The sequence below is a fragment of the Bacillus sp. REN16 genome, assembly GCF_020731355.1.
Classification (GTDB): Bacteria; Bacillota; Bacilli; order Bacillales; family Bacillaceae_L; genus Ferdinandcohnia.
The window spans coordinates 1-57671 of the sequence record NZ_JAJFZK010000015.1; the positions used below are offsets into that span (position 1 = coordinate 1).

Genomic DNA, 57671 nt, shown 5'->3' on the forward strand with positions numbered 1-57671 from the left:
AGCTCTTCAGCGCCGATGGTAGTTGGGACTTTGTCCCTGTGAGAGTAGGACGTCGCTAGGCACCCAAGAAGATCAGCCATTATGGTTGGTCTTTTTTTGTTATTAAAGATCTGAGCCGGAAAATAAAAGGAAAAAGTTTCGCCTATAAAGTAATTATTATTAAAAAACTCTTAAATTGACGGAGAAATTCCTCCTATTGAGTCGAAAAACACGAAAATAGGGGATTTTGCTTTTAATAGTCGGAAAACCTCCCCTTATTCACTCCGAAATGGGTTCCGTTCCGTATTTATTCGGAAAACCCCCGCATACTATCTCTTTTTATAAAATCAATGAAAATGCAATACGACTGCTACTCCCATATATCCTGTTAAATTTTACACCCCACAAATACTCAATATTTTAAATCAAATTGCTTATGATAAAAATGTCTAAGTTCCTAAGACTGAAATACTATTCTAAAAAAAGGAGTCAGGACAATCATAAACTTTTTAAGGGAATCGTATAATGATAAAACACTTATTTTTTCTCTTTTTAATAAAGGGGATTTTGAATACCTATCGAATACTTTAAGGTACAGGATTTATGAACAGGAGGGGATGTGACAATGGCAGATTTTTTTGCATCGTTCCAGACGCACGAATTTATAACGATGGCGATACGTATTTTTATGGCAGCGTTATTATGTGGATTAGTTGGATTGGAGAGAGAGGTTCATAAACATCCTGCTGGATTCCGTACACATTTACTGGTCGGAGTCGGTTCTTGTTTAATGATGCTCATGTCCATCTTTGGGTTTCAGCCTTACTTGGAGATGAGTACAAATGTCCGCTTTGACCCGGCACGAATTCCTTCATATGTGATTAGCGGGATTGGATTTTTGGGTGCGGGGACCATTTTAGTAAGGGATGCAACGGTTCGTGGATTAACGACGGCAGCATCAATTTGGGTGGTTGCAGGCCTTGGGTTAATCATAGGGCTAGGGATGTATGCTCCGGCTATATTAACAACCATTGTGGTTTTATTGAGCTTGATTTTTCTAAACCGGTTTGAAGAATTCTTTTTTAAATCTCGAAAGCGTAGGGTTGTTCATATCATTATCAATGAGGATATTTCTTCATTTTCAGCCATCTTAAAGTTATTTAAGGATAATGGTTTTAAGGTAAGGGATTTTAATATTAAGTATTCGAAGGATAAATCGGATAATAATTGCCAGTACACGGTTGAGGTGGAAGTGGCAAGTAAAAATGAGCGCTTACGTTTATATGAAGAAATGTCAAAACAGGAAATCGTACAAAAAATTTTTTAATTTGGTGTTTAGATATATACTGGATTTGGAAAGTATAGGATAGTAAAGCCTTGTGAACGGTAAATGATTGCCAATTTCTGCTTTCAATTATAAATGCGAAATAGTTGAAAAATGAGTGCAATCATTTTATATTATAATTATAGTCAAATATAGTCAAAGTCAAGGTGAGGTGTGGTCATAATGAGGAATATATCTGATATCATAGAACATTATTTAAAAAGTGTTCTTGATACAAGTGATCGAGCTATAGTTGAGATTAAAAGAAGTGAGATTGCCGATAAATTTGAATGTGTCCCATCTCAAATCAACTATGTGATAAATACAAGGTTTACCTTAGAACGAGGCTACCTGGTGGAAAGTAAAAGAGGTGGCGGGGGTTACATTCGGATTATGAGAGTAAAATCAAATGACGACTCTCATTTAATTAATCAGCTTGTACGTCTTATTGATAAACGGGTCTCTCAAACAAGTGCGGAGGATGTCATTTTGCGTTTGATTGAAGAGGAAGTCATCTCGAAAAGAGAGGCAAAGATCATGCTGAGTGTAATTGACCGTTCTGTCTTGTTTATAGAGCTTCCACATCGGGATGAATTAAGGGCCAGAATGCTAAAGGCAATGCTTACATCCCTTATGTACAGATAAAAAGTTAATTAATCAGCAGGGTAAAACCCATGCTGAATTAAGTTAAAGCCCCCGGCGGATGCCACGATTTTTTAAAGGGAATCTTCGAGCTTAAGATCAAAGACTAAGAACCGCTACATCCTGATGTCTTCGTCTTTGTGACTCACATCGTGTGGGCCTAAAAAATCGGGCGCAAATACGCCAAGGTGCATTTGATAAAGTAGGAAGGTGTTATCATGATATGCCAAGAATGTAATCAACGCCCTGCGACTTTTCATTTTACAAAGGTTATTAATGGTGAAAAAACAGAAATTCATATTTGTGAACATTGTGTTCAAGAAAAAAGTGAGATGTTCATGTTTCCGGGAACATCTGGGTTTTCAATAGATAACTTATTAGCGGGGCTACTTCAGTTTGAGCCACTTGCAGGTTCAAATCAAAATGCATTTCAAAAAAATGAAGTATTACAATGTGAGAATTGTAAAATGACTTTTCAACAATTTGCAAAGATAGGACGGTTTGGATGTTCACATTGCTATCCAACCTTTGAAAAACAACTTACCCCAATCTTAAAACGTCTGCATAGTGGCAATACACATCACACAGGGAAAATTCCAAAACGAATCGGCGGCTCCTTCCATATTCGGAAAGAGATTGAACAACTAAAGCAAAAAATGCAGGAATATATTTCTTTAGAGGAATTTGAAAAAGCTGCTGATGTTCGTGACCACGTTAGAGCACTCGAAAAAAGGCTGAGTGGTTACACAGAGGGGGAGGTTTAATCAATGTCACTTGAGCATTTTATCAATCAAGCCTTAAGTGCTTGGATGAGTCAAGAAGGTCCTGATTCAGATATTGTCTTGAGTTCACGGATTAGGCTTGCTCGGAATTTGAAAAACGTACCATTTTCAACCGTTAATTCAAATGAGGAGGCCGAGCAAATTGTAGATGTCTTTCAAAAAGGATTTGCGGGGAAGAGTTTCCCCTCAATAGGGGAACTTGAATTATTAAAAATGATGGAACTTCAGCCCAATGAAAAAAGGGTACTTGTTGAAAAGCATTTAATAAGCCCGCATTTAGCCGAAAACTCTACATTTGGAGCTTGTCTATTATCCGAAAATGAAGAAATTAGCATCATGATTAATGAAGAGGACCATATCCGAATACAATGTTTATTCCCAGGGTTGCAATTATCCGAAAGCTTGAAGGTTGCAAATAACTTGGATGACTGGATCGAAGAGCATGTTGATTATGCATTTGATGAAACAAGAGGATATTTAACTAGCTGTCCAACAAATGTGGGAACAGGATTAAGAGCATCTGTAATGATGCATCTCCCAGCACTTATCCTTACCCATCAAATGAGTCGCATAATACCGGCGATTAATCAACTAGGTCTAGTTGTTAGAGGAATTTATGGTGAAGGCAGTGAGGCGTTAGGAAATATTTTTCAAATCTCCAACCAAATCACACTGGGCAAGACAGAAGAAGATATTGTGGAAGATTTAGAGAGTGTAGTTGCGCAATTGATTGCACAAGAGCGCTCTGCACGAGAAGCACTTGTGAAAACTTCCAACATTCAGCTGGAGGACCGTGTTTTTCGTTCCTATGGGGTTTTAGCTAATAGCAGAATCATTGAATCGAAGGAAGCAGCAAAGTGTTTATCAGATGTTCGATTAGGCATTGATCTCGGACTTATAAAAGATATATCGAGAACGATCCTTAATGAACTCATGACATTAACTCAACCGGGATTCTTACAGGTCTATGCAGGTGGGGTATTAAGGCCAAATGAAAGGGATGTCAGAAGGGCGTCTATGATTCGAGAAAGGTTGAAGCTAGAAAAAAATAAGACTACCAACACGGAGGGTGATGGGTTATGATGTTTGGCAGATTTACTGAGCGTGCTCAAAAGGTGTTAGCGTTAGCTCAAGAGGAAGCTGTTCGATTGGGACATAACAATATAGGTACTGAACATGTATTATTAGGTCTTATACGTGAAGGCGAAGGAATCGCTGCAAAGGCCCTTCTTGCACTTGGATTAGGTCCAGAAAAAATTCAAAAAGAGGTAGAAGCTTTAATTGGCCGTGGCCAGGAAGGTTCACAGACCATACATTATACACCGCGTGCTAAAAAAGTCATTGAACTATCAATGGATGAGGCCCGTAAACTTGGTCATTCTTATGTTGGAACTGAGCACATCTTACTTGGATTAATTCGTGAAGGTGAGGGTGTTGCTGCAAGAGTATTAAATAATCTTGGAGTGAGCCTTAATAAAGCTCGTCAACAGGTTCTACAACTGTTGGGAAGCAATGAGTCATCATCAGGGCATCATGGCGGAGGTTCAGCAAATGCAAATACGCCAACACTTGATAGCCTAGCACGAGATCTTACAGCGATTGCTAGAGAAGGCAGCCTTGATCCAGTGATTGGGCGCAGCAAAGAGATTCAACGTGTAATCGAGGTGCTTAGCCGCCGAACAAAAAATAACCCTGTTTTAATTGGGGAACCGGGTGTCGGTAAGACCGCAATCGCTGAAGGATTAGCCCAACAGATCGTCAACAATGAAGTTCCTGAAACGCTTCGTGATAAACGTGTAATGACCCTTGATATGGGGACCGTTGTTGCGGGTACAAAATACCGCGGTGAATTTGAGGATCGTTTGAAAAAGGTAATGGATGAGATTCGCCAAGCAGGCAATATTATTCTATTCATTGATGAACTTCATACATTAATTGGAGCAGGTGGTGCTGAAGGGGCGATAGATGCATCAAATATTTTAAAGCCATCTCTTGCTCGCGGCGAACTGCAATGTATCGGTGCAACCACATTAGATGAGTATAGAAAATACATTGAAAAAGATGCTGCTCTAGAGCGTCGTTTCCAACCAATTCAGGTGGATGAACCGTCTGTTGACGAATCCATTTTAATTTTAAAAGGATTGCGTGACCGTTATGAGGCGCACCATAGAGTATCCATTTCTGATGAATCGATTATACAAGCAGTTAAACTTTCAGACCGGTATATTTCAGACCGCTTTTTACCAGATAAGGCAATTGATTTGATTGATGAGGCAGGTTCAAAGGTTCGTCTTCGTTCATATACGGCTCCACCGAATTTAAAGGAGCTTGAACTAAAGCTTGAAGAGGTTCGCAAGGAAAAGGATGCGGCTGTTCAAAGTCAGGAATTTGAAAAAGCAGCTTCATTACGAGATTCAGAGCAACGCCTTCGTGAACAGTTAGAAGAAACAAAGAAAAACTGGAAGGAAAAACAGGGCCAAGAGAATTCTGAGGTTACGGTTGATGATATCGCAATGGTTGTATCTAGCTGGACTGGGGTGCCAGTATCTAAATTAGCCCAAACAGAAGCAGATAAGCTACTTAACATGGAGGAAATCCTTCATTCACGCGTAATTGGTCAAGAAGAAGCTGTAAAGGCTGTTTCTAAGGCTGTAAGACGTTCACGTGCGGGTTTAAAGGATCCGAAGCGCCCAACAGGCTCATTCATATTCCTAGGGCCAACAGGGGTCGGGAAAACAGAATTAGCACGTGCTTTAGCGGAATCCATTTTTGGTGATGAGGATGCAATGATCCGTGTCGATATGTCGGAGTACATGGAGAAGCACTCCACATCAAGATTAGTCGGTTCACCTCCTGGATATGTTGGCTATGAAGAAGGTGGCCAATTAACCGAAAAGGTTCGCCGTAAGCCATATTCTGTTGTCCTTCTGGATGAAATTGAAAAAGCACACCCTGATGTGTTTAATATTTTACTTCAGGTACTAGAGGATGGACGTTTGACAGACTCTAAGGGTCGTACGGTTGATTTTAGAAATACAATCCTAATCATGACGTCGAACGTTGGAGCTAGTACACTGAAACGAAACAAATATGTCGGCTTTGCGCTTGACGATGAGAAACAAGATTATCGAAACATGAGGGATAAGGTAATGGAAGAGCTAAAGAAAGCATTCCGCCCAGAGTTCCTTAACCGTATTGATGAGACCATCGTCTTCCACTCACTCGAGAAGAAGCATTTAAGAGAAATCGTTACCCTTATGGGAGATCAGTTAACAAAACGTCTGCAAGAGCAAGAATTTGAGCTTGAATTAACAGAAAGCGCGAAAGATCGAATTGCTGAAGAAGGGTATGATCCAGAATACGGGGCACGTCCTTTACGCCGTGCGATTCAGAAGCAAATCGAAGACCGTTTGTCTGAAGAACTATTACGCGGTAATATAGAAAAAGGAAAGAAAATCGTAATGGACTTTAATAACGGTGAATTCGTCATTCACACGGAAGAAACAAAAGAAACAGTGAAATAAAAAAGCATGTAAATGCACATTGTAAGAGAGGTATACATCAATAGTTAACTTTATTCAGGCTTTTGCTGAATAAAGTTAAAGCCTCCGGCGGATGCCACAGATTTTCAAAGGAAACTTTTCGAGCAAAGGATCAAAGACTAAGAACGCCATGTCCTGATGTCTTCGTCTTTGTGACCCACCTCGTGTGGGCCTAAAAAATCTGGGCGCAAATACGCCTTGGCGTATTTGATTTGGTGTATACCTCTTTTTTTATAAAGAAAGGATTAATGACGATGGCAAAAACAAAGACAAAATTCACCTGCCAATCCTGTGGCTATGAATCGCCAAAATGGATGGGAAAATGCCCTGGATGTAGTGCATGGAATTCATTAGTCGAGGAGACTTTGCATAAACCAGCAAGAAAAGGCGCTTTTGCTCATTCAAGTCCCACAGTTCAGCGCAAGCCTTCACCCATCACTTCAATTGAGTCAGAAAATGAACCTAGAATGTTTACAACAAATAAGGAATTTAATCGTGTACTTGGCGGTGGAATCGTTAATGGTTCACTTGTTTTAATTGGTGGCGACCCAGGTATAGGGAAGTCTACGTTATTACTGCAAGTATCCTCACAAATAGCCAAACAAAGCAAAGTTCTATATATTTCCGGGGAAGAATCAGTCAAACAAACAAAACTAAGATCCGATCGTTTAGGGGTTTCTTCTGATCAGTTGTATGTTTTAGCGGAGACTGACCTTGAATTTATTTCCCAGACAATTACCGAGTTAAATCCATCCTTTGTTGTAATTGATTCCATTCAAACGATTTATCACTCTGAAATCACTTCTGCTCCTGGCAGTGTTTCTCAGGTACGAGAATGTACTGCGGAGCTAATGCGAATTGCAAAGACAAACGGGATCGCTATCTTTATTGTGGGCCATGTGACAAAAGAGGGTAATATTGCTGGTCCGCGTTTACTCGAGCATATGGTGGATACCGTTCTGTACTTTGAGGGAGAACGTCATCATACATATCGTATATTACGTGCAGTCAAGAACCGATTTGGTTCAACGAATGAAATGGGTATTTTTGAGATGAAGGAAAGCGGCCTTGAAGAAGTGGCGAACCCTTCGGAGATCTTTCTGGAGGAGCGTTCCGCGGGTGCTGCGGGGTCAACAGTTGTTGCTTCGATGGAAGGTACACGACCCGTTTTAGTCGAAATTCAGGCACTTATATCACCAACTAGTTTTGGTAATCCACGTCGTATGGCAACAGGGATTGACCATAACAGGGTTTCATTATTAATGGCCGTATTGGAAAAAAGGGCAGGCTTCCTTTTGCAAAATCAAGATGCCTATTTGAAGGTCGCAGGTGGAGTAAAACTAGATGAACCCGCGGTTGATTTAGCAGTTGCCTTGAGTATCGCTTCCAGTTTTAAAGATCAATCGACAAATCCAGCAGATATCATTATTGGTGAAGTTGGTTTAACCGGAGAGGTAAGGCGTGTTTCGCGGATTGAGCAGCGAGTCCAGGAAGCAGCAAAACTTGGCTTCAAAAGAGTGATTCTTCCAGAACGAAATTTAGGTGGGTGGACAATTCCAAAGGGAATCGAAGTCATCGGTGTGAGTGATATTAGACAGGCGATTCAACATACATTAGGAAAATAACCAATAATTGCGCGTTAAAAAATCTGGAAAAAATGAAACATTTTTGTTTCTTAATTCGTATAGTATGTGTGAAATAGGTGGGACATCCGTTTTTCTCATACCAATTGAGTAAATAATTATTTTTAAAGAAGCAGTAATAATTTTATAAGCTTTTAAAAATAATATATGAGTAGCGTTTTACACATCTATGTCATTTGCTTTACATTTTTAAAAAGCTATTTATTGCAGGTTTCAATTGTTATAAAGTGTTAATAATGAATAGGAGGAGGTGAAGGAATGTTAAAACGTATTGTGCAGCTCTTTTTTCTAATTGTCGGAGGTATGCTTGGAATTGTCTATCTGCCAGATTTATTAGGGCTGTTAAATATCGACAATATTCCATATCTAAATAATTCTTATACGCTTGCGATCTTAGGTGCTATTATATTATTTATTGTTACTTTTTGGTTAGTAGATTATATCGTAGGTTTAATTAAATGGCTTGAAGAGTCATTGATCAAAGCTCCTGTTACAGATGTTTTATTTGGAAGCTTAGGTTTGATTTCGGGATTAATTGTTGCGTTTTTAATTGTGATTCCATTAGACCGTATTTCATTTTCAGTTGTAAATACAGTGCTTCCTATTTTCATTACCCTGCTTTTAGGATACTTAGGTTTCCAAGTTGGTTTTAAAAAGCGGGATGAGCTTGTGAACTTATTCTCTATTAACCGCGCTGGTAAGAAAAAGAGCTTGGAGGAAGAAGAAGTAAACCAACAAGCGAAAAAACTGAAAATCTTAGATACAAGTGTTATTATTGATGGACGTATTGCGGATATATGCCAAACCGGGTTTCTTGAAGGAATCATTGTCATTCCTCGGTTTGTGCTAGAGGAGCTTCAGCATATAGCTGATTCTTCAGATGTGTTAAAGCGAAACCGCGGTAGAAGAGGTCTAGATATTTTAAATCGAATTCAAAAAGAACTGTCAATCAAGGTTGAAATCTACGAAGGTGATTTTGACGATATTCAAGAGGTTGATAGTAAGTTAGTAAAACTTGCAAAATTAACGATGGGTGTAGTTGTGACAAATGACTTTAACCTGAACAAAGTGTGTGAGCTGCAAAATGTGCCAGTGTTGAATATTAATGATCTTGCAAATGCAGTAAAACCGGTGGTATTACCTGGTGAAGAGTTAAGCGTTCAAGTCATTAAGGATGGAAAAGAGCATAATCAAGGTGTCGCATATTTAGATGATGGTACGATGATTGTTGTCGAAGAAGGTCGTGACTATATTGGAAAACACATTGATGTTCTTGTAACGAGTGTTTTACAAACATCGGCGGGCCGAATGATATTTGCGAAGCCAAAATTACTTGAGAAAGCATTATAAGGGGCGTTACGGGTGAATTATCAGGTTGTCATTCCCGCGGCAGGACAAGGAAAAAGAATGAACGCAGGAAAAAATAAACAATTCATCGAATTGAAATCAATACCAGTTATTATTCATACATTACGAGTTTTTGAACATGACCCTAAGTGTTCAGGAATTATCTTAGTTATTAATAAGGATGAACAACCCATTTTTGAAGAGATGATACAAACATATAAGATCAAAAAGGTTGTTTCTCTCATCCAGGGTGGCAGTGAGCGCCAGTACAGTGTCTATAATGGCTTACAAGCTGTGAAGGCAACAGATATTGTGTTAGTTCATGATGGTGCAAGACCCTTCCTGAAACAAAAACATGTTCATGAGTTAGTGAATGTTGCAGCAGAAAAGGGAGCAGCCGTGCTAGCGGTTCCCGTAAAGGATACAATCAAGCGCGCCTCTCTTGATTTATATGTCGAAGAAACAGTTGAACGTTCTAGCTTGTGGGCCATCCAAACCCCACAAGCTTTTCATGTTTCTATCTTACAAAAGGCACATGAGTTGGCGAAAAGAGAAAATTTTCTAGGTACAGATGAGGCTAGTCTCGTTGAAAGAATCCCAAAACAGGTATATATTGTTAATGGCGATTATTTAAATATCAAACTAACAACACCTGATGACTTAGTTTTTGCGGAAGCAATTTTACAAAACTGGGCAAAATAGAAAAGTGCAAGGTGCCTGTTTATAGGCGACAAGCATAAGACGAGCGCTGACAGAAGGTGCCTTTTACCTTCCGAAGCGATTGGCTTATGACCTCGAGCCTATGGCACCTGGAACTAGACAATAAAAACTATTTAAAAGGGGGAAAACCATGTTTCGTATTGGACAGGGCTTTGATGTTCACCAATTGGTTGAAGGGCGCCCGTTAATTATAGGCGGAATTACGATTCCGTATGAAAAAGGATTACTAGGACATTCAGATGCAGATGTGTTGCTTCACACAGTTTCTGATGCCTGTCTTGGAGCAATTGGCGAAGGAGATATCGGCAAGCATTTTCCGGATACGGACCCAAACTACAAAGATGCTGATTCCGCTAAACTTCAACAGCATGTATGGAATTTAGTGAAAGAAAAGGGCTATAAACTTGGGAATATCGACTGCACGATTATCGCTCAAAAACCTAAAATGGCTCCATATATTGAGCAAATTAGGGAGCGGATTGCCCAATTGCTTGAAGCCGATCCTGCACAGGTAAATGTGAAAGCAACAACAACTGAAAAGCTCGGCTTTACTGGACGCGGTGAGGGAATAGCCGCACAAGTTGCAGTTTTGCTGCAAAAGGCAGATAGCTAATATTATTAAAATATCATTAAGCGTTGTAACGGAGGGTACATTAATGGCAAATAACGTACGTGTGCGCTATGCACCAAGTCCAACAGGACATTTACATATAGGAAATGCAAGAACAGCCCTATTTAATTATTTATATGCAAGAAATCAAAATGGAAAATTCATCATTCGTATTGAAGATACAGACAAAAAACGAAATATTGAAGGCGGCGAAGAAAGCCAACTTAAATATTTAAAATGGCTTGGAATAGATTGGGATGAAGGTCCGGATGTTGGTGGCGAATACGGGCCATACCGTCAATCAGAACGTAATGAGATATATGAAATGCATTATACAGAGCTTCTTGAAAAAGGACTTGCTTATAAATGCTATTGTACGGAAGAAGAGATTTTAAATGAGCGTGAAGAGCAGATGGCACGTGGTGAGACTCCTCATTATTCTGGAAAATGCCGTCACTTAACAAAGGAGCAGCAAGAGGCTTTAGAAGCTGAAGGAAGACAGCCAAGTATTCGGATCATTATTCCTGAAGGAAAAACCTACACGTTTCATGATATGGTAAAAGGCGAAATTTCTTTTGAATCTGAAGGTATGGGCGATTATGTAATCGTGAAAAAGGATGGTACTCCAACTTATAATTTTGCAGTAGCTATTGATGACCATCTAATGGGAATTTCACATGTGCTACGCGGAGAAGATCATATTTCTAATACACCTAAGCAAATGGTCGTGTATGAGGCATTCGGTTGGAAAATTCCAACATTTGGACATATGACACTAATCGTTAGTGAAAACCATAAAAAACTCAGTAAACGTGATGAATCGATTATTCAATTTATTGAACAATATAAAGAGCTTGGTTATTTGCCTGAAACCTTATTTAACTTCATTACGCTATTAGGCTGGTCACCGGTCGGGGAAGAAGAGCTCCATACAAAAGAGGAGTTTATTCAAATTTTTGATTCGGCACGACTATCGAAATCACCGGCTGTATTTGATACCCAAAAACTGACTTGGATGAACAATCAATATATAAAAAATATTGATCTTGATCGCCTAATTGAGCTATCATTGCCACATTTAATTAAAGCAGGTAAATTAAATGAGTCATTAAGCGAAGCTGATAAAGAATGGGCACGCGACTTAATTGCCTTACATCAAGAAAAAATGAGCTATGGAGCGGAAATCGTTGAGCTTACAGACCTTTTCTTTAGGGATGAAGTAACCCTTGAGGACGATGCGAAGGAAGTCTTGGCGGGTGAAACAGTTCCTGAAGTATTGGCAGCCTTTTTACAAGAGGTTGAAAGTCTTGATACTTTCGGTGCGGATGAAATTAAGGCAGCCATTAAAGCTGTTCAAAAAGGTACTGGTCAAAAAGGAAAGAACCTTTTCATGCCAATTCGTGCAGCTGCAACTGGTCAGCTTCATGGTCCTGATCTGCCGCAAGCGATTCACCTTTTAGGAAAAGAAAAAATTATTTCTCGCTTAAAGAGTTTAATTAGTTAACATCTGGCTGAAAATGTAATATAGTATAGTTAATAAAAACGATTATGTTAAAGTGTTGATAAGGAGAGTAAATAAGTGATAGACCTTAAAGTATTTGTGTGTGTCGCAAATACGAGCAGAGAGAACCATCACCGGCTGAAAGTGGTTTAAGGGAAATACTTATTGAAATGCACCTTTGAGCCTTTTATCGAACCAATTAATGAAGTAGATAAAAGCGGCGTCTCACCGTTAAGAGATTAAGTTGAGGTAACGGACTTTTCATTACCTAAACAGAGTGGAACCGCGCGAACGAAGCGTCTCTGTGTTTATACACAGGGGCGCTTTTTGATTTGGCAAAAAGGTAATATCTAGCTTCAGGCGCCTGCGCTTTTCTTATAAGGAGGGTTGATCGTGTTTAGACGAATGAAAGAGGATATCGAGGTTGTATTTGAACAGGACCCAGCAGCAAGAACTCATTTTGAAGTAATGCTGACTTATTCCGGAATACATGCAATTTGGGCCCATCGTGTGGCACATTTTCTTTTTAACCGAAAAATGTTTTTCTTAGCTAGAACAGTCTCGCAAATAAGTCGCTTTTTCACAGGAATTGAAATTCACCCAGGAGCCAAAATTGGTCGCCGTTTCTTTATCGACCATGGGATGGGTGTGGTGATTGGCGAAACATGTGAAATTGGTGATAATGTGACTGTTTTCCAAGGCGTAACACTTGGCGGTACGGGGAAAGAAAAAGGAAAGCGACACCCAACAATTAAGGACAATGCCCTTATTGCAACCGGTGCAAAAGTATTAGGATCGATTACAATTGGAGAAAATTCAAAGGTAGGTGCGGGTTCGGTTGTTCTGCAAGATGTTCCTCCGAATTCGACGGTTGTCGGAATACCAGGTAGAGTAGTGATTCAAGATGGTGTCAAAATAAAAAATAGCAAGGATTTAAATCATCGGGACTTACCAGATCCGGTTTTAGATAAAATCAGAGAACTAGAAAATGAAATAAAAAGCCTAAGAGAAGAAATGCAGCAAAAGGAAGGAGTAAGGGACAATGCCCATTCACATCTATAATACGCTAACACGCAAAAAGGAAGAATTTAAACCTCTTGAAGAAAACAAGGTAAAAATGTATGTGTGCGGTCCAACTGTCTATAACTATATCCATATAGGGAATGCACGCCCTGCTATCGTTTTTGATACGGTTCGTCGCTATTTTGAATTTAGAGGCTATGACGTCCATTATGTATCCAACTTCACGGATGTAGACGACAAATTAATAAAAGCAGCAAACGAATTAGGGGAAGAGGTGCCAGCCATTGCGGAACGTTTTATCCATGCATACCATGAGGACGTGTCTGCGTTAGGCTGCAAAAAGGCAGATGTTCACCCAAGGGTTACCGAAAACATGGATATTATCGTTGAATTTATCCAAGCTTTAATTGATAAAGGATTTGCCTATGAATCAGAAGGTGATGTGTACTATCGTACAAGGGAATTCAAGGAATATGGTAAGCTTTCACACCAATCCATTGATGAGCTTCGCGTTGGTGCAAGAATTGAAGTTGGGGATAAGAAACAGGATGCCCTTGATTTCGTGCTTTGGAAAAGTGCAAAGCCAGGGGAAATTTATTGGGAAAGCCCATGGGGCCAAGGTCGACCAGGCTGGCATATCGAGTGCTCGGCGATGGCTAAAAAATACTTGGGTGAAACAATTGATATTCACGCAGGTGGTCAGGACTTGGCATTCCCGCACCATGAAAATGAAATCGCACAATCAGAAGCCGTAAGCGGAAAAACCTTCGCAAACTATTGGATGCACAATGGCTATATTAATATTGACAATGAAAAAATGTCTAAGTCCCTTGGGAACTTTGTATTGGTTCACGATATTATCAAAGACATTGACCCGCAGGTATTACGCTTTTTCATGCTGTCAGTTCATTATCGACATCCAATTAACTACAGCCTTGATTTACTGGAAAGCACTAAAAATGCGTTGGAACGATTACGTACCTCCTATGCAAATTTGAAGCATCGTATGGAAAGCAGCACTAATCTAACAGATAATGATGCAGAATGGTTAGAAAAAATTACAGGATTTCGCAATGATTTTATCGTTGCGATGGATGATGATTTTAATACAGCGAATGGAATTTCTGTCTTGTTCGAGCTTTCAAAACAAGCGAATTACTATTTGCAGGAAAAAAATACGTCGGAAAAAGTCATTAATGCCTTTCTGCAAGAGTTCGAGGTATTGTTTGATACACTAGGGCTTAGATTAGAGGATGAACAATTACTTGATGAGGAAATCGAAGAACTAATCGAAAAGCGAAACCAAGCACGTAAAGATCGCGACTTTGCTTTATCTGATCAAATCCGAGATCAATTAAAAGCAATGAACATAATTCTCGAAGACACGCCTCAAGGGACAAGATGGAAAAGAGGATAATCAATGACGTTATTATCAGACAATCAAATAGATAGCCATCAATTAAATAGTCTTGCTCTTGCCTATATGGGTGATGCCGTATACGAAATGTATGTGCGGCATTACCTATTACAAAAGGGAGGCGTAAGACCGAACCAGCTTCATAATCAGGCAAAGTATTATGTTTCCGCCAAAGCTCAATCTGCTGTTATTCATAGAATGCTGGATGAAGAGTATTTTTCAGAAGAGGAACGAGCGGTAGTGAGAAGAGGACGCAATGCGAAGAGTGGAACTGTTCCTAAAAATACAGATGTCCAAACATATCGATACAGTACAGCGTTCGAAGCTTTAATCGGTTATCATTTTTTACAGAATAACACAGATAGAATTCATTCTATTATTGAAGAAGCATTTCGTATTATCGAATCTTAAGAAAGGAGGAAAAAGTAATGGCGAGTGATTATATTATTGGGAAAAACCCTGTTATTGAAGCATTAAAATCAGAGCGGGATATTAATAAAATTTGGATAGCAGAGGGCTCGAATCGAGGGCAAATGAACCAGATCACATCTCTTGCAAAAGAAGGAAATGTATTGGTCCAATTTGTTCCGAAAAAGAAGATTGACCAAATGGTTGAAGGGAATCACCAAGGAGTTGTCGCACAGGTAGCGGCGTATGAGTATGCTGAAGTTGATGATATTTTGGCATTAGCCAAAAACCGAGATGAAGCGCCGTTTATCATTCTGTTGGATGAATTAGAGGATCCCCATAATCTCGGTTCAATTCTCCGTACTGCAGACGCAGTTGGGGCACATGGGGTTATCATTCCGAAAAGAAGAGCGGTTGGTTTAACTGCGACTGTTGCAAAGGCTTCAACGGGAGCAATTGAATATATACCAGTTGCCCGTGTAACAAATCTAGCAAGAACGATTGATGAATTAAAGGACCGTGGTGTATGGATTGTTGGAACAGATGCAAAGGGAAAAGAGGATTATCGAAACGTTGATGGTAAAATGCCGATTGGCTTAATCATTGGCAGTGAAGGTAAAGGCATGGGACGTCTTGTGAAAGAAAAATGCGATTTTCTTCTGCGGCTGCCGATGCAAGGTAAAGTTACCTCTTTAAATGCTTCTGTAGCTGCAAGTCTACTTATGTATGAGGTATATCGTAAGCGGAATCCGTTAGGGGAATAAAATAAATGGATATCCTGCTGGTGGATGGCTACAACATAATTGGTGCATGGCCAGAACTACGTCTTCTTAAAACAAAGGACTTTTCGGCAGCGCGTGATTTATTAATCGAAAAGATGGCTGAATATCAGGCGTATACAGGATATAAGGTGATTGTCGTATTTGATGCACACCTCGTACCAGGAATTGAAACAAAAACGAAAAGCCGAAAGATCGAAGTTATTTTTACCCGTGAAAATGAGACGGCTGATGAACGAATCGAAAAGCTTGCCCAACAATTAAGTAATATCAAAACACAAATCCATGTAGCGACCTCCGATTTTACGGAACAATGGCAGATATTTGGACAAGGGGCTTTACGAAAATCTGCGAGGGAATTATTAACCGAGATGGAAGTTGTCGAGTCTGGAATTCAAAAGGATGTCAAGAAAACGTATCAAGAAAAAAGTGTTTCAAAAATTCCACTTTCTGATGAAATTGCTGAAATATTTGAAAAATGGCGCCGCGGACAGCGATGACCGGTTGACGCTTGGAAAAGCACTCCTGTATAATATTCCTAGATAAAGAATTTTATGAACATTACAGATTTCATCGTAATAGTAATTTTGTAGGAAACAACTTCTAAGGTAGGTCGGAGGGATCGGCGTGAGTTCAAGCTTCGATGATTATGGCAACAGGTTATATTATGACCGACTAGAGGATGAGGAAGTCGTGGAATTGGTCCATGCTGGGGAAAGCGAGGCATTGGACTTTCTAATCAATAAGTATAAAAACTTTGTGCGTGCAAAAGCCAGATCATACTTTCTTATTGGGGCAGATCGTGAAGATATTGTACAAGAAGGGATGATTGGTTTATACAAAGCGATTCGTGATTTTAAAGAGGACAAGCTGTCTTCATTTAAAGCGTTTGCGGAACTTTGTATTACACGCCAAATTATTACTGCGATTAAGACGGCAACAAGACAAAAACATATTCCTCTCAACTCTTATGTTTCGTTGGACAAGCCGATATATGATGAAGAATCTGACCGTACATTAATGGATGTGATATCAGGAGCGAAGATTTTGGATCCTGAGGAATTAATCATCAATAGAGAAAAGTTTGATGACATTGAATTAAAAATGGCAGAGCTTTTAAGTGATTTAGAACGGAAGGTATTGTCCTTATATCTAGACGGAAGGTCCTATCAGGAGATATCAGAGGATCTAAACCGACATGTAAAGTCGATTGATAATGCACTTCAGCGGGTAAAACGAAAATTAGAACGGTATTTGGAAATTCAGGAAATCAAATTATAAAACCGAATTTACCCATTATTTACAGATAAGGGCTAGTATTGACATATAAATCAAGCCTGTGTTACATTTTTAAGGAAATTGAGACATTTTTCATAAAATAGTATTCGTAGCATTTGAAGGTGATAAAATGCGAAAAAAGGTAATTTTAGCCTGTGTGGAATGTGGCAGTAGAAATTATTCCACCATGAAGAATAGCACTTCAGCTGAACGACTTGAAATGAAGAAGTTTTGTAAGACTTGCAATTCCCACACGAATCATCGTGAAACGAAATAGATCGCAGACTGTGTTGATAAAGTTGGAGGTTACTTGGATGAAGCGCATAACTAAGTTTTTTCGTGAAGTAGTTCGAGAAATGAAGAAGACAAGCTGGCCAAAGAGAAAGGAACTTACACGTTATACAATTGTTACATTAACAACAGTAATCTTTGTATCTGTGTTTTTTGCCGTGATTGACCTAGGAATTTCCGAATTAATTCGTTTAGTACTTGAATAAACACTGTACAGTCATGGTATAATGATGGATAGAGAATAAAGAATGTTTTCGAAAAAGCCCGGGTACGGGTTTTTTTAATTGCAAAAAAATAGACTGTCAAAATGATATTTAGTTTAAACCCAGTAAAGGGAGGGAAGGACAAGCAGTCCTAACATATGGAAAAGAATTGGTATGTTGTTCATACGTATTCAGGGTATGAAAATAAAGTAAAAACAAATTTAGAAAAACGTGTCGAAACAATGGGCATGCAAGATAAAATCTTCCGCGTTGTTGTACCAGAAGATGAAGAAACTGAAATAAAAAATGGGAAAACAAAGACCGTCAAAAAGAAGGTATTCCCGGGTTATGTGTTAGTTGAGTTAATTATGACGGATGATTCTTGGTATGTTGTCCGTAATACCCCAGGTGTTACAGGTTTCGTAGGCTCAGCGGGTTCAGGTTCAAAACCAACACCGCTTCTGCCGGATGAAGTAACGTTCATACTTAAGAGAATGGGAATGGATGAAAGACCGAAGGAAGTTGATTTTGAACTTAAGGAAACAGTTCGTGTGAAGGAAGGTCCATTTATGAACTTCACTGGTGCAATTGAAGATCTTGATGTTGATAAGCAAAAAGTAAAAGTTCTTGTTAACATGTTCGGCCGTGAAACCCCGGTTGAATTAGACTTTACACAAATTGAAAAAATCTAATTTAGAAAAAACTTGATATTGGAAGCCGAAAGTGGTAATATTGCATAGGTCAGTATGTCTCAAAAGACTAAGACTAGCTATGCTAACGTTCTTTATTGATAGGTAAAGAATAGATGAGTGGGAGGGTATACCCCTATTACCACATCACGGACTTTAAGGAGGTGTGTCTCGTGGCTAAAAAAGTAATTAAAGAGGTTAAATTACAAATTCCAGCGGGTAAAGCAAACCCAGCACCACCAGTTGGACCGGCATTAGGTCAAGCAGGTGTTAACATTATGGGATTCTGTAAAGAGTTCAATGCTCGTACAGCAGAACAAGCTGGTTTAATTATTCCTGTTGTAATCACAGTTTATGAAGATCGTTCATTTACATTTATTACTAAAACTCCTCCTGCTGCAGTTCTTTTAAAGAAAGCGGCTGGTATTGAGTCTGGTTCAGGTGAACCTAACCGTAATAAAGTTGCAACAGTTAAGCGTGATAAAGTACGCGAGATTGCAGAAACAAAAATGCCTGATTTAAATGCGGCAAGCGTTGAATCTGCAATGCGTATGGTAGAAGGTACTGCTCGTAGCATGGGAATTGTTATCGAAGACTAATTCCTGTTTGTTACATGTTTTTAGGGGTTGCGGATGGAACAATCTTTTCGTTCGTTCGCAACCTTTGTTCTGTCCAGCATCAGTATGAATATATTATGCTGCTTGCTTGGCGTGGGAGGTTATTCCGTTAAAACCACAATTGAGGAGGAAATGATAATGGCAAAAAGAGGTAAAAAGTACGTAGAAGCTGCTAAATTAGTAGACCGTACAAAAGCTTACTCGGTTGCAGAAGCAATTGAATTAGTAAAGAAAACAAACACAGCTAAATTTGATGCGACTGTTGAAGTTGCATTCCGTTTAGGAGTTGACCCTAAGAAAGCTGACCAACAAATTCGTGGTGCAGTTGTTCTGCCGAACGGTACTGGTAAAACTCAACGTGTATTAGTTTTCGCTAAAGGCGAAAAAGCAAAAGAAGCTGAAGCTGCTGGTGCTGACTACGTTGGAGATAGCGAATACATCAACAAAATCACACAAGGCTGGTTTGACTTTGATGTAATCGTAGCTACACCTGACATGATGGGTGAAGTTGGTAAGCTTGGTCGTGTTTTAGGACCTAAAGGCTTAATGCCAAACCCTAAAACAGGAACTGTTACATTTGATGTAACAAAAGCAATCAACGAAATCAAAGCAGGTAAAGTTGAATACCGCATTGATAAATCTTCAAACATCCATGTTCCAATTGGTAAAATCTCATTTGACGATCAAAAACTAATTGAGAACTTCGCTACAATTTATGAAACTATGCTTAAGGTTAAACCATCTGCAGCAAAAGGTACTTACATGAAGAACGTTGCTGTATCATCTACAATGGGACCTGGCGTAAAAGTTGACGGCTCTACTTTCTAATTAGAAAATAGTGGATATTGACTTTTACGAAAGCATTTCATATAATAAATTTTGTTGTTAACAAATGAATAGCATTTGTACCGTAGACAGTAGGTGCTTTTTAAAAGCTTAATTTCCTGCCGAGGTGTAGTATATAAACTAAGATCTTACTACCTCTATGTCTGCAAGGCATAGAGGTTTTTTAATCTAGAGTTGTCCATTATGGACAACGACAAACACCGAACGGTTTCAAGTGTCTGAAATTACTCACAGGAGGTGTAGAAGAATGAGTCATGCAGTAGAACAAAAGAAACAAATCGTAACTGAAATTGCAGACAAATTCCGTGCAAGTAAATCGACAGTAGTTGTAGACTACCGCGGACTATCTGTTGCTGAAGTAACAGAACTCCGTAAGCAACTTCGTGAGGCAGGCATTGATTTCAAAGTGTACAAAAACACATTAACTCGCCGTGCTGCAGAACAAGCTGAGCTTGCTGGTTTAAATGATGCATTAACAGGACCGAACGCAATTGCATTCAGTAACGATGATGTAGTTGCTCCTGCTAAAATTCTTAATGACTTTGCGAAAAAGCATGAAGCATTAGAAATTAAAGCAGGTGTTATCGAAGGAAACATCGCAACTCTTGAGGAAGTTAAAGCTCTTGCTGATCTACCATCACGCGAAGGTTTACTTTCTATGTTGCTTAGCGTACTTCAAGCTCCAATCCGTAACCTTGCACTTGCTACTAAGGCAGTTGCAGAGCAAAAGGAAGAGCAAGGCGCTTAATCGCAATACAGACTTACAATTCGAATTACAAATAGGATAATTATTTAAGGAGGATTTTCTAATGACTAAAGAACAAATCATTGAAGCAGTTAAATCTATGACTGTTTTAGAACTTAACGACCTAGTAAAAGCAATTGAAGAAGAATTTGGTGTAACTGCTGCTGCTCCTGTAGCTGTAGCTGCTGGTGGCGCTGCTGAAGCTGCTGCTGAACAAACTGAATTTGATGTTGTATTAGCTGACGCTGGTGCACAAAAAATCAAAGTTATCAAAGTTGTTCGTGAAATCACTGGTCTTGGCTTAAAAGAAGCTAAAGAACTTGTTGACAACACTCCAAAGGCTGTTAAAGAAGGCGTTTCTAAAGAAGAAGCTGAAGAAGTTAAAGCTAAACTTGAAGAAGTTGGAGCTGGCGTAGAAGTTAAGTAATAACGAATGAACGTAAGAAAAAGCTCGCTATGAAAGCGAGCTTTTTTTATCAATTGTGAATGATATGGGTATACTGTTCATATACTCTTATGTTGGGAGATACATAAATGGCTGAACATTACTACACTAGCAAACCCACGGTAGCCAGTAATCAAAAAACATGGACCTTTGTTTTAAAAGGGAATTCGCTTTCTTTTACAAGCGACAGCGGTGTTTTTTCAAAAAACGAGGTCGACTTTGGATCAAGATTACTAGTAGAAGAATTTCGTGCTCCTGAAGTTACAGGTCCATTTTTAGATGTTGGGTGTGGGTATGGTCCAATTGGCCTTGCGCTAGCGAAAGTATATAATGATCGTTCTATTGAAATGATTGATGTCAACGAGCGTGCGATTGAGCTTTCCAAGAAAAACGCAGAAGTGAATAAAATCAGTAATGTAGACATTCATCAAAGTGATTTGTTTTCAAATGTAGAAAATCGAGGTTTTGCTGCGATTATCTCTAATCCGCCAATTCGTGCAGGGAAGAAGGTAGTCCACCAGATTTTAGAAGAGAGTTATCGGTATTTAGTGCCTGGGGGAGAGCTTTGGGTTGTGATCCAAAAGAAACAAGGGGCTCCATCTGCAATTGAGAAGCTAGAATCGGTTTTTGAAAAAGTGGAAATTGTCGAAAGAAAAAAAGGCTATCATATTATTAAAGCCGTAAGAACTTTATAAGAACGACACGGCCTGATGTCTTGTTTTTGTGACCCGCATCGTGTGATCCAAAAAATTTCCTTGACAAAAAGAATAAGCTGTTGACTGGCCAATTCTCGTGTGGTAGCATTATATAATGCCGATATGTAATTTTTCCATGTATAACTAAAAAATTAAATATATGTATAAATATAGTATGTATGGAAAAACTAATAAAATCAATAGTTCGTTTTTGAAAGTGTGGTTTTCTTAGTAGAAACCCTTTTTCTTTTTGTCTATAAAAATGGGTGTTTTGTGGTCATAAAGCATCTCCGAAAGACGAAAAAACGAGTTCATGTAGGCTAGAAAAGTCGAAGTAATTTAAGAATTGATAGGCTGCGTTATGTGTCCTATCATTTTGATTTGTGGTTTACAATCTTACTAATTATAAGGTATAAATTAGACTTTCATAACTAGTAAGTGTTTATAAAATAGCAAGATTAATAACGCTTGATATGAGGGGTGAATGGGTTGATAGGTCAACTAGTTCAGTATGGACGACACCGAGAGCGGAGGAGTTATGCTCGTATTAGTGAGGTTTTAGAATTACCAAATCTTATTGAGATTCAAACCTCTTCTTATCAATGGTTTCTTGATGAGGGTCTTAGGGAGATGTTCCAGGATATTTCCCCGATTGAAGATTTTACAGGTAATCTATCTCTAGATTTCATTGATTACAGTTTAAGTGAACCAAAATATTCTGTAGAAGAATCAAAGGAAAGAGATGTTACTTATTCAGCGCCACTTCGAGTTAAGGTGCGTTTGATCAATAAAGAAACAGGTGAAGTAAAAGATCAAGATGTATTCATGGGTGATTTCCCACTCATGACAGAAACAGGTACATTCGTAATCAATGGTGCAGAACGTGTAATTGTTTCTCAATTGGTTCGTTCACCGAGTGTTTATTTCAGTGGTAAAGTTGATAAGAATGGTAAACGCGGCTTTACTGCAACGGTAATACCAAACCGTGGTGCATGGTTAGAGTATGAAACAGATGCGAAGGATGTTGTGTACGTTCGTATTGACCGTACTCGTAAATTGCCTGTTACGGTTCTTTTACGCGCGCTTGGGTTTGGCTCTGATCAAGAAATCATCGATTTATTTGGTGAGAATGAATATTTACGTAACACACTTGAAAAAGACAACACAGAAAGCACAGAAAAAGCATTACTAGAAATATATGAGCGTCTTCGTCCGGGAGAACCACCGACGGTAGATAATGCGAAAAGTTTATTAGAATCACGCTTTTTCGATCCGAAGCGTTACGATCTGGCAAGTGTAGGACGCTACAAGATTAATAAAAAACTCCATATTAAAAACCGTTTGTTTAATCAACGTTTAGCGGAAACACTTGTTGATCCAGAAACAGGTGAAATAATCGTAGAGAAGGACACTCTTCTCGATCGAAGAACGCTAGATCGTATCATTCCATATTTAGAGAATGGTATTGGTTTTAAATCACTTCAACCATCAGGTGGCGTAATTGATGAAGAAATTACTCTTCAATCTATTAAAATTTACGCACCAAATGATCCGGATGGCGAACAAGTCATTAATGTCATTGGGAATGCCTATATTGAAGAAGGCGTTAAGAATATTACACAAGCGGATATTCTTTCTTCTATAAGCTATTTCTTTAACCTATTACATCAGGTTGGAGATACAGATGATATTGACCATTTAGGTAATCGTCGTTTACGTTCTGTTGGTGAGCTTCTGCAAAACCAATTCCGTATCGGATTATCAAGAATGGAACGTGTTGTTCGTGAGAGAATGTCAATTCAAGATACAAATACTATTACTCCACAGCAACTAATCAATATTCGTCCAGTGATTGCGTCTATTAAAGAGTTCTTTGGAAGTTCACAGCTTTCACAGTTCATGGACCAAACTAATCCATTGGCAGAATTAACACATAAACGAAGACTTTCAGCATTAGGACCTGGTGGACTTACACGTGAACGTGCGGGATTTGAAGTGCGTGACGTTCACTATTCTCACTATGGACGTATGTGTCCGATTGAAACACCGGAAGGTCCAAATATTGGACTAATCAACTCGTTATCATCCTATGCAAAAGTGAATCGATTTGGGTTTATTGAAACTCCATATCGAAGAGTCGACCCGGAAACAGGTAAAGTTACTAACCGTATTGATTACTTAACTGCAGACGAAGAGGATAACTATGTTACCGCTCAGGCGAACTCTCGTTTAAATGATGATGGTGAATTTGTTGATGAAGATATAGTTGCTCGTTTCAAAGGTGAAAACACAGTTGTTCACCGTGATCGAATTGACTACATGGACGTATCGCCAAAACAGGTTGTATCAGCAGCAACGGCTTGTATTCCGTTCTTGGAAAATGACGACTCAAACCGTGCGCTAATGGGTGCGAACATGCAACGTCAAGCTGTTCCACTAATGAACCCTGAAGCTCCGCTTGTTGGTACTGGTATGGAATATGTATCTGGTAAAGACTCAGGAGCCGCTGTTATCTGTAAACACCCTGGTGTTGTTGAGCGGGTTGAAGCAAAACAAATTTGGGTACGCCGCTATGCCGAAGTAGATGGGCAAAAGGTAAAAGGTGATCTTGATAAATACCGTCTTCTTAAATTCATTCGATCTAACCAAGGTACATGTTATAACCAACGTCCGATTGTGACAGAAGGGGACGAAGTTGTAAAAGGAGAGATCCTTGCCGACGGTCCTTCAATGGAACAGGGTGAACTAGCCCTTGGACGTAACGTTCTAGTTGGTTTCATGACTTGGGACGGATACAACTATGAAGATGCCATTATTATGAGTGAAAGACTTGTAAAAGATGATGTGTATACTTCTATTCATATTGAAGAATATGAATCTGAATCCCGTGATACAAAATTAGGACCTGAAGAAATCACACGTGATATTCCGAACGTTGGGGAAGATGCATTACGTAATCTTGACGAGCGTGGAATCATCCGCATTGGTGCAGAAGTAAAAGACGGGGATTTACTTGTAGGTAAGGTTACACCTAAAGGGGTGACGGAGCTCACAGCAGAAGAACGGCTTTTACATGCAATCTTCGGTGAAAAAGCACGTGAAGTTCGTGATACCTCTCTTCGTGTACCACATGGTGGAGAAGGGATTATCCTGGACGTGAAAGTATTCAACCGTGAAGACGGGGATGAATTACCACCAGGTGTCAACCAGCTTGTTCGTGTCTACATCGTTCAAAAACGTAAAATTCACGAAGGTGATAAGATGGCTGGTCGTCACGGAAACAAAGGGGTAATTTCAAGAATTCTTCCTGAAGAGGATATGCCATTCCTTCCAGATGGAACACCGATTGATATCATGTTAAACCCATTAGGGGTTCCTTCACGTATGAACATCGGTCAGGTGCTAGAGCTACACTTAGGTATGGCTGCAAGACAACTTGGCATACATGTTGCATCACCAGTATTTGACGGTGCAACTGAAGAAGATGTATGGGATACATTAGAGGAAGCTGGAATGTCCCGAGATGCGAAGACGGTTTTATACGATGGAAGAACGGGTGAACCGTTTGACAACCGTGTATCTGTCGGAGTGATGTACATGATCAAATTGGCGCACATGGTTGACGACAAACTTCACGCTCGTTCAACTGGACCTTATTCTCTTGTTACACAGCAACCACTTGGTGGTAAAGCTCAGTTCGGAGGACAACGTTTCGGTGAGATGGAAGTTTGGGCGCTTGAAGCCTATGGTGCTGCATATACACTACAAGAAATCCTGACGGTTAAATCAGACGATGTTGTCGGTCGTGTGAAGACATATGAAGCGATTGTTAAGGGTGAAAATGTACCAGAACCTGGTATCCCTGAATCGTTCAAAGTATTGATTAAAGAACTTCAATCACTAGGATTAGATGTGAAGATGCTTTCCAGTGATGAAAAAGAGATTGAATTGCGTGATACAGATGATGATGAAGAAGCGAGTCAGTCAGAGGGAATCTCCCTTGATTCTGACAAGCAAATCGATTCAGAACTAGAAAAGAACGCAGTTGTTAAAGAATAGATAACATAACATAAATCAGCAGAAGTCGATACTCCTGCTGATTTACGTTAAAGCCTTTGGCGCAAATACGCCAAGGCGCATTTGATTGTAAATGCAAAGGTCAAGTAGGATAATCCTGTAGATCAAAAGGGAGGTAGGCCCCTTGCTAGATGTTAATAATTTTGAATACATGAGCATTGGTCTTGCTTCACCCGATAAGATCCGTTCATGGTCTTTCGGTGAAGTGAAAAAGCCAGAAACAATCAACTATCGTACATTAAAACCAGAAAAAGATGGGTTATTCTGTGAACGAATTTTTGGTCCGCAAAAGGACTGGGAATGTCACTGTGGTAAATACAAGCGTGTTCGCTACAAAGGTGTCGTTTGTGACCGATGCGGCGTCGAAGTAACTCGTGCAAAAGTTCGTCGTGAACGTATGGGGCATATCGAACTTGCTGCACCTGTATCACATATCTGGTACTTTAAAGGAATTCCAAGCAGAATGGGACTTGTCCTAGACATGTCTCCTCGGGCTCTTGAAGAAGTAATTTATTTTGCATCCTATGTTGTAACAGAAACTGGAGATACTCCTTTAGACAAAAAGCAATTGCTTTCTGAAAAGGAATATCGTGCATACCGTGAAAAATACGGAAACACATTCCATGCAGCAATGGGAGCTGAAGCAATTAAAAAGCTTCTCTTTGACATTGATCTCGAAAAAGAAGTCGATGGCCTTAAAGAAGAATTAAAAACTTCTCAAGGACAAAGAAGAACTCGTGCAATTAAGCGACTAGAAGTATTAGAGGCATTCCGTAATTCAGGTAACGAGCCTTCATGGATGATCCTTGATGTGCTGCCAGTTATCCCGCCTGAACTACGACCAATGGTTCAGCTTGATGGCGGTCGTTTTGCGACTTCTGACTTAAACGATTTATATCGTCGTGTAATTAACCGTAACAACCGCTTAAAACGTCTTTTAGATTTAGGCGCTCCAAGCATCATCGTTCAGAACGAAAAACGTATGCTTCAAGAAGCAGTTGATGCTCTGATTGACAATGGTCGTCGTGGTAGACCAGTTACAGGTCCTGGTAACCGTCCGTTAAAATCTCTTTCACATATGCTAAAAGGAAAACAAGGTCGCTTCCGTCAAAACCTATTAGGAAAACGTGTTGACTACTCTGGTCGTTCCGTTATCGTTGTAGGTCCGAACCTAAAGATGTACCAATGTGGTTTACCAAAGGAAATGGCATTGGAATTATTCAAACCATTTGTAATGAAAGAGCTAGTTGAAAAAGGGCTTGCTCATAATATAAAGAGTGCGAAACGTAAAATTGAACGGGTGCAGCCAGAAGTTTGGGATGTACTTGAATCAGTTATTAAGGAACATCCAGTTCTCTTAAACCGTGCCCCTACATTGCACCGATTAGGGATCCAAGCATTCGAACCAACATTAGTTGAAGGACGTGCAATTCGTCTGCATCCACTTGTATGTACTGCCTACAACGCAGACTTCGATGGTGACCAAATGGCGGTCCACGTACCACTTTCTGCTGAAGCACAAGCTGAAGCAAGACTATTAATGTTGGCGGCACAAAACATTCTTAACCCGAAAGACGGAAAACCAGTTGTTACGCCATCACAAGATATGGTTTTAGGTAACTATTACTTAACAATGGAACGTCCTGGAGCAGTCGGTGAAGGAATGGTCTTTAAGGATACAAACGAAGCTATTCTTGCATACCAAAATGGTTATGTTCACTACCATACAAGGGTTGCAGTACATGCCGGTTCATTAAATAACGAAACATTTACAGAAGAACAAAATAATATGTTGCTCATAACAACAGTTGGTAAGTTAATTTTTAACGAAATTCTTCCTAAATCGTTCCCGTATATTAACGAACCTACAGGAACGAACTTAGAAGTGAAGACACCTGATAAATACTTCGTACCTAAAGGTGCAAATGTTAAAGAACTTATTCAAAATCAAGAACAGATTGATCCGTTTAAGAAGAAAATTCTCGGTAATATTATTGCTGAAGTCTTCAAACGTTTTAAAATTACAGAAACCTCAAAAATGCTTGATCGCATGAAGGATCTTGGATTTAAGCATTCAACAAAAGCAGGAATTACCGTTGGTGTAGCTGACATTGTTGTATTAGCTGAAAAAGAAGAAATCCTAGCACAAGCACAAGCGAAGGTTGATAATGTATTAAAACAATTTAGACGTGGTCTAATTACGGAAGATGAGCGTTATGATCGTGTCATCTCGATCTGGAGTGCTGCGAAAGACATTATTCAAGGTAAACTAATGGCTTCACTTGATAAGCGCAACCCAATCTTCATGATGAGTGACTCTGGTGCCCGTGGTAACGCATCTAACTTCACACAGTTAGCTGGTATGCGTGGACTAATGGCGAACCCGGCTGGACGTATCATTGAACTTCCAATTAAATCAAGCTTCCGTGAAGGATTAACGGTATTAGAATACTTTATTTCGACACACGGTGCGCGTAAAGGACTTGCGGATACAGCCCTAAAGACAGCTGACTCCGGTTACCTAACAAGACGTTTAGTTGATGTTGCCCAAGACGTAATCGTACGAGAAGACGACTGTGGCACAGATCGCGGCCTGCTTGTTTCAGCGTTAAGAGAAGGATCAGAAATTATCGAGCCTTTAGAAGAGCGTCTGGAAGGTCGTTATGCAAGAAAGAAAATTGTTAACCCGAAAACCAATGAAGTGTTAGTTGCAGAAAACGAATTAATTACAGAAGATCTTGCAAAAACAATTGTGGATGCTGGAGTTGAAGAAGTAACCATTCGTTCTGCCTTTACATGTAACACACGCCATGGCGTATGTAAAAAATGTTATGGACGAAATCTTGCAACTGGATCAGAGGTTGAAGTTGGGGAAGCAGTTGGAATTATTGCCGCTCAATCAATCGGAGAGCCAGGAACACAGCTTACAATGCGTACATTCCACACCGGTGGGGTTGCAGGAGACGACATCACACAAGGTCTACCTCGTATTCAAGAGCTTTTTGAAGCGAGAAATCCGAAAGGTCAGGCTGTTATTACCGAAATTAATGGTGTAGTAACATCCATTAATGAAGTAAAAGATAGACAGCAGGAAATCGTGATCCAAGGTGATGTTGAATCTCGTTCTTACACCGCGCCATACAGTGCTCGTCTGAAAGTTGCAGAAGGGCAAGAGGTTGAAAGTGGTCAGGTATTAACAGAAGGTTCAGTTGATCCGAAGGAATTATTGAAGGTAACAAGTACAAACGAGGTTCAAGAATACCTCCTAAAAGAAGTTCAAAAAGTATATCGTATGCAGGGTGTTGAAATCGGTGATAAACACGTCGAAGTAATGGTTAGACAAATGCTTCGTAAAGTTAGAGTCACTGATGCAGGAGACACAGATGTGTTGCCAGGTTCACTACTTGATATACATCAGTTCACTGATGCAAACACGAAAGTTTTACTGGAAGGTAAAGCTCCTGCTACTGGTAGACCAGTACTTCTAGGTATTACAAAAGCATCACTAGAAACTGATTCATTCCTGTCTGCTGCATCATTCCAAGAAACAACACGAGTGCTAACAGATGCTGCAATTAAAGGAAAACGTGATGAGTTACTAGGATTAAAAGAGAATGTAATTATTGGTAAACTTGTTCCGGCAGGTACTGGTATGAATCGCTATCGTCGAGCAGAAGCGGTAGTTGTTGAGCAACAAGAAGATCCAGTAGGTGTTGAATAAAGGTTAGAAGAGCATATCTAAGATGTTGGATGTCTGCTGCGGGCCGAAATAATTTTATTTACTTGTAGTTGACATCCTTCTCTTAGGGTGTTAATATATCTAAGGTGCTCCTTAAACCTGTTGCTTTGGAGGATATTTTACATGTCTTATGAAAAAGTATCACAGGCAAAGAAGATTATCATTGGTACAAAGCAAGCAGTAAAAGCTATACAAACTGAAAAGGTAGTGGAAATTGTTGTGGCAGAAGATGCTGATCGCCGTGTAATCAATAAAGTATTACAACTGGCAGATGAACAACAAATTCCAATATCAAAGGTAGACTCGATGAAGAAGCTAGGAAAGGCTTGTGGAATCGAAGTAGGGGCTTCTACTGTGGCAATTATTAATTAAAAACTGTTTTTGTGGATCATAGATTCTACAAAGACTTTGTTTTTGTAAAAAAATGAACCACCTGGATATGTGGTCTTGACGAAAAGAGAAGGGAGGAAACAAAAATGCCTACAATTAACCAATTGATTCGTAAGGGTCGTGAATCTAAAGTTCAAAATTCAGACTCTCCAGCGTTAAATAAAGGTTATAACAGCTTCAAAAAGTCACAAACTAACACTACTTCACCTCAAAAGCGTGGTGTTTGTACTCGTGTTGGTACTATGACTCCTAAGAAGCCAAACTCAGCACTTCGTAAGTATGCTCGTGTTCGTTTAACTAACGGAATTGAGGTTACTGCTTACATCCCAGGAATTGGACACAATCTACAAGAGCACAGTGTTGTTCTAATTCGTGGTGGACGTGTTAAAGACTTACCAGGGGTACGTTATCACATCGTTCGTGGTGCGTTAGATACTGCTGGTGTTAATAACCGTGCACAAAGTCGTTCTAAATACGGTACTAAGAGACCAAAAGCTGCTAAGAAATAATAGACTAACATATTTAAGACTGAAAGGAGGAAATATCAATGCCTCGTAAAGGACCTGTCGCTAAGAGAGATGTATTACCGGATCCAATATATAATTCAAAGCTTGTAACTCGTTTAATCAACAAAATGATGGTTGATGGAAAAAGAGGTAAATCTCAAGCGATTTTATATAATGCGTTTGAATTAGTTCAACAACGTTCAGGTAAAGATGCTATGGAAGTGTTTGAACAAGCACTTAAAAACATCATGCCTGTTCTAGAAGTAAAAGCACGTCGTGTAGGTGGTGCAAACTATCAAGTTCCTATTGAAGTTCGCCCAGACCGTCGTACTACATTAGGTTTACGTTGGTTAGTAAACTATGCTCGCCTTCGTGGAGAAAAAACGATGGAAGAGCGTTTAGCTAACGAAATTCTTGATGCAGCTAACAACTCTGGTGCATCTGTTAAGAAACGTGAAGATACTCACAAAATGGCAGAAGCAAACAAAGCGTTTGCTCACTACCGTTGGTAATAATATAATTCAGCAACTGCTGAATTATATTATCGCCCTCGGCGATTGCCTTAGATTTATTAGCTCTGTTAAGTAGATTAACAGAGCATTTACTACAATAAAAATTATACTTACTCATAGGAAGGAGAAAGACCCAAATGGCAAGAGAGTTCTCCTTAGAAAACACTCGTAATATCGGTATCATGGCACACATCGATGCTGGTAAAACAACGACCACTGAGCGTATCCTTTATTACACTGGTAAAATTCACAAACTTGGTGAAACCCACGAAGGTGCGTCTCAAATGGACTGGATGGAGCAAGAACAGGAACGCGGTATTACAATTACATCTGCTGCAACTACTGCATCATGGAAGGGTCACCGCGTTAACATCATCGACACTCCAGGACACGTAGACTTCACAGTAGAGGTTGAACGTTCACTTCGTGTACTTGATGGTGCGGTAACTGTTCTTGATGCACAATCCGGTGTTGAGCCGCAAACTGAAACAGTTTGGCGTCAAGCTACAACATACGGAGTTCCAAGAGCTGTATTCGTAAATAAAATGGACAAGATCGGTGCTGACTTTCTATATTCTGTTGGTACACTTCATGACCGTTTACAAGCGAATGCACACCCAATCCAATTACCGATTGGTGCAGAAGATCAATTCAGAGGTATTATTGACCTAGTTGAAATGACTGCAACATTCTATGGTAATGACCTTGGTACTGAAATTGAAGAAGGAGAAATTCCTGAAGAATATTTAGACCAAGCAAACGAATACCGTGAAAAGCTTGTAGAAGCAGTAGCGGAATTGGATGAAGATTTAATGGAAAGATACCTTGGTGGAGAAGAAATCTCTAACGAGGAATTGAAAAAGGCTATTCGTACTGCAACACTAAAGGTAGAGTTCTACCCTGTAATGTGTGGTACTGCATTCAAGAACAAAGGTGTTCAAAAAATGCTAGATGCTGTAATCGATTATCTTCCAGCTCCTACAGATGTTGCATCAATTGAAGGTCATGATGCAGACACTGGAGAAGAAATTGCGCGTCATTCAGACGACAGTGAGCCGTTCTCAGCTCTTGCGTTTAAAGTAATGACAGATCCTTATGTTGGTAAGTTAACATTCTTCCGTGTATATTCAGGTACTTTAAATTCTGGATCATACGTGAAGAACTCAACTAAAGGGAAGCGTGAGCGTGTTGGACGTATCCTTCAAATGCACGCGAACCACCGTGAGGAAATATCAACTGTATATGCAGGTGATATCGCTGCAGCTGTTGGATTAAAAGATACAACAACTGGTGATACATTGTGTGATGAAAAGGATAATGTAATCCTTGAATCAATGACATTCCCAGAACCAGTTATTCAACTATCTGTTGAACCAAAATCAAAAGCTGACCAAGACAAGATGTCTACAGCTTTACAAAAGCTTCAAGAAGAAGATCCAACATTTAGAGCACACACTGACCAAGAAACAGGTCAAACAATCATCGCTGGTATGGGTGAGTTACACTTAGACGTACTAGTAGATCGTATGAAACGTGAGTTCAAAGTAGAAGCAAACGTTGGTGCTCCACAAGTTGCATACCGCGAAACATTCCGTCAATCTGCACAGGTTGAAGGTAAATTCGCTCGTCAATCTGGTGGACGCGGACAATACGGACACGTTTGGATTGAATTCTCACCAAACGAAGAAGGAAAAGGCTTCGAATTTGAAAACGGAATTGTTGGTGGGGTAGTTCCACGTGAATACATCCCTGCTGTACAAGCTGGTCTAGAAGACGCTCTTGATAGAGGGGTTCTAGCAGGTTATCCGTTAGTTGACATTAAAGCTAGACTTTATGATGGTTCATACCATGATGTTGACTCTAGTGAAATGGCGTTTAAGATTGCTGCATCAATGGCACTTAAAAACGCTGCTTCAAAATGTCAACCAGTTATCCTTGAGCCTGTTATGAGAGTTGAAGTTGTTATTCCTGAAGAATACATGGGCGACATTATGGGAGGTATTACTTCTCGTCGTGGACGTGTTGAAGGAATGGAAGCTCGCGGTAACGCTCAAGTAGTACGTGCTATGGTTCCACTTTCTGAAATGTTTGGTTACGCTACTTCATTACGTTCTAATACACAAGGTCGTGGAGTATTCACAATGCACTTCGATCACTATGAAGAAGTACCAAAATCAATTTCTGAAGAAATTATCAAAAAAAATAAAGGTGAATAATTGATTTTCATCTTTACATCAAGTATAACTACTTATGTAGACTCTGAAAGTGGGATAACCCACTTTCGGGATATCATACTTTAAAATATAAAATAACAAATACTTAAGGAGGCTTTTCAAATGGGAAAAGAGAAATTTGACCGTTCGAAACCACATGCTAATATTGGTACAATTGGACACGTTGACCATGGTAAAACTACTTTAACAGCTGCTATCACTTCTGTTCTTGCTAAAAGAAGCGGAAAAGGTACTGCAATGGGGTATGATCAAATCGATGGTGCTCCTGAAGAGAGAGAACGTGGAATCACAATCTCAACTTCTCACGTTGAGTACGAAACTGACAACCGTCACTACGCACACGTTGACTGCCCAGGACACGCTGACTACGTTAAGAACATGATTACTGGTGCTGCTCAAATGGACGGCGGTATCCTAGTTGTATCTGCTGCTGATGGCCCAATGCCACAAACTCGTGAGCACATCCTTCTTTCTCGTCAAGTAGGTGTTCCTTACCTAGTTGTATTCATGAACAAATGTGACATGGTAGATGACGAAGAATTATTAGAATTAGTAGAAATGGAAGTTCGTGACCTTCTTTCTGAATACGAATTCCCTGGTGACGATGTACCAGTAATTAAAGGTTCTGCTCTTAAGGCTCTTGAAGGTGAAGCTGAGTGGGAAGACAAAATTATTGAATTAATGGCTGCTGTTGATGAGTACGTTCCAACTCCAGTACGTGACACTGAAAAACCATTCATGATGCCAGTTGAGGATGTATTCTCAATCACTGGTCGTGGAACTGTTGCTACAGGTCGTGTTGAGCGTGGACAAGTTAAAGTTGGTGAAGTAGTTGAAATCATCGGTTTAACTGAAGAGCCAAAAACAACTACTGTAACAGGTGTTGAAATGTTCCGTAAGCTTCTTGATTTTGCTGAAGCTGGTGACAACATTGGTGCACTTCTTCGTGGGGTTGCTCGTGAAGACATCCAACGTGGTCAAGTACTTGCTAAACCAGGTACAATCAAGCCACACACAAAGTTCAAAGCTGAAGTTTACGTTTTATCAAAAGAAGAAGGTGGACGTCACACTCCATTCTTCTCAAATTATCGCCCGCAGTTCTACTTCCGTACAACTGATGTAACTGGAATTTGTAACCTTCCAGAAGGCGTAGAAATGGTAATGCCTGGTGACAACATCGAAATGACTGTTGAACTAATCGCTTCAGTTGCAATCGAAGAAGGAACTAAGTTCTCAATTCGTGAAGGTGGACGTACAGTAGGCGCTGGCGTTGTTGCTTCTATTCAAGAGTAATAACAATACGTTTTCAAAAACAGGCGGATCATCCGCCTGTTTTTTTTTGCACAGTTTCTTCTATATATATTGAAAAAAATATGTGATCGAATAAGGAAAACAAAACGAACGCAATTTCCATTATCTTACGCAAAAATATATTGGGACTTTTGTTGAAATGTCTACTGATGGTGTGTATAATTGAAAAAGTGCGAAAGACATGCATAAAACGAAGAATAATGTTGCATTTCGTATTTGGTTTCTATATAATAGACAATGTTGGTCTTTGACTGCGATGATGTGGAAGGTTGCTGATACACCCGGCCGCTTTGCCATGGCGAGTGTAAGGAAATTTCCACGGAGAAGGTCTATTTTAAAAATAGGCGAAAAAAGGAGGGAAAATAATGGCAAAACAAAAAATTCGTATTCGTTTAAAAGCATATGATCACAGAATTCTTGATCAATCTGCAGAGAAAATCGTAGAGACAGCAAAGCGTTCTGGAGCAGCAGTTTCTGGTCCGATACCACTTCCAACTGAGAAGTCTGTATATACGATTCTTCGTGCTGTTCACAAGTATAAAGATTCTCGTGAGCAATTCGAAATGCGTACTCACAAACGCTTAATCGACATCATTAACCCAACACCACAAACTGTTGATTCACTAATGCGTTTAGACTTACCGTCAGGTGTTGACATTGAAATCAAACTTTAATTTTAAAATGAAATATAACGTAAATATTATAGGAGGTGTGACTAATGACCAAAGGAATCTTAGGAAGAAAAGTTGGTATGACTCAAGTGTTCGTAGGTAATGGTGAGCTTATCCCTGTAACTGTAATCGAAGCTGCTGCAAACGTAGTTCTTCAAAAGAAATCAGTTGAAACTGACGGCTATGAGGCTGTACAAATCGGTTTCGAAGACAAAAGAGAAAAGCTTTCAAACAAACCAGAAAAGGGTCATGCATCAAAAGCAAACACTGCACCTAAGCGCTTCGTTCGCGAATTACGCGGAGTTAACTTAGATGAGTATGAAGTTGGTCAGGAAGTCAAAGTTGATATCTTCGCTGAAGGAGATATTGTAGATGTAACAGGAATTTCAAAAGGTAAAGGATTCCAAGGTGCAATCAAGCGCCACGGACAATCTCGCGGACCTATGTCTCACGGTTCTCGTTATCACCGTCGTCCTGGTTCAATGGGACCTGTAGCTCCGAACCGTGTGTTCAAAAACAAACTTCTACCTGGTCGTATGGGTGGAGAACGTATCACAGTACAAAACTTAGAGATCGTGAAAGTAGATACAGAACGTAATCTTCTTCTAGTAAAAGGTAATGTACCTGGTCCGAGAAAATCTGTTATTACAGTAAAAAGTGCTGTTAAAGCAAAGTAACTTACTAGGAAAGGAGGACATTTGAATGCCTAAAGTATCATTGTATAACCAAACTGGTTCAGCTGTTGGAGAAATCGAATTAAACGATTCTGTATTCGGTATTGAGCCAAATCAACAAGTATTGTTCGATGCAGTAATCATGCAAAGAGCTTCCTTACGTCAAGGAACTCACAAAACTAAAATCCGCTCAGAAGTAGCTGGCGGAGGACGTAAACCATGGCGTCAAAAGGGTACTGGTCGTGCTCGTCAAGGTTCAATCCGTTCACCACAATGGCGTGGCGGTGGAACTGTATTTGGTCCAACTCCAAGAAGCTATTCTTTCAAATTACCTAAAAAAGTACGCCGTTTAGCAATCAAATCTGCTTTATCTACTAAGGTATTAGAGGAAAACATCCTAGTATTAGAAAATCTAGTATTTGATGCTCCTAAAACAAAAGACATGGTTGCGGTACTGAAAGGATTAAACGTAGATCGTAAGGCGTTAATCGTAACTGCGGACGTAAATGAAGCAGTAGAACTTTCAGCACGTAATATTCCTGGAGTAACTGTTGTTGCTGCAAATGGAGTAAGTGTTCTTGATGTTCTAAACCATGATAAGCTTGTGATTACTAAAGCTGCGGTGCAAAAAGTAGAGGAGGTGCTCGCATAATGAAAGATCCTCGTGATATTATTAAGAGCCCTGTTATTACTGAACGTTCATCAGACCTAATGGCTGAAAAGAAATACACATTTGATGTTGACGTGAAATCTAACAAAACTGAAGTTAAAGTTGCTATTGAGCAAATTTTCGGTGTGAAGATTGAAAAAGTAAACATCATGAACTACAAAGGTAAGTTCAAACGTGTAGGACGTCACAGTGGATATACAAATCGTCGCAGAAAAGCAATCGTTAAATTAACTGCTGATAGCAAAGAAATCGAATTCTTTGAAGTTTAATTTTATAGAGAAGGAGGGAAATAGAGATGGCGATTAAACATTACAAACCAACCTCTAATGGTCGTCGTGGAATGACAACTTTAGATTTTTCTGTCATTACTACTGACAAACCGGAAAAATCATTACTAGCGCCTATTCATAGAAAAGGCGGACGTAATAACCAAGGTAAAATTACAGTACGTCATCAAGCTGGCGGACACAAGCGTCAATACCGTGTAATCGACTTTAAACGCGATAAAGATGGTATACCAGGACGCGTTGCTACGATCGAATATGATCCAAACCGTTCAGCTAACATTGCATTAATCAACTATGCAGATGGAGAAAAACGTTACATTCTTGCTCCAAAAAACCTAGAAGTAGGTGTGGAGGTATTTTCAGGTCCTGAAGCTGACATTAAAGTAGGTAACGCTCTTCCGTTAGCAAATATCCCAGTAGGTACAGTTGTTCACAATATCGAATTAAAGCCTGGTAAAGGCGGTCAATTAATTCGTTCTGCTGGTACTTCTGCACAAGTACTTGGTAAAGAAGGTAAATATGTTCTTGTTCGTTTAAATTCAGGCGAAGTTCGTATGATCCTTGCTACTTGCCGCGCTACTGTTGGTCAAGTGGGTAACGAACAACATGAACTAGTTAACATTGGTAAAGCAGGTCGTAACCGTTGGTTAGGTAAACGCCCAACTGTACGTGGATCTGTAATGAACCCTAACGATCACCCACATGGTGGTGGTGAAGGTAAAGCACCTATCGGACGTAAGTCACCAATGACTCCGTGGGGTAAACCAACTCTTGGTGCGAAAACTCGTAAGAAGAAAAACAAATCAGATAAATTTATCGTACGTCGTCGTAAAAAATAACGGGATTGTGCTACGGTTCACCGGAACCGTAGGTCAATCACGAAGGGAGGTTCACTTATGGGACGCAGTTTGAAAAAAGGACCTTTTGTAGATGATCATTTATTGAAAAAGGTTGAAAATCTAAACGGATCTGAAAAGAAACAAGTTATTAAGACTTGGTCACGCCGTTCAACGATTTTCCCTCAATTCATCGGTAATACAATTGCGGTATATGATGGTCGTAAACATGTGCCAGTCTATGTTACTGAAGATATGGTAGGTCACAAACTTGGTGAATTCGCACCAACTCGTACTTACAAAGGTCACGCAAATGACGATAAGAAAACAAGACGCTAATGAGAGGAGGATTATCTATGCAAGCTAAAGCTGTTGCGAGAACAGTTCGTATTGCTCCTCGTAAAGTTCGTTTAGTAGCAGATTTAATTCGAGGCAAGCAAGTAGGTGAAGCAGTTGCAATCCTACGTCATACACCAAAAGCTGCTTCTCCTATTGTAGAAAAAGTATTAAATTCTGCGATTGCGAATGCAGAGCATAACTACGAAATGGACGCTAATAACCTAGTTATTACTGAAGCATATGTAAATGAAGGTCCAACATTAAAAAGATTCCGTCCAAGAGCTATGGGACGTGCAAGCCAAATAAACAAGCGCACTAGCCACATTACAATCGTGGTATCAGAAAAGAAGGAGGGATAAGTAGTGGGTCAAAAAGTTAATCCAATTGGAATGCGTGTTGGTATCATTCGTGACTGGGAGTCAAAATGGTACGCAGGCAAAGACTATGCAGATTTATTACACGAAGACATTAAAGTTCGCGAATACATCGCTAAACGCTTAAGTGATGCGTCTGTTTCTAAAATTGAGATCGAACGTGCAGCTAACCGTATTAACGTTACTGTCCATACTGCTAAACCAGGTATGGTAATTGGTAAAGGTGGTACAGAAGTAGAAGCACTTCGTAAAGCATTAAACCAATTAACAGGTAAAAGAGTACACATCAACATCCTTGAAATTAAAAGAGCTGATTTAGATGCAACTCTAGTAGCCGAAAACATTGCTCGTCAATTAGAAAACCGTGTTTCTTTCCGTCGTGCACAGAAACAAGCAATCCAACGCACAATGCGTGCAGGTGCTCAAGGTATCAAAACTCAAACGTCTGGTCGTCTAGGCGGAGCTGATATCGCTCGTGGAGAACATTATAGTGAAGGAACTGTTCCACTTCACACACTTCGTGCAGACATCGATTACGGTACTGCTGAAGCTGACACAACTTACGGTAAAATTGGTGTAAAAGTTTGGATCTATCGTGGAGAGGTCCTTCCTACAAAGAAGAAAAAAGAGGAAGGAGGAAAATAATATGTTATTACCAAAACGTGTGAAATACCGCAGAGAACACCGTGGAAAAATGCGTGGTCAAGCAAAAGGTGGTACAGAAGTACACTTCGGAGAATACGGTTTACAAGCTCAAGACGCTTCTTGGATCACAAACCGTCAAATCGAAGCTGCTCGTATCGCAATGACACGTTATATGAAACGTGGCGGTAAAGTTTGGATTAAAATTTTCCCATCTAAGCCTTATACTTCAAAACCTTTAGAGGTACGTATGGGATCTGGTAAAGGTGCTCCTGAAGGATGGGTAGCTGTTGTTAAACCTGGAAAAGTATTATTTGAAATTGCTGGCGTATCTGAAGAGATCGCTCGTGAAGCTCTGCGTCTAGCAGCTCATAAGCTACCAGTTAGAACAAAGTTTGTAAAACGTGAAGAAATTGGTGGTGAATCAAATGAAAGCTAATGAAATCCGTGACCTTACCACTGCCGAAATTGAACAAAAAGTAAAATCATTAAAAGAAGAGTTATTTAACCTTCGCTTTCAACTAGCTACTGGTCAACTTGAGAATACTGCACGTATTCGTGAAGTTCGTAAATCGATCGCTCGTATGAAAACAGTAGTCCGCGAAAGAGAAATCGGTCGTAAATAATCGATAACCAGGAAGGAGGTCTACGATAGTGAGTGAACGTAACCAACGCAAAGTCTACACAGGACGTGTTGTATCTGACAAAATGGATAAAACAGTCACTGTTCTTGTAGAAACTTATAAGAAACATTCACTTTACGGGAAACGCGTAAAGTATTCAAAGAAATTTAAAGCTCATGATGAAAACAATGTTGCAAAAGCTGGCGACATCGTTAGAATTATGGAGACTCGCCCATTATCTGCTACTAAACGCTTCCGTCTTGTTGAAGTAGTAGAAAAAGCAGTTATTATCTAATTAAATTTTGTTCGGATCAATCAATAATCCGAAGGGAGGTTTCATGAATGATTCAACAAGAAACTCGTTTGAAAGTTGCTGACAACTCAGGAGCACGTGAAGTACTAACTATTAAAGTATTAGGTGGTTCTGGTCGTAAAACAGCAAATATTGGTGATGTTATTGTATGTACAGTAAAACAAGCAACACCAGGTGGCGTTGTTAAAAAAGGTGACGTTGTTAAAGCTGTAATCGTACGTACGAAGCGTGGTGTACGTCGCAATGATGGTACTTACATCCGTTTTGATGAAAATGCTTGTGTTATTATCCGTGACGACAAGAGTCCACGTGGAACTCGTATCTTCGGTCCAGTAGCACGTGAATTACGTGATAGCAACTTTATGAAAATTGTTTCACTAGCTCCAGAAGTATTATAATTCGAAATTGATTGGCCTTTAAGGAGGTGCGAAATAGATGCATGTAAAAAAGGGTGACAAGGTACAGGTTATTTCAGGGAAAGATAAAGGTAAACAAGGTGTGATCCTTGAAAGCTACCCAAAGAAAGACCGTGTTCTTGTTGAAGGCGTTAATATCGTAAAAAAACACTCAAAACCGTCTCAAGTGAATCCACAAGGTGGAATCATTAGCCAAGAGGCACCTATTCATGTATCAAATGTAATGCCATTAGATCCTAAATCTGGTAACCCAACACGTGTTGGTTACAAAGAAGTTAATGGCAAAAAGGTACGTGTAGCAAACAAATCTGGTGAAGTTTTAGATAAATAGTAAACGAAGAAAGGAGGTATTTACATGAACCGCCTAAAAGAAAAGTTTCAAAAAGAAATTACACCTGCTCTAGTGAGCAAGTTTAACTATAAGTCTGTTATGCAGGTTCCAAAAGTAGACAAAATCGTGATCAACATGGGTGTTGGTGACGCAGTTCAAAACTCTAAAGTATTAGACAACGCAGTAGAGGAATTAGCTGCTCTAAGTGGTCAAAAGCCAGTTGTAACTAGAGCTAAGAATTCAATCGCTGGTTTCCGTCTTCGAGAAGGAATGCCAATCGGAGCAAAAGTTACACTACGCGGTGAGCGCATGTATCAATTCTTAGATAAACTTGTTTCAATTTCATTACCACGTGTACGTGACTTCCGTGGTGTATCAAAGAAATCATTTGATGGCCGTGGTAACTACACTTTAGGTGTAAAAGAACAATTAATTTTCCCTGAAATTGATTACGATAAAGTAAGTAAAGTTCGTGGTATGGATATCGTTATCGTAACTACTGCAAATACTGACGAAGAAGCTCGTGAGTTATTAACAGCATTCGGTATGCCGTTCCAAAAGTAAAGGAGGCGAAAACGTGGCTAAAAAATCAATGATTGCGAAACAAAAGCGCACACAGAAATTTAAAGTACAAGAGTACACTCGTTGCGAACGTTGCGGCCGTCCACACTCTGTATTACGTAAATTTAAATTATGCCGTATTTGTTTCCGTGAACTAGCTTATAAGGGTCAAATTCCTGGTGTAAAAAAAGCAAGTTGGTAAACCCCGAATTGGGAAGGAGGTAAAAATACTATGGTGATGACAGATCCAATTGCAGATATGCTTACTCGCATCCGTAATGCGAACATGGTACGTCATGAAAAACTTGAAATCCCTGCATCAAATATCAAAAGGGAAATCGCTGAAATTTTAAAGCGTGAAGGTTTCGTTCGTGATGTTGAATATATTGAGGATGACAAACAAGGTATTATCCGTATGTTCTTAAAATACGGTGCAAACAATGAACGCGTAATTACTGGTCTTAAGCGTATTAGTAAGCCTGGTCTACGTGTATATGCAAAATCTGATGAAGTACCACGTGTGTTAAACGGTTTAGGAATCGCGATCGTTTCAACTTCACAAGGTGTGTTAACTGATAAAGAAGCTCGTCAAAAGCAAGCCGGCGGAGAAGTATTAGCTTACGTTTGGTAATAGCTTGATAAGAATGGAGGTGTAGTACATGTCACGTATTGGTAAAAAACCAATTGAAATTCCATCTGGTGTTACTGTAACTTTTAACGGTAATACTGTTACTGTAAAAGGACCAAAAGGCGAGTTAACTCGTGCTTTCCATCCTGATATGCAAATCAATGTTGAAGACAACGTGATCAGCGTTGCTCGTCCAACTGAAAATAAAGAACACCGTGCTCTTCACGGAACAACTCGCAGTCTTTTAGGAAACATGGTTGAAGGTGTATCCAAAGGGTTTGAAAGAGGCTTAGAGCTAATCGGGGTCGGATACCGTGCTCAAAAAGCTGGAAATAAGCTTGTACTAAACGTTGGATATTCTCACCCAGTAGAAATCGTTCCAGAGACTGGCGTTGAAATCGATGTTCCTTCTAACACTAAAATTATTGTTAAAGGTATCGACAAAGAACGTGTTGGCGCGTTAGCTGCTAATATTCGTGGTGTACGTCCGCCTGAGCCTTATAAAGGAAAAGGTATTCGTTACGAAGGTGAATTTGTTCGTCGTAAGGAAGGTAAAACTGCGAAGTAAGCCTTTTTAGGTAAAAGAAAGGAGAGACGTAAATGATTACGAAAAAGGATAAAAATGCAGTTCGCAGAAAAAGACATGCTCGTGTTCGTTCTCGTGTTTCAGGAACTGCTGCTCGTCCTCGCTTAAATGTGTTCCGTTCAAATAAACACATTTACGCTCAATTAATCGATGATGTTAACTCAGTAACAATCGTAAGTGCCTCTACATTAGATAAAGAGCTTTCTGTTGAAGGTGCTGGTAACGTAGATGCAGCAACAAAGGTTGGCGAACTAGTTGCTAAGCGTGGAATTGAAAAAGGAATCAAAGAGGTTGTTTTCGACCGCGGAGGTTACCTATATCACGGCCGTGTTAAAGCATTAGCTGAGGCTGCTCGTGAAGCTGGATTACAATTTTAACAAAAAAGGAGGGACATTATAGATGCGTCGCATTGATCCAAATAAATTAGAACTTGAAGAACGCGTAGTTACCGTTAACCGTGTTGCTAAGGTTGTAAAAGGTGGACGTCGATTCCGCTTTGCAGCATTAGTAGTAGTTGGTGATAGAAACGGACATGTTGGTTTTGGAACTGGTAAAGCACAAGAAGTTCCAGATGCAATTCGTAAAGCAATTGAAGATGCTAAAAAGAACCTAATCTCTGTACCGATGGTTGGAACAACAGTTCCTCACCAAGTAATTGGTCAATTCGGAGCAGGTGAAGTATTATTAAAGCCTGCATCTGAAGGTACTGGAGTTATCGCTGGTGGACCAGTTCGTGCGGTATTAGAACTTGCTGGTATCGGTGATATCCTTTCTAAATCATTAGGAACAAACACTCCAGTAAATATGATTCGTGCTACTATTGAAGGCTTAAGTCAATTAAAGCGTGCTGAAGAAGTAGCTAAGTTACGTGGTAAATCAGTAGAAGAACTGTTAGGATAGGAGGGAAAACACAATGTCAAACAAATTATCAATTACCCTCACTCGCAGTGTCATCGGACGTCCTGAAGACCAACGTGTAACTGTTCGTACTCTTGGATTGAAAAAATTACATCAAACTGTTGTTCATGATGATAATGCTGCGATTCGCGGTATGATTAACAAAGTTGCTCACCTAGTTACGGTTAAAGAACAATAATTAGATTTTTTTTTGAAATAAGGAGGTGCCCAAATGAAACTTCATGAATTACAAGCAACTGAAGGATCCCGTAAAACTCGTAATCGTGTAGGACGCGGAACTGGTTCAGGTAATGGTAAAACTGCTGGTAGAGGTCATAAAGGTCAAAACTCTCGTTCTGGTGGCGGTGTTCGTCCAGGATTTGAAGGTGGTCAAATGCCTCTATTCCAACGTTTGCCAAAACGTGGTTTTACAAACATCAATCGCAAAGACTTTGCTATTGTTAACCTTGAAACACTAAATCGTTTTGAAGACGGAACAGAAGTAACACCTGAACTTCTAATTGAAACTGGTGTTGTAAGTAAACTTAATGCTGGAATTAAGATCCTTGGAAAAGGTACTCTTGATAAAAAGCTAACAGTTAGAGCTCACAAATTCTCCTCTACTGCACAAGAAGCGATTGAAGCTGCTGGCGGAAAAACAGAGGTGATCTAATGTTTCAAACAATCTCCAATTTTATGCGCGTTGGTGATATAAGAAACAAAGTTATATTCACCTTACTTATGCTAGTAGTATTTCGAATCGGCACCTTTATTCCAGTGCCAAATGTCAATGCAGACGTTTTAAAAGCAACTGACAGCAATACAGCGTTCGGCCTCTTAAATACATTTGGTGGTGGAGCATTGTTTAACTTCTCAATCCTTGCGATGGGAATCATGCCTTACATTACTGCTTCAATTATCATTCAATTGTTGCAAATGGACGTTGTTCCAAAATTTACGGAATGGTCCAAGCAAGGGGAAGTTGGACGTCGTAAATTAGCGCAGTTTACTCGCTACGGAACGATCGTGCTAGGATTTATCCAAGCAATAGGTATGTCAATTGGTTTTAACAATATGTCTAACGGGATGTTAATTGAAAACCCAAATATCGCAACGTATTTATTAATCGCTGTTGTGCTGACTGCTGGTACTGCATTTTTAATGTGGTTAGGTGAACAAATTACAGCGAAAGGCGTTGGGAACGGGATTTCGATTCTCATTTTCGCGGGTATTGTTGCCGCAATTCCTACAGCTGTAAATCAAATCTATATTCAACAATTTGAGGATGCAGGGGATCGATTATTCCTAAGCATCATTACTGTTGTTTTACTGCTAGTTGCTGTTGTAGCTGTTGTCATAGGTGTAATATTTGTACAACAAGCTTTACGTAAAATTCCAATTCAATATGCAAAGCGGTTAGCTGCTAATAGCCCGGTTGGAGGACACTCCACACATTTACCGTTAAAAGTAAATGCGGCTGGAGTTATTCCTGTAATTTTTGCAGTTTCCTTCATTATTACGCCACCAACGATTGCATCGTTCTTTGGTCCTAATGCAGTAACTGAATGGATTACAAAGTATTTTGATTATACTCAACCTGTTGGGATGATCATATATATCGCGCTAATCATTGCGTTCACATATTTCTATACGTTTGTTCAAGTTAATCCTGAGCAAATGGCAGATAATTTGAAAAAGCAAGGCGGCTATATTCCAGGGATTCGCCCAGGAAGAAATACGCAAGAATATGTAACAAAAATTCTGTATCGCTTAACTTTTGTTGGTTCTATTTTCTTAGCAGCTATTTCAGTTCTTCCTGTATTCTTTATAACTTTTGCGAATTTACCGCAGTCTGCACAAATTGGTGGAACCAGCTTGCTTATCGTTGTCGGTGTTGCACTAGAAACAATGAAGCAGCTTGAAAGTCAGCTTGTAAAACGTCATTATAAAGGATTTATCAAATAAGGTTCTGGGAATGTTTTTCCCAGCACCTCCAAGATAAGAGGCTGAGGGGGCAAATCACTTGAACTTAGTATTAATGGGGCTTCCGGGTGCTGGTAAAGGTACTCAAGCTGAAAAAATCGTAGAAAAGTACAATATCCCTCATATCTCAACAGGAGATATGTTCCGAGCTGCTATAAAAGATAGAACAGAACTAGGACTTCAAGCAAAATCGTTTATGGATAAAGGTGAGCTTGTTCCTGATGAAGTTACGATCGGAATTGTCCGCGAACGATTAAGCAAAGACGATTGCAACGAAGGATTTTTACTTGATGGTTTTCCGCGTACCGTTCCACAAGCAGAAGCACTTGAAGCGATTCTCACAGATCTTGGAAAACAAATTGACTATGTAATTAACATAGAAGTTAATTCCGAGATTTTACTCGAACGACTAACAGGTCGCCGAATTTGTAAGGACTGCGGTTCTACTTACCATTTAGTATTCAACCCTCCTAGCCAGGAAGGTACATGCGATAAGTGTGGAGGAGAACTATATCAGCGAGCTGATGATAATGCGGAGACAGTTGGAACTCGTCTTCAAGTAAATATTGAGCAATCAAAGCCACTTCTTGACTTTTATCAAGTAAAGGGCTATCTTCGCAATATCAATGGACAACAAGAAATTAACAAAGTTTTTGGTGATATAGAGGAACTCCTTGGGGGATTAAAATAATTGATTATTTGTAAGTCACCAAGAGAAATTGAAATAATGCGCGAAGCAGGTAAAATCGTTGCATTGACTCACCAAGAATTACAAAAGTATATTACTCCGGGGATTTCAACGAAAGAACTGGATACAATTGCTGAAAAGTTTATACGTGGATATAATGCAATTCCTTCCTTTAAAGGGTATAATGGTTTTCGCGGCAGTATCTGTACATCTGTTAGTGAAGAGCTGGTACACGGTATACCGGGTGATCGCATCTTACAAGATGGAGATATAATTAGTATTGATATCGGTGCTGAGTATAATGGTTATCATGGTGATTCAGCTTGGACTTATCCGGTAGGCAAAATACATGCGGAAAATCAGAAACTTCTAGAAGTAACGGAAGAATCCCTTTATCGAGGATTAGAAGAAGCAAAGCCTGGTGAGCGTCTTTCAAACATTTCTCATGCAATCCAAGTATATGTCGAGGCTCACGGTTTTTCGATTGTTCGAGAATATGTTGGTCACGGTGTAGGCAAAGAATTACATGAGGAACCGCAAATTCCACATTATGGTCCTCCTAATAAGGGACCACGTTTAAAACCAGGAATGGTACTTGCCGTTGAACCGATGGTAAATGCAGGTAGTCGATACGTGAAGACGTTAGCAGATAACTGGACTGTTGTAACAGTCGATGGCAAAACGTGTGCGCATTTTGAACATACGATTGCTATTACAGAAACAGGGTATGAGATCTTAACAAAATTGTAAGGCACAAACCCTATTCATGAGAATAACATTCATCTAATTTTTGATTACGTATCTCCGGAAGTTCAGAGCAGTATTAAAGAAACTGGTCGATGACAAACGTAGAGTAATGTTTGTGCGTATCGAAGTTTGTCAATGAGCAAGTTACTGATTTGAAGAAGGGAGAACATTCCAATGGCGAAAGACGATGTAATTGAAGTTGAAGGTACTGTTGCTGAGACATTACCTAATGCAATGTTTAAAGTTGAATTAGAGAATGGTCATACTGTTTTGGCCCATGTTTCTGGTAAAATTCGCATGCACTTTATTCGTATTTTACCCGGAGACAAGGTTACGGTTGAATTATCACCTTATGACTTGACTCGCGGTAGGATTACGTACCGTTTTAAATAAATGCGCTCCGAACTATCAAGGAGGTTTGAAAAATGAAAGTGAGACCATCAGTAAAACCTATCTGCGAAAAGTGTAAGGTTATTCGTAGAAAAGGTAAAGTAATGGTAATTTGTGAAAACCCAAAACATAAACAAAAACAAGGCTAATAAATAAGGAGGTGTACGTCTAAATGGCTCGTATTGCTGGTGTTGATATTCCACGTGAAAAACGTGTAGTTATATCTTTAACATATATTTTTGGAATCGGACGTCCAACTGCACAGAAAATCCTAGCAGAAGCTGGTGTTTCTGAAGATACACGTGTTCGTGATCTTACAGAAGACGAATTAAACAAGATTCGTGACATCATTGACCGTTATAAAGTAGAAGGTGACCTTCGTCGTGAGGTTTCACTTAACATCAAACGTTTAATCGAAATCGGTTCTTACCGTGGTCTGCGTCATCGTCGCGGATTACCTGTAAGAGGTCAAAATACTAAAAATAACGCTCGTACACGTAAAGGACCTCGTCGTACTGTAGCAAACAAGAAGAAATAGTAAGGGAGGTAATGGATAAATGGCACGTAAAACGAATACTCGTAAACGTCGTGTTAAAAAGAATATTGAATCTGGTGTTGCACACATCCGTTCAACATTCAACAATACGATCGTAACAATTACAGACGCACACGGAAATGCAATTTCATGGTCAAGTGCGGGTGCCCTTGGTTTCAAAGGTTCACGTAAATCTACTCCATTCGCTGCACAAATGGCTGCTGAAACTGCTGCTAAAGTTTCAATGGAGCATGGTATGAGAACTCTTGAAGTAACTGTAAAAGGCCCTGGCGCAGGACGTGAAGCTGCAATCCGTGCTCTTCAAGCTGCTGGTCTTGAAGTTACAGCTATTAAAGATGTTACTCCAGTACCACATAACGGTTGTCGCCCACCAAAACGTCGTCGCGTATAATTTATTTATACATTTGACAGGACGTATTTGATCTTTTCTGTATAAGATTTATGATCCATGGCTATAATGGATTAATGGGTTTTGGTAAACTTTTTTACTCTTATAAGTGTAACAACGGCGTGAGTGAGGCTGATTCACGAATCGCTTTTGTTTGTTTATAAGTTCTTTACAGAATGAATCGAGTTGTTGTTGTGCACAGATAGGGAACTTAACTATTGGGAATTTCGGTTAGACGCTTTGATCATAGTCTAGCCGAGGTTTCGACGTTTTGAAGGAGGGTTTATAAATGATCGAAATTGAAAAACCAAAAATCGAAACGGTTGAAATCAACGAAGATGCCAAATACGGTAAATTCGTCGTCGAGCCACTTGAGCGTGGATATGGAACTACTTTGGGTAACTCCTTACGTCGTATCCTATTATCTTCTCTTCCTGGTGCCGCTGTAACGTCTATCCAAATAGATGGGGTACTGCATGAATTCTCAACAATCGAAGGCGTCGTCGAAGATGTAACATCTATTATCTTAAATGTGAAGAAATTAGCACTCAAAATCTACTCTGATGAAGAAAAGACTCTTGAGATTGATGTTCAAGGTGAAGGTCCGGTAAAAGCTTCCGATATCACTCATGACAGTGATGTTGAAATCTTAAACCCAGATCTGCACATTGCAACTCTTGCTAAGGACGCACATTTTCGTGTGAGATTTACTGCGAAGCGTGGACGAGGATATACTCCAGCCGATGCAAATAAGCGTGAAGATCGACCAATCGGTGTAATCCCGATTGACTCAATCTATACTCCAGTTTCACGTGTTAACTACCAAGTTGAAAAAACACGTGTTGGACAGGTCGCGAACTTTGACAAACTGACTTTTGATGTTTGGACAGACGGCAGTACTGGTCCAAAAGAAGCGATTGCACTGGGTGCGAAAATCCTTACAGAACATTTAAATATTTTTGTAGGATTAACGGATGAAGCTCAAAATGCAGAAATTATGGTTGAAAAAGAAGAGGATCAAAAAGAGAAAGTCCTCGAAATGACAATTGAAGAGTTAGATCTCTCAGTTCGTTCATATAACTGCTTAAAGAGAGCAGGAATCAATACGGTTCAAGAGCTTGCTCACAAAACTGAAGAAGATATGATGAAGGTACGAAACCTTGGTCGTAAATCTTTAGAAGAAGTGAAGGCTAAACTAGAAGAGCTTGGTCTAGGCTTACGTAAAGATGACTGACTCGATTTGAATTATGCGAATTAGAGGCGTCTTTCTCACACGTTCAGTCATACTTGTTACAAGAGCCTAGTTATCTTTGTCTTTCATAATAATTCAACAAAGGAGGGAATACCTCATGTCATACCAAAAATTAGGACGTACAAGCGCGCAACGTAAGGCGTTATTACGTGACCTTACTACTGACTTAATTATCAACGAGCGCATCGAAACAACTGAAGCTCGTGCGAAGGAATTAAAATCAGTTGTAGAAAAAATGATTACATTAGGTAAGCGTGGTGACCTTCACGCTCGTCGTCAAGCTGCATCTTACATCCGTAACGAGGTAGCGAACGTTGAGTCTGGTCAAGATGCGCTTCAAAAGTTATTCAGTGACATCGCAACTCGTTATGAAGAGCGCCAAGGTGGATACACTCGTATCATGAAGCTTGGACCTCGTCGTGGTGACGGTGCTCCAATGGTTATCATTGAATTAGTCTAATTTTTTTCTTTAAGGGCGGGACAGTTTTCTAAACTGGTCTAAGCCCTTTTTATTTTACGTTCATTATTTTTCGAAAAAGATAGAATTATCTACGAATAGTATTTTACTCTCCTAATGAATGCACACAATATATGAAAACTTCTCCTGAAATATTGGAGTAACGCGTTCTTATTCCCTTGACAGATACGGAAGAAACGAATAATTTTGAAGATAGTAAGTTGAGATGCGAAAAGTTTTATTTCTATGGAAATAATGTCGATTGTCGATAGATGGGTGGGATGAGGATGAGTGACAACCTTTTAGTTGTTGATCAGATTAGCTATAAATATGCAGATAACACGAGGTTCGCATTGGAAAATCTATCATTCTCTGTTCAAAAAGGAGAATGGCTTGCGATTGTTGGTCATAATGGCTCTGGGAAATCTACATTAGCTCGAATCCTAAATGGTCTATTGTTGCCCCAAACCGGGAGTGTAACCATTGAAGGGGTACAGCTAAATGAAGAGTCGATTTGGGATATTCGAAAGAAAATCGGAATGGTGTTTCAGAATCCGGATAACCAATTTGTTGGAACAACAGTAAAGGATGATATTGCTTTCGGGATGGAAAACAACGGAATTCCCCGCGATACGATGATGTCCCGAATAGAAAGAGTAATTGATATGGTCAAGATGCGTGAATTTCTAGAACATGAGCCACATCAACTCTCAGGCGGTCAAAAGCAAAGGGTTGCGATTGCGGGCGTTCTGGCTGTTCAGCCTGATCTCATCATCTTAGATGAAGCAACATCCATGTTGGATCCGATTGGCCGTACAGAGGTATTAGAAACGATAAGGGAAATCAAAAATGAGAGTCAAATCACAGTTATGTCAATTACCCATGATTTAGAGGAAGCAGCTAGAGCTGATCGATTGATTGTAATGAATCAAGGACAATTATTTGCAGAGGGGAAACCCGAGGACATTTTTGCATTGGATGATAAGCTAGTCGAAATCGGACTAGACTTGCCGTTTTCTGTAAAGGTATCTAAAAAACTGCGAGCGATCGGGGTTCCTCTTTCTAAGAATCATATTACAGAAGAAGGTTTGGTGAATGAGTTATGGACATTACAATCGAAAAACTAGAGCATCGCTACCAGATTCGTTCACCTTTTGAAAGACTAGCTCTATATGATGTTAATGCGAATATTAAGTCAGGTTCATACACGGCTGTCATTGGTCATACAGGTTCAGGGAAGTCGACGATTCTGCAGCATTTAAATGGCCTCTTACAGCCAACTTCTGGTTCGATTGCAATAGGTGAGCGTACGATCACTTCGAAGCAAAAAGAAAAAAATCTTAAGCCTCTTCGAAAGAATGTCGGGGTCGTCTTTCAATTTCCTGAACACCAGTTGTTTGAGGAAACAGTAGAGAAGGATATTTGTTTTGGTCCACTAAATTTTGGTGTTCCATTAGATGAAGCAAAAGAAAGAGCAAAGCGGACAATCAAAATGGTCGGTCTTTCAGAAGAATATTTAACGAAATCTCCTTTTGATCTAAGTGGCGGTCAAATGAGACGGGTTGCGATTGCTGGAATTCTGGCTATGAACCCACAAGTATTAGTTTTGGACGAGCCTACTGCGGGACTAGATCCACGAGGTCGATTTGAAATCATGGAAATGTTTTATAAGCTTCATAAAGAACGGGGACTTACAACAGTTCTTGTAACCCATAGCATGGAAGATGCTTCCCGATATGCTGATCAAATTCTTGTGATGGAAAAAGGGACAATTAAATTTCAAGGCAGTCCAGTTGAGATTTTCTCAAACCCTGAGCAAGTTCTGCATTTAGGGTTGGATGTTCCGGAAGCAGTAAGACTTAAAGGGTTGCTTGAAGAAAAATTAGGCATAGAAATCCCAAGTTCGGCTAGTCTGTCTGTCGATGAGATAGTCTCTTATGTTGGGGCAGCGCTAAAAGGTGAGGGGGCTCGTCAATGAACATTATTATAGGTCGCTATATACCGGGTAACTCCCCCCTGCATCGAATGGATCCAAGGGCTAAGCTATTACTTATTTTCTTTTATGTGTTTATTGTCTTTATCGCGAATTCGGTTCTTACCTATGCTTTATTGGGAATTTATACTTTAACGATTGTTTTATTAACAAAGGTTCCTATACGCTATATTCTTTCTGGATTAAAACCGATTTTATGGGTTATTCTTTTCACCTTCATCCTTCATATCTTTCTAACGAAAGAAGGTGACCTACTTGTTGATTTAGGTTGGCTTAAAATTTATGAGGGTGGCGTAACACAGGGGATTTTTATCTCATTACGGCTATTATATTTAATTATTATGACGACAATATTAACATTAACTAGTACACCAATCGAGATTACTGATGGCATGGAAAGTTTATTAGCCCCATTTAAAAAAATCGGTCTGCCTACCCATGAACTTGCGCTAATGATGTCGATTTCGCTTCGTTTTATTCCGACATTAATGCAGGAGACAGAGAAGATTATGAAGGCCCAGGCTGCAAGAGGTGTCGAATTTACGAGTGGACCAATAAAGGATCGCATGAAGGCGATTGTACCATTATTAATTCCGTTGTTTATCAGTTCATTTAAACGAGCGGAGGAACTTGCAATTGCTATGGAAGCAAGAGGCTATCGGGGTGGAGAAGGACGGACTAAGATGCGCTTATTACAGTGGAGAGGTCTCGATACACTTATGCTTGTGCTGCTACTTGTAACAGCAGCAATACTATTTTTATTACGTGGATAGAGGGTTAAAATGAATCGGTACAAATGCATCATTTCGTATGATGGAACCCGGTTTTCAGGGTACCAGGTCCAACCGAATAAACGAACCGTTCAATCGGAATTTGAACAGGCTTTACAGAAAATGCATAAAGGCGAACAGATGAAAATTGTCGCATCAGGCCGTACCGATGCAACAGTGCACGCCCTGGGGCAGGTTATTCATTTTGATTCACCTTTATCGATTCCTGGTGAAGGATGGATAAAAGCCTTGAATTCGGTGCTTCCCGATGACATCCGAGTGCGTTCGGCGGAAATGGCGGCGCCAGACTTCCATGCACGGTTTGATGTGAAGGCAAAGGAATACCGGTATCGTTTATTGATCAGTAAGGAACCGGACGTTTTTAAGCGTCATTACACGTATCATTATCCATATCCACTTAATCTTCAGGCAATGAAAGAGGCTGCTGATCTATTAGTGGGCACACATGATTTTACGAGTTTTTGTGCTTCAAAGACGGAAGTGCAGGATAAGGTTCGTACCATCTACCAGATAAAAATTGAAAAACTTGACGATGAACTCATTTTTTCGTTTGTCGGTAATGGTTTTTTGTATAATATGGTAAGAATTCTAGTAGGGACTTTACTTGAGGTTGGAAGCAGCAAAAAAGACGTAAGGATAATTGATTCTATTCTGACTGGGAAAGACCGATCTCTTGCAGGAAAGACTGCCCCAGGCCAGGGATTATGCCTATGGCAGGTGTTTTATGAAGAATGGAAGGAATAGGAAAAGAAAAATTCTCATAACAACTAATCCTGGTGTAACATTTTCTTGACATTGCTTCTTAAAAGTTATATTATATCTTAGGTATGATATTTAAACCCCACGTTAAAGCCCCGGAACTTTAATCGTGATTAAATACAATATGAAACGTTATTGAAATTAGGAGGGAAACTCATGCGTACAACATTTATGGCTAATGCTAATAATATAGAGCGCAAATGGTATGTTGTAGATGCTGAAGGTAAAACTTTAGGTCGTTTATCAACTGAAGTTGCAACATTACTTCGTGGAAAACACAAACCAACTTTTACACCACATGTTGACACTGGTGATAATGTGATCATTATTAATGCTGAAAAAATCGAATTAACAGGTAACAAATTACACGATAAGATTTACTACCGTCACAGCCAATTCCCTGGCGGATTAAAATCAAGAACTGCATTAGAAATGCGCACAAACTATCCAACAAAAATGCTTGAACTTGCAATTAAAGGAATGCTTCCAAAAGGTTCTCTTGGTCGTCAAATGTTCAAGAAATTGCATGTTTACGCTGGAAGCGAACATCCACATCAAGCACAACAACCTGAAGTATTCGAACTTCGCGGTTAATTATTAAGGAGGGTATTAATTTGGCACAGGTACAATATTATGGCACTGGTCGTCGTAAAAGCTCTGTTGCACGTGTACGTTTAGTTCCTGGCGACGGACGCATTGTAATCAACGGTCGTGACATTGCAGAGTATATTCCATTTGAAGCTTTAAGAGAAGTTGTTAAACAACCTCTAAATGCTACTGAAACTTTAGGAAACTATGACGTTCTTGTTAACGTTAATGGTGGAGGATACACTGGTCAAGCTGGCGCAATCCGTCACGGTATCGCTCGTGCGTTACTACAAGCAGACCCTGAATTCCGTCCATCTTTAAAATCAGCTGGTCTATTAACACGTGACCCACGTATGAAAGAACGTAAAAAATACGGACTTAAAGGCGCTCGTCGTGCACCTCAGTTCTCAAAACGTTAATATTTACGTTTCAAAGGCTCTCAATCAATTGGTTGGGGGTTTTTTGTATTTGAAAAATTCTTTGACCACAGATGTTGACCGGGGAAACAGTAAAAGTAAAATTAACGGAGATTTTCCGTTTAAATACAGAATGGAACCTATTTTATGGAGATTAAGGAGAGCTTTTCGTACCAAGTAAGTAAAAATCCACTATTCATGAATTTCTTGAGTTAATAGTCGGACTATCTCCGTTTAATTAAGCTTTTTTCAGTGACTTTTCCTTTTTAAGGGAAATTTCTCCGACAATTTTTCTAGGGTAAAAAAGGTTGGGTTATATTTGCACCTTCTTAGAATTATGGGCTGTCACTCGGACAGTACGGGATAGCCCTTCGATAGACTATAAGTCCTAATCAAGCTGGCATAGCAACATTCCCAATGTGTTCAATGATCTTTTTAAATACTCTCTTTATTTACCAGTCTTTTTTTAAAATCGAAGTTTGTATAGAATTCAAACTAATTATAAAATAGTAGTGATAACTAAAAAAAGTAATTAATGTTAATCCGTTTCTTTTATAGGATTTATGTATCAAATTAAGGTACGATGGGTATAGACAGATTTATTTTTGGAGGTAAAGAAGAATGAGTGGGTTTCCTAAGGATGCAATTCGTATTTTAAAAGAGACGAGTCGTACATTTTATATTCCGATTACGTTTTTGCAGAAGGAGTTAAAGCATTCGGTTGCATCTGCTTATTTGGTATTTCGGGCAATTGATGAAATTGAAGATCATGAAAACGTGGACAATGATGTAAAACACACGATCTTAATGCAAGTGGCTGATTTATTCAACCAACCATTTGATAGCGAAGAATATGTAAAAATACTGGGACCAACAAAGGATCAAATGCCTGAAGTGACACTTCGGCTAGGAGATTGGCTACGTGCTTGTCCAAAGGATGCCCAGCCAATCGTTATGAGATCTGCTTATGAAATGGCATCTGGTATGGCGAAATGGTCAAAAGCAAATTGGAATATCCGTACACGTGAAGATTTGGATGACTATACATATTACGTTGCAGGACTTGTTGGAGTCATGCTTTCGGACCTGTGGGAGCTGTATGGCGGGGAAAAAACGGATCGGGAACTTGCCATTGGTTATGGACGCGGGCTGCAGGCCGTTAATATTTTGCGCAATGAGAAGGAAGACTTGGATGAACGTGGTGTAAGCTTTGTACCTGATGGCTGGAATCGTGAGGAGCTATTTAAATATGCAGAAGAAAATCTCGCGAAGGCAGATGAGTATATGACACATCTCAAAAAGAGAAGCATTATCTTATTCTGTCGTCTGCCGCTTGCCCTAGCTCATAAAACGTTAAAAGCATTGAAAGAGGGAAGAGAAAAAATTACTCGTGCTGAAGTAGAACAAACGGTGGAAGAAGTGCAAACGAATTGATTCTTGTTTATACAGGGATTGGTGATGCAGAATCTATCGTCCTTTTAGAATTTTAACTTTAATCATGCAGCAATTTCCTACTTCTATATGTGGGGATGAATGCAAATAGAGTATACAATTCAGTCGGGGTTCAAACTTCGCCTGAATAAAGTTAAGCCTCCGGCGGATGCCACAGATTTTCAAAGGTAATTTTTCGAGCAAGCACGAAAAAATCTGGGCACAAATACGCCAAGGCGCATTTGATTAATAAGGGCAGGTGTTGGTGATGACCAACTCAATCGAGCAAAGAAAATCTCAACATATTCAAATTACATTGAACGAAAAGGTTACGGGAGATTCAATTTCAACAGGATTGGAGTCGTTTGCTTTCATCCACAATGCGCTCCCTGAAATTGATTTTGACGAAATTACGATTGAAACTACATTCCTTGGCTTTGCGACCAAAACCCCGTTTCTTATAAGCTCCATGACAGGAGGGACAGACCTAGCAGAGACAATTAATCGAAATTTAGCTGTGGCAGCTGAAGAGAGGGGCTGGGCACTTGCGCTGGGGTCGACCCGTGCGCTGCTTGATAGTGACACAAATCCCTCCTCTTTCTTAATGAGGAAGTATGCACCGAGTGTCCCAATCATTGCGAACTTGGGCGCTGTTCAGTTCAATTACGGATATGGTGTGGAGGAATGCAGAAGAATTATCGGGATGACAGAGGCGGATATGCTCGTTCTCCATTTGAACAGCATCCAGGAAGTGATTCAGGATAATGGCGATACAAATTTTAAAGGGTTACTAAAGAAGATTGAACAAATTTGTCACACGCTAGAGGTTCCGGTCGGAGTTAAGGAAGTTGGATGGGGAATCGATGGTCATACTGCCCAAAAATTAGTTGATGCCGGGGTTGCGTTTATTGATGTTGCTGGAGCGGGTGGCACATCTTGGAGCCAGGTAGAAAAGTTCCGTTCTAATGACCCAATCCGACGGGCAGCTGCTGAAGCATTCAGCGAATGGGGCGTTCCAACAGCAGAATCGATCAAGATGGTTCGTGAAAGTGTTGGAGACCATCCGCTCATTGCCAGTGGGGGAATTCTAACGGGGCTGGATGGAGCCAAGTCCATTGCATTTGGGGCCGACCTAGTCGGATTCGGACGATCTATCCTGAAAGAAGCAACCCAAAGTGCGGAAGATGTTCTAGAAGTCATGGAAATCCGTGAAATGGAACTTCGGATGTCGATGTTTGGAATCGGGGCGTCGACGATTCAAGAATTGAAGAACACCACGCGATTGAAGGAAGTAAGATAGAATTTTTAGTCGAGACTCTCAACTATTTGGTTGAGGTCTTTTTTTATGATCAATTTAATATATTCCTTCATTTTTAAATTTTTGAAATCATCAAATCTTTATTGTTTACAAAACGGATAGGAATAATTATAATTTATATCATTATATTAGAAACGACAAGTAGGTGAGAAAGTGAAAAGAAACAGCAAATGGTATGACAACCAATTCATCCCTTGGGTATTACCAATCGTCCTTGTCGTTATCTGGCAGGTATTTGGCCAATACAAAATTATTGCCTCATCGATATTACCGACCCCACTGGAGGTTATACAAGCAGCGATTCGTTTATTTAAAAGTGGTGAATTGCAGGAACATGTTTTAATTAGTACACAACGTGCGCTACTAGGATTTTTAATTGGTGGTATTGTTGGTTTTGTTTTTGGTCTTTTAAATGGAACAATTCTATTTTTCGAAAAAACTGTTGACACCACCATCCAAATGGTCCGAACAATTCCCCATTTGGCGTTAATTCCGCTTGTCATTTTGTGGTTTGGCATCGACGAAAGTGCAAAAATATTTCTAGTCGCACTTGGGGTGATGTTCCCGATTTACATAAATACATTCAATGGCATTAAAAATGTCGATCATAAGTTAATTGAGATGGGTTCTGTATATGGCTTATCGAGATGGAAGTTGTTTATGAATATCATCTTACCAGGAGCCTTGCCTTCCATTTTAGTTGGAATCCGTTATGCACTTGGAGTTACGTGGATATCTTTAATTGTTGCTGAAACAATTGGGGCAAATTCA

The 57671-nt window shown here is 39.7% G+C and carries 70 protein-coding genes, 1 pseudogene and 2 other annotated features (1 of these 73 running past the window's edge); all 71 genes and pseudogenes read left to right on the top strand.

Going from position 1 to position 57671, the window contains the following annotated elements; all coding sequences use genetic code 11:
- Window positions 1–604 precede the first annotated feature (604 nt).
- Window positions 605–1306 carry an MgtC/SapB family protein gene (locus LKW28_RS18160; RefSeq protein WP_229141863.1) on the top strand — a complete coding sequence of 234 codons (702 nt, stop codon included), beginning with the start codon at window positions 605–607 and terminating at the stop codon, window positions 1304–1306.
- A 180-nt stretch (window positions 1307–1486) separates the two neighbouring features.
- The gene (locus LKW28_RS18165) at window positions 1487–1948 is read left to right on the top strand and encodes a CtsR family transcriptional regulator (RefSeq protein WP_229141864.1); all 462 of its coding nucleotides are present in this window, start codon (window positions 1487–1489) and stop codon (window positions 1946–1948) included.
- Window positions 1949–2163: 215 nt separating this feature from the next.
- Window positions 2164–2709, top strand: coding sequence for a UvrB/UvrC motif-containing protein (locus LKW28_RS18170; protein ID WP_229141865.1), 546 nt, complete (start codon window positions 2164–2166; stop codon window positions 2707–2709).
- A gap of 3 nt (window positions 2710–2712) precedes the next feature.
- Window positions 2713–3810, top strand: a complete 1098-nt coding sequence (locus LKW28_RS18175; protein WP_229141866.1) for a protein arginine kinase — start codon at window positions 2713–2715, stop codon at window positions 3808–3810.
- Window positions 3807–6251: an ATP-dependent protease ATP-binding subunit ClpC gene (gene clpC / locus LKW28_RS18180; RefSeq protein ID WP_229141867.1), complete on the top strand. Its 2445-nt coding sequence runs from the start codon at window positions 3807–3809 to the stop codon at window positions 6249–6251. Before LKW28_RS18175 ends, clpC begins: the two co-directional genes overlap by 4 nt.
- A 272-nt stretch (window positions 6252–6523) precedes the next feature.
- Window positions 6524–7894 carry a DNA repair protein RadA gene (gene radA, locus LKW28_RS18185; RefSeq protein WP_229141868.1) on the top strand — a complete coding sequence of 457 codons (1371 nt, stop codon included), beginning with the start codon at window positions 6524–6526 and terminating at the stop codon, window positions 7892–7894.
- A gap of 276 nt (window positions 7895–8170) precedes the next feature.
- A complete protein-coding gene (locus tag LKW28_RS18190; protein ID WP_229141869.1) occupies window positions 8171–9262 on the top strand; it encodes a PIN/TRAM domain-containing protein in 1092 nt (363 codons plus the stop codon).
- A 12-nt stretch (window positions 9263–9274) separates the two neighbouring features.
- Window positions 9275–9961: a 2-C-methyl-D-erythritol 4-phosphate cytidylyltransferase gene (gene ispD / locus LKW28_RS18195; protein WP_229141870.1), complete on the top strand. Its 687-nt coding sequence runs from the start codon at window positions 9275–9277 to the stop codon at window positions 9959–9961.
- 148 nt (window positions 9962–10109) lie between these two features.
- Window positions 10110–10592, top strand: coding sequence for a 2-C-methyl-D-erythritol 2,4-cyclodiphosphate synthase (gene ispF / locus LKW28_RS18200; protein WP_229141871.1), 483 nt, complete (start codon window positions 10110–10112; stop codon window positions 10590–10592).
- Between the two features lie 43 nt (window positions 10593–10635).
- The gene (gene gltX / locus LKW28_RS18205; protein WP_229141872.1) at window positions 10636–12093 is read left to right on the top strand and encodes a glutamate--tRNA ligase; all 1458 of its coding nucleotides are present in this window, start codon (window positions 10636–10638) and stop codon (window positions 12091–12093) included.
- A gap of 46 nt (window positions 12094–12139) precedes the next feature.
- Window positions 12140–12397 (top strand) — a binding site (T-box leader).
- A 98-nt stretch (window positions 12398–12495) separates the two neighbouring features.
- Window positions 12496–13152 (top strand): serine O-acetyltransferase, encoded by a 657-nt coding sequence (cysE, locus tag LKW28_RS18210; protein WP_267498063.1) that lies wholly within the window; start codon window positions 12496–12498, stop codon window positions 13150–13152.
- The gene (cysS, locus tag LKW28_RS18215) at window positions 13133–14530 is read left to right on the top strand and encodes a cysteine--tRNA ligase (protein ID WP_229141873.1); all 1398 of its coding nucleotides are present in this window, start codon (window positions 13133–13135) and stop codon (window positions 14528–14530) included. Before cysE ends, cysS begins: the two co-directional genes overlap by 20 nt.
- Before the next feature lie 3 nt (window positions 14531–14533).
- Window positions 14534–14941 carry a Mini-ribonuclease 3 gene (locus LKW28_RS18220; protein WP_229141874.1) on the top strand — a complete coding sequence of 136 codons (408 nt, stop codon included), beginning with the start codon at window positions 14534–14536 and terminating at the stop codon, window positions 14939–14941.
- A gap of 17 nt (window positions 14942–14958) precedes the next feature.
- On the top strand, window positions 14959–15702 hold the full coding sequence (gene rlmB / locus LKW28_RS18225; protein WP_229141875.1) for a 23S rRNA (guanosine(2251)-2'-O)-methyltransferase RlmB: 744 nt from the start codon (window positions 14959–14961) through the stop codon (window positions 15700–15702).
- A 5-nt stretch (window positions 15703–15707) separates the two neighbouring features.
- Complete coding sequence (locus LKW28_RS18230) at window positions 15708–16217, top strand: NYN domain-containing protein (protein ID WP_229141876.1); 510 nt, start codon at window positions 15708–15710, stop codon at window positions 16215–16217.
- A 127-nt stretch (window positions 16218–16344) separates the two neighbouring features.
- Window positions 16345–16998, top strand: a complete 654-nt coding sequence (gene sigH, locus LKW28_RS18235; protein ID WP_229141877.1) for an RNA polymerase sporulation sigma factor SigH — start codon at window positions 16345–16347, stop codon at window positions 16996–16998.
- A 127-nt stretch (window positions 16999–17125) separates the two neighbouring features.
- Entirely contained in the window at window positions 17126–17272 is a 147-nt protein-coding gene (gene rpmG / locus LKW28_RS18240; protein ID WP_010284985.1) for a 50S ribosomal protein L33, read from the top strand.
- 37 nt (window positions 17273–17309) lie between these two features.
- Window positions 17310–17492, top strand: coding sequence for a preprotein translocase subunit SecE (secE, locus tag LKW28_RS18245; RefSeq protein ID WP_116354154.1), 183 nt, complete (start codon window positions 17310–17312; stop codon window positions 17490–17492).
- A gap of 155 nt (window positions 17493–17647) precedes the next feature.
- Complete coding sequence (gene nusG / locus LKW28_RS18250; protein WP_229141878.1) at window positions 17648–18181, top strand: transcription termination/antitermination protein NusG; 534 nt, start codon at window positions 17648–17650, stop codon at window positions 18179–18181.
- Window positions 18182–18351: 170 nt separating this feature from the next.
- Entirely contained in the window at window positions 18352–18777 is a 426-nt protein-coding gene (gene rplK, locus LKW28_RS18255; RefSeq protein WP_229141879.1) for a 50S ribosomal protein L11, read from the top strand.
- 156 nt (window positions 18778–18933) lie between these two features.
- A complete protein-coding gene (gene rplA, locus LKW28_RS18260; RefSeq protein WP_229141880.1) occupies window positions 18934–19623 on the top strand; it encodes a 50S ribosomal protein L1 in 690 nt (229 codons plus the stop codon).
- Window positions 19624–19685: 62 nt separating this feature from the next.
- Window positions 19686–19815: a sequence feature (ribosomal protein L10 leader region), on the top strand.
- A 73-nt stretch (window positions 19816–19888) separates the two neighbouring features.
- A complete protein-coding gene (gene rplJ, locus LKW28_RS18265) occupies window positions 19889–20389 on the top strand; it encodes a 50S ribosomal protein L10 (RefSeq protein WP_229141881.1) in 501 nt (166 codons plus the stop codon).
- Between the two features lie 61 nt (window positions 20390–20450).
- Entirely contained in the window at window positions 20451–20813 is a 363-nt protein-coding gene (gene rplL / locus LKW28_RS18270; protein WP_229141882.1) for a 50S ribosomal protein L7/L12, read from the top strand.
- 107 nt (window positions 20814–20920) lie between these two features.
- A complete protein-coding gene (locus tag LKW28_RS18275; protein WP_229141883.1) occupies window positions 20921–21526 on the top strand; it encodes a class I SAM-dependent methyltransferase in 606 nt (201 codons plus the stop codon).
- A gap of 489 nt (window positions 21527–22015) precedes the next feature.
- Window positions 22016–25585, top strand: a complete 3570-nt coding sequence (gene rpoB / locus LKW28_RS18280; RefSeq protein WP_229141884.1) for a DNA-directed RNA polymerase subunit beta — start codon at window positions 22016–22018, stop codon at window positions 25583–25585.
- Between the two features lie 142 nt (window positions 25586–25727).
- Entirely contained in the window at window positions 25728–29324 is a 3597-nt protein-coding gene (rpoC, locus tag LKW28_RS18285) for a DNA-directed RNA polymerase subunit beta' (protein WP_229141885.1), read from the top strand.
- A gap of 141 nt (window positions 29325–29465) precedes the next feature.
- Window positions 29466–29714, top strand: a complete 249-nt coding sequence (locus tag LKW28_RS18290; protein ID WP_229141886.1) for a 50S ribosomal protein L7ae-like protein — start codon at window positions 29466–29468, stop codon at window positions 29712–29714.
- 104 nt (window positions 29715–29818) lie between these two features.
- Window positions 29819–30241 carry a 30S ribosomal protein S12 gene (rpsL, locus tag LKW28_RS18295; RefSeq protein ID WP_229141887.1) on the top strand — a complete coding sequence of 141 codons (423 nt, stop codon included), beginning with the start codon at window positions 29819–29821 and terminating at the stop codon, window positions 30239–30241.
- Between the two features lie 38 nt (window positions 30242–30279).
- Complete coding sequence (rpsG, locus tag LKW28_RS18300; protein WP_229141888.1) at window positions 30280–30750, top strand: 30S ribosomal protein S7; 471 nt, start codon at window positions 30280–30282, stop codon at window positions 30748–30750.
- A 137-nt stretch (window positions 30751–30887) separates the two neighbouring features.
- A complete protein-coding gene (gene fusA, locus LKW28_RS18305) occupies window positions 30888–32966 on the top strand; it encodes an elongation factor G (protein ID WP_229141889.1) in 2079 nt (692 codons plus the stop codon).
- A gap of 120 nt (window positions 32967–33086) precedes the next feature.
- Window positions 33087–34277 (top strand): elongation factor Tu, encoded by a 1191-nt coding sequence (gene tuf, locus LKW28_RS18310; RefSeq protein WP_229141890.1) that lies wholly within the window; start codon window positions 33087–33089, stop codon window positions 34275–34277.
- A gap of 383 nt (window positions 34278–34660) precedes the next feature.
- A complete protein-coding gene (gene rpsJ, locus LKW28_RS18315; protein ID WP_003348621.1) occupies window positions 34661–34969 on the top strand; it encodes a 30S ribosomal protein S10 in 309 nt (102 codons plus the stop codon).
- A 44-nt stretch (window positions 34970–35013) separates the two neighbouring features.
- A complete protein-coding gene (gene rplC / locus LKW28_RS18320) occupies window positions 35014–35643 on the top strand; it encodes a 50S ribosomal protein L3 (protein WP_229141891.1) in 630 nt (209 codons plus the stop codon).
- 25 nt (window positions 35644–35668) lie between these two features.
- Entirely contained in the window at window positions 35669–36292 is a 624-nt protein-coding gene (gene rplD / locus LKW28_RS18325) for a 50S ribosomal protein L4 (RefSeq protein WP_229141892.1), read from the top strand.
- The gene (gene rplW, locus LKW28_RS18330) at window positions 36292–36579 is read left to right on the top strand and encodes a 50S ribosomal protein L23 (RefSeq protein ID WP_229141893.1); all 288 of its coding nucleotides are present in this window, start codon (window positions 36292–36294) and stop codon (window positions 36577–36579) included. The genes rplD and rplW overlap by 1 nt, the downstream gene beginning before the upstream one ends.
- Before the next feature lie 26 nt (window positions 36580–36605).
- Complete coding sequence (gene rplB, locus LKW28_RS18335; protein WP_229141894.1) at window positions 36606–37436, top strand: 50S ribosomal protein L2; 831 nt, start codon at window positions 36606–36608, stop codon at window positions 37434–37436.
- A 57-nt stretch (window positions 37437–37493) separates the two neighbouring features.
- Window positions 37494–37772 (top strand): 30S ribosomal protein S19, encoded by a 279-nt coding sequence (rpsS, locus tag LKW28_RS18340; RefSeq protein WP_229141895.1) that lies wholly within the window; start codon window positions 37494–37496, stop codon window positions 37770–37772.
- A gap of 17 nt (window positions 37773–37789) precedes the next feature.
- The gene (gene rplV / locus LKW28_RS18345) at window positions 37790–38131 is read left to right on the top strand and encodes a 50S ribosomal protein L22 (protein ID WP_229141896.1); all 342 of its coding nucleotides are present in this window, start codon (window positions 37790–37792) and stop codon (window positions 38129–38131) included.
- A 3-nt stretch (window positions 38132–38134) separates the two neighbouring features.
- Window positions 38135–38791, top strand: coding sequence for a 30S ribosomal protein S3 (rpsC, locus tag LKW28_RS18350; RefSeq protein WP_229141897.1), 657 nt, complete (start codon window positions 38135–38137; stop codon window positions 38789–38791).
- A 1-nt stretch (window position 38792) separates the two neighbouring features.
- The gene (gene rplP, locus LKW28_RS18355; protein WP_229141898.1) at window positions 38793–39227 is read left to right on the top strand and encodes a 50S ribosomal protein L16; all 435 of its coding nucleotides are present in this window, start codon (window positions 38793–38795) and stop codon (window positions 39225–39227) included.
- On the top strand, window positions 39217–39414 hold the full coding sequence (gene rpmC, locus LKW28_RS18360; protein ID WP_010285065.1) for a 50S ribosomal protein L29: 198 nt from the start codon (window positions 39217–39219) through the stop codon (window positions 39412–39414). The genes rplP and rpmC overlap by 11 nt, the downstream gene beginning before the upstream one ends.
- Window positions 39415–39442: 28 nt before the next feature.
- Window positions 39443–39706 (top strand): 30S ribosomal protein S17, encoded by a 264-nt coding sequence (gene rpsQ / locus LKW28_RS18365; RefSeq protein WP_229141899.1) that lies wholly within the window; start codon window positions 39443–39445, stop codon window positions 39704–39706.
- Between the two features lie 47 nt (window positions 39707–39753).
- A complete protein-coding gene (gene rplN, locus LKW28_RS18370; protein ID WP_058000134.1) occupies window positions 39754–40122 on the top strand; it encodes a 50S ribosomal protein L14 in 369 nt (122 codons plus the stop codon).
- A gap of 37 nt (window positions 40123–40159) precedes the next feature.
- Window positions 40160–40471 (top strand): 50S ribosomal protein L24, encoded by a 312-nt coding sequence (gene rplX / locus LKW28_RS18375; protein WP_229141900.1) that lies wholly within the window; start codon window positions 40160–40162, stop codon window positions 40469–40471.
- A 24-nt stretch (window positions 40472–40495) separates the two neighbouring features.
- Window positions 40496–41035, top strand: coding sequence for a 50S ribosomal protein L5 (rplE, locus tag LKW28_RS18380; protein WP_229141901.1), 540 nt, complete (start codon window positions 40496–40498; stop codon window positions 41033–41035).
- A gap of 13 nt (window positions 41036–41048) precedes the next feature.
- On the top strand, window positions 41049–41234 hold the full coding sequence (gene rpsN / locus LKW28_RS18385; RefSeq protein ID WP_010285078.1) for a 30S ribosomal protein S14: 186 nt from the start codon (window positions 41049–41051) through the stop codon (window positions 41232–41234).
- A gap of 30 nt (window positions 41235–41264) precedes the next feature.
- Window positions 41265–41663, top strand: a complete 399-nt coding sequence (gene rpsH / locus LKW28_RS18390) for a 30S ribosomal protein S8 (RefSeq protein ID WP_229141902.1) — start codon at window positions 41265–41267, stop codon at window positions 41661–41663.
- Window positions 41664–41691: 28 nt separating this feature from the next.
- Entirely contained in the window at window positions 41692–42228 is a 537-nt protein-coding gene (gene rplF, locus LKW28_RS18395; RefSeq protein WP_229141903.1) for a 50S ribosomal protein L6, read from the top strand.
- Between the two features lie 32 nt (window positions 42229–42260).
- Window positions 42261–42623, top strand: a complete 363-nt coding sequence (gene rplR / locus LKW28_RS18400) for a 50S ribosomal protein L18 (protein WP_229141904.1) — start codon at window positions 42261–42263, stop codon at window positions 42621–42623.
- Between the two features lie 22 nt (window positions 42624–42645).
- Entirely contained in the window at window positions 42646–43146 is a 501-nt protein-coding gene (gene rpsE, locus LKW28_RS18405; RefSeq protein ID WP_229141905.1) for a 30S ribosomal protein S5, read from the top strand.
- A gap of 13 nt (window positions 43147–43159) precedes the next feature.
- Window positions 43160–43342, top strand: a complete 183-nt coding sequence (gene rpmD, locus LKW28_RS18410) for a 50S ribosomal protein L30 (protein ID WP_229141906.1) — start codon at window positions 43160–43162, stop codon at window positions 43340–43342.
- A gap of 33 nt (window positions 43343–43375) precedes the next feature.
- Entirely contained in the window at window positions 43376–43816 is a 441-nt protein-coding gene (gene rplO, locus LKW28_RS18415) for a 50S ribosomal protein L15 (protein ID WP_229141907.1), read from the top strand.
- A complete protein-coding gene (secY, locus tag LKW28_RS18420) occupies window positions 43816–45108 on the top strand; it encodes a preprotein translocase subunit SecY (RefSeq protein WP_229141908.1) in 1293 nt (430 codons plus the stop codon). Before rplO ends, secY begins: the two co-directional genes overlap by 1 nt.
- Window positions 45109–45166: 58 nt before the next feature.
- Window positions 45167–45817, top strand: a complete 651-nt coding sequence (locus tag LKW28_RS18425; protein ID WP_229141909.1) for an adenylate kinase — start codon at window positions 45167–45169, stop codon at window positions 45815–45817.
- Window positions 45818–46564, top strand: a complete 747-nt coding sequence (gene map, locus LKW28_RS18430; RefSeq protein WP_229141910.1) for a type I methionyl aminopeptidase — start codon at window positions 45818–45820, stop codon at window positions 46562–46564. It begins immediately after the preceding gene.
- A gap of 6 nt (window positions 46565–46570) precedes the next feature.
- Window positions 46571–46758: pseudogene (locus tag LKW28_RS18435) on the top strand (RNA-binding protein); the annotation flags it as partial.
- Window positions 46736–46954 (top strand): translation initiation factor IF-1, encoded by a 219-nt coding sequence (infA, locus tag LKW28_RS18440; protein WP_010285101.1) that lies wholly within the window; start codon window positions 46736–46738, stop codon window positions 46952–46954. The pseudogene LKW28_RS18435 and the gene infA, both read left to right, overlap by 23 nt.
- Before the next feature lie 32 nt (window positions 46955–46986).
- A complete protein-coding gene (gene rpmJ / locus LKW28_RS18445) occupies window positions 46987–47100 on the top strand; it encodes a 50S ribosomal protein L36 (protein ID WP_003156543.1) in 114 nt (37 codons plus the stop codon).
- Between the two features lie 23 nt (window positions 47101–47123).
- Window positions 47124–47489 carry a 30S ribosomal protein S13 gene (rpsM, locus tag LKW28_RS18450; RefSeq protein ID WP_229141911.1) on the top strand — a complete coding sequence of 122 codons (366 nt, stop codon included), beginning with the start codon at window positions 47124–47126 and terminating at the stop codon, window positions 47487–47489.
- 19 nt (window positions 47490–47508) lie between these two features.
- Window positions 47509–47898, top strand: a complete 390-nt coding sequence (gene rpsK, locus LKW28_RS18455; RefSeq protein ID WP_229141912.1) for a 30S ribosomal protein S11 — start codon at window positions 47509–47511, stop codon at window positions 47896–47898.
- Between the two features lie 286 nt (window positions 47899–48184).
- Entirely contained in the window at window positions 48185–49129 is a 945-nt protein-coding gene (locus LKW28_RS18460) for a DNA-directed RNA polymerase subunit alpha (protein WP_229141913.1), read from the top strand.
- A gap of 115 nt (window positions 49130–49244) precedes the next feature.
- Window positions 49245–49607, top strand: a complete 363-nt coding sequence (gene rplQ, locus LKW28_RS18465) for a 50S ribosomal protein L17 (RefSeq protein ID WP_229141914.1) — start codon at window positions 49245–49247, stop codon at window positions 49605–49607.
- A 284-nt stretch (window positions 49608–49891) separates the two neighbouring features.
- Complete coding sequence (locus tag LKW28_RS18470; RefSeq protein ID WP_229141915.1) at window positions 49892–50731, top strand: energy-coupling factor ABC transporter ATP-binding protein; 840 nt, start codon at window positions 49892–49894, stop codon at window positions 50729–50731.
- Window positions 50707–51582 carry an energy-coupling factor ABC transporter ATP-binding protein gene (locus tag LKW28_RS18475; protein WP_229141916.1) on the top strand — a complete coding sequence of 292 codons (876 nt, stop codon included), beginning with the start codon at window positions 50707–50709 and terminating at the stop codon, window positions 51580–51582. Before LKW28_RS18470 ends, LKW28_RS18475 begins: the two co-directional genes overlap by 25 nt.
- Window positions 51579–52370, top strand: coding sequence for an energy-coupling factor transporter transmembrane component T family protein (locus LKW28_RS18480; RefSeq protein WP_229141917.1), 792 nt, complete (start codon window positions 51579–51581; stop codon window positions 52368–52370). Before LKW28_RS18475 ends, LKW28_RS18480 begins: the two co-directional genes overlap by 4 nt.
- A gap of 9 nt (window positions 52371–52379) precedes the next feature.
- Window positions 52380–53132 (top strand): tRNA pseudouridine(38-40) synthase TruA, encoded by a 753-nt coding sequence (truA, locus tag LKW28_RS18485; RefSeq protein ID WP_229141918.1) that lies wholly within the window; start codon window positions 52380–52382, stop codon window positions 53130–53132.
- 171 nt (window positions 53133–53303) lie between these two features.
- Window positions 53304–53741 carry a 50S ribosomal protein L13 gene (rplM, locus tag LKW28_RS18490; protein WP_229141919.1) on the top strand — a complete coding sequence of 146 codons (438 nt, stop codon included), beginning with the start codon at window positions 53304–53306 and terminating at the stop codon, window positions 53739–53741.
- Between the two features lie 20 nt (window positions 53742–53761).
- Window positions 53762–54154: a 30S ribosomal protein S9 gene (gene rpsI, locus LKW28_RS18495; RefSeq protein ID WP_229141920.1), complete on the top strand. Its 393-nt coding sequence runs from the start codon at window positions 53762–53764 to the stop codon at window positions 54152–54154.
- A 618-nt stretch (window positions 54155–54772) separates the two neighbouring features.
- Window positions 54773–55585 carry a squalene/phytoene synthase family protein gene (locus tag LKW28_RS18500; RefSeq protein ID WP_229141921.1) on the top strand — a complete coding sequence of 271 codons (813 nt, stop codon included), beginning with the start codon at window positions 54773–54775 and terminating at the stop codon, window positions 55583–55585.
- Window positions 55586–55850: 265 nt separating this feature from the next.
- Window positions 55851–56882: a type 2 isopentenyl-diphosphate Delta-isomerase gene (gene fni / locus LKW28_RS18505; RefSeq protein WP_229141922.1), complete on the top strand. Its 1032-nt coding sequence runs from the start codon at window positions 55851–55853 to the stop codon at window positions 56880–56882.
- Window positions 56883–57053: 171 nt separating this feature from the next.
- Window positions 57054–57671 carry the 5' portion of an ABC transporter permease subunit gene (locus LKW28_RS18510; protein ID WP_229141923.1) on the top strand. It continues 168 nt past the right edge of the window, so 618 of the gene's 786 nt are visible here — the first part of the coding sequence; its start codon is at window positions 57054–57056; the stop codon falls past the right edge of the window.

Coding starts and splice junctions, on each gene's coding strand:
- rpsL (WP_229141887.1), top strand. CDS start 29,819: ATGCCTACAATTAACCAATTGATTCGTAAGGGTCGTGAATCTAAAGTT.
- rplF (WP_229141903.1), top strand. CDS start 41,692: ATGTCACGTATTGGTAAAAAACCAATTGAAATTCCATCTGGTGTTACT.
- LKW28_RS18290 (WP_229141886.1), top strand. CDS start 29,466: ATGTCTTATGAAAAAGTATCACAGGCAAAGAAGATTATCATTGGTACA.
- LKW28_RS18470 (WP_229141915.1), top strand. CDS start 49,892: ATGAGTGACAACCTTTTAGTTGTTGATCAGATTAGCTATAAATATGCA.
- rpsJ (WP_003348621.1), top strand. CDS start 34,661: ATGGCAAAACAAAAAATTCGTATTCGTTTAAAAGCATATGATCACAGA.
- rpsS (WP_229141895.1), top strand. CDS start 37,494: ATGGGACGCAGTTTGAAAAAAGGACCTTTTGTAGATGATCATTTATTG.
- rplC (WP_229141891.1), top strand. CDS start 35,014: ATGACCAAAGGAATCTTAGGAAGAAAAGTTGGTATGACTCAAGTGTTC.
- rplO (WP_229141907.1), top strand. CDS start 43,376: ATGAAACTTCATGAATTACAAGCAACTGAAGGATCCCGTAAAACTCGT.
- rplJ (WP_229141881.1), top strand. CDS start 19,889: ATGAGTCATGCAGTAGAACAAAAGAAACAAATCGTAACTGAAATTGCA.
- rpmD (WP_229141906.1), top strand. CDS start 43,160: ATGTCAAACAAATTATCAATTACCCTCACTCGCAGTGTCATCGGACGT.
- tuf (WP_229141890.1), top strand. CDS start 33,087: ATGGGAAAAGAGAAATTTGACCGTTCGAAACCACATGCTAATATTGGT.
- radA (WP_229141868.1), top strand. CDS start 6,524: ATGGCAAAAACAAAGACAAAATTCACCTGCCAATCCTGTGGCTATGAA.
- rplQ (WP_229141914.1), top strand. CDS start 49,245: ATGTCATACCAAAAATTAGGACGTACAAGCGCGCAACGTAAGGCGTTA.
- LKW28_RS18230 (WP_229141876.1), top strand. CDS start 15,708: ATGGATATCCTGCTGGTGGATGGCTACAACATAATTGGTGCATGGCCA.
- rplB (WP_229141894.1), top strand. CDS start 36,606: ATGGCGATTAAACATTACAAACCAACCTCTAATGGTCGTCGTGGAATG.
- rplR (WP_229141904.1), top strand. CDS start 42,261: ATGATTACGAAAAAGGATAAAAATGCAGTTCGCAGAAAAAGACATGCT.
- LKW28_RS18460 (WP_229141913.1), top strand. CDS start 48,185: ATGATCGAAATTGAAAAACCAAAAATCGAAACGGTTGAAATCAACGAA.
- LKW28_RS18190 (WP_229141869.1), top strand. CDS start 8,171: ATGTTAAAACGTATTGTGCAGCTCTTTTTTCTAATTGTCGGAGGTATG.
- rplN (WP_058000134.1), top strand. CDS start 39,754: ATGATTCAACAAGAAACTCGTTTGAAAGTTGCTGACAACTCAGGAGCA.
- fni (WP_229141922.1), top strand. CDS start 55,851: ATGACCAACTCAATCGAGCAAAGAAAATCTCAACATATTCAAATTACA.
- rplP (WP_229141898.1), top strand. CDS start 38,793: ATGTTATTACCAAAACGTGTGAAATACCGCAGAGAACACCGTGGAAAA.
- ispF (WP_229141871.1), top strand. CDS start 10,110: ATGTTTCGTATTGGACAGGGCTTTGATGTTCACCAATTGGTTGAAGGG.
- LKW28_RS18220 (WP_229141874.1), top strand. CDS start 14,534: ATGACGTTATTATCAGACAATCAAATAGATAGCCATCAATTAAATAGT.
- rpmJ (WP_003156543.1), top strand. CDS start 46,987: ATGAAAGTGAGACCATCAGTAAAACCTATCTGCGAAAAGTGTAAGGTT.
- rpsE (WP_229141905.1), top strand. CDS start 42,646: ATGCGTCGCATTGATCCAAATAAATTAGAACTTGAAGAACGCGTAGTT.
- rplD (WP_229141892.1), top strand. CDS start 35,669: ATGCCTAAAGTATCATTGTATAACCAAACTGGTTCAGCTGTTGGAGAA.
- rplE (WP_229141901.1), top strand. CDS start 40,496: ATGAACCGCCTAAAAGAAAAGTTTCAAAAAGAAATTACACCTGCTCTA.
- LKW28_RS18475 (WP_229141916.1), top strand. CDS start 50,707: ATGGACATTACAATCGAAAAACTAGAGCATCGCTACCAGATTCGTTCA.
- rplM (WP_229141919.1), top strand. CDS start 53,304: ATGCGTACAACATTTATGGCTAATGCTAATAATATAGAGCGCAAATGG.
- rpmG (WP_010284985.1), top strand. CDS start 17,126: ATGCGAAAAAAGGTAATTTTAGCCTGTGTGGAATGTGGCAGTAGAAAT.
- fusA (WP_229141889.1), top strand. CDS start 30,888: ATGGCAAGAGAGTTCTCCTTAGAAAACACTCGTAATATCGGTATCATG.
- LKW28_RS18175 (WP_229141866.1), top strand. CDS start 2,713: ATGTCACTTGAGCATTTTATCAATCAAGCCTTAAGTGCTTGGATGAGT.
- rpmC (WP_010285065.1), top strand. CDS start 39,217: ATGAAAGCTAATGAAATCCGTGACCTTACCACTGCCGAAATTGAACAA.
- gltX (WP_229141872.1), top strand. CDS start 10,636: ATGGCAAATAACGTACGTGTGCGCTATGCACCAAGTCCAACAGGACAT.
- cysS (WP_229141873.1), top strand. CDS start 13,133: ATGCCCATTCACATCTATAATACGCTAACACGCAAAAAGGAAGAATTT.
- clpC (WP_229141867.1), top strand. CDS start 3,807: ATGATGTTTGGCAGATTTACTGAGCGTGCTCAAAAGGTGTTAGCGTTA.
- LKW28_RS18170 (WP_229141865.1), top strand. CDS start 2,164: ATGATATGCCAAGAATGTAATCAACGCCCTGCGACTTTTCATTTTACA.
- LKW28_RS18160 (WP_229141863.1), top strand. CDS start 605: ATGGCAGATTTTTTTGCATCGTTCCAGACGCACGAATTTATAACGATG.
- rplW (WP_229141893.1), top strand. CDS start 36,292: ATGAAAGATCCTCGTGATATTATTAAGAGCCCTGTTATTACTGAACGT.
- rlmB (WP_229141875.1), top strand. CDS start 14,959: ATGGCGAGTGATTATATTATTGGGAAAAACCCTGTTATTGAAGCATTA.
- rplV (WP_229141896.1), top strand. CDS start 37,790: ATGCAAGCTAAAGCTGTTGCGAGAACAGTTCGTATTGCTCCTCGTAAA.
- truA (WP_229141918.1), top strand. CDS start 52,380: ATGAATCGGTACAAATGCATCATTTCGTATGATGGAACCCGGTTTTCA.
- nusG (WP_229141878.1), top strand. CDS start 17,648: ATGGAAAAGAATTGGTATGTTGTTCATACGTATTCAGGGTATGAAAAT.
- rpsK (WP_229141912.1), top strand. CDS start 47,509: ATGGCACGTAAAACGAATACTCGTAAACGTCGTGTTAAAAAGAATATT.
- rplA (WP_229141880.1), top strand. CDS start 18,934: ATGGCAAAAAGAGGTAAAAAGTACGTAGAAGCTGCTAAATTAGTAGAC.
- LKW28_RS18275 (WP_229141883.1), top strand. CDS start 20,921: ATGGCTGAACATTACTACACTAGCAAACCCACGGTAGCCAGTAATCAA.
- LKW28_RS18165 (WP_229141864.1), top strand. CDS start 1,487: ATGAGGAATATATCTGATATCATAGAACATTATTTAAAAAGTGTTCTT.
- secY (WP_229141908.1), top strand. CDS start 43,816: ATGTTTCAAACAATCTCCAATTTTATGCGCGTTGGTGATATAAGAAAC.
- secE (WP_116354154.1), top strand. CDS start 17,310: ATGAAGCGCATAACTAAGTTTTTTCGTGAAGTAGTTCGAGAAATGAAG.
- rpsG (WP_229141888.1), top strand. CDS start 30,280: ATGCCTCGTAAAGGACCTGTCGCTAAGAGAGATGTATTACCGGATCCA.
- LKW28_RS18500 (WP_229141921.1), top strand. CDS start 54,773: ATGAGTGGGTTTCCTAAGGATGCAATTCGTATTTTAAAAGAGACGAGT.
- infA (WP_010285101.1), top strand. CDS start 46,736: ATGGCGAAAGACGATGTAATTGAAGTTGAAGGTACTGTTGCTGAGACA.
- rpsH (WP_229141902.1), top strand. CDS start 41,265: ATGGTGATGACAGATCCAATTGCAGATATGCTTACTCGCATCCGTAAT.
- rplL (WP_229141882.1), top strand. CDS start 20,451: ATGACTAAAGAACAAATCATTGAAGCAGTTAAATCTATGACTGTTTTA.
- cysE (WP_267498063.1), top strand. CDS start 12,496: ATGAAAGAGGATATCGAGGTTGTATTTGAACAGGACCCAGCAGCAAGA.
- rpsM (WP_229141911.1), top strand. CDS start 47,124: ATGGCTCGTATTGCTGGTGTTGATATTCCACGTGAAAAACGTGTAGTT.
- rplX (WP_229141900.1), top strand. CDS start 40,160: ATGCATGTAAAAAAGGGTGACAAGGTACAGGTTATTTCAGGGAAAGAT.
- LKW28_RS18480 (WP_229141917.1), top strand. CDS start 51,579: ATGAACATTATTATAGGTCGCTATATACCGGGTAACTCCCCCCTGCAT.